The sequence below is a fragment of the Streptomyces sp. NPDC049970 genome (genome assembly GCF_040660235.1).
In the GTDB taxonomy this organism is placed as follows: domain Bacteria; phylum Actinomycetota; class Actinomycetes; order Streptomycetales; family Streptomycetaceae; genus Streptomyces.
In genome coordinates this window covers 56749-112820 of sequence record NZ_JBFALP010000012.1, presented here as the reverse complement: position 1 = coordinate 112820, position 56072 = coordinate 56749, and the positions used below count along the sequence as shown (strand labels likewise).

The following is a 56072-nucleotide window of genomic DNA, read 5'->3' as shown; positions in this document are numbered from 1 at the left end:
CCGAGAGGGTCACGGCCGCCCGCGACCGGCTCATCGCCCGCCACGCCGGCCGGACGGCACTCCTGGTCACACACGTCACCCCGGTCAAGACCCTGGTCAGGCTCGCGCTCGGCGCACCGCCCGAATCGCTGTTCCGCATGGAGCTCTCGCCCGCGTCCGTCTCGACCGTGGCGTACTACGCGGACGGGAACCCGTCGTTGAGGGGCCTCAACGACACCTCGCACCTGCGCTGACGGCGTCGGGCCACCGGTTCGACCGGGCCTCCTCGCGCCGGACCACCCCTACGTGGCCCGGGCGCGCGGTGGAGCCGGGGCTCAGCCGCGGACCAGTGCCGCGGCCCCGGCCGCCAGCCGCTCCACGCGCGCCCAGTCCTTCGCCGCCACCGCGTCGCCCGGCACCATCCAGCTGCCCCCGACGCAGCCGACGTTGGGAAGCGCCAGGTACGACGGCGCCGACTCGGGCGTGATGCCGCCCGTCGGGCAGAACCTGGCCCGGGGGAGCGGGGAGGACAGCGCCTTCAGATAGGCGGTGCCGCCCGCCGCCTCGGCCGGGAAGAACTTCATCTCCGTGATTCCGCGCTCCAGCAGCGCGACCACCTCGGACGTCGTCGAGACGCCCGGCAGGAACGGCACGCCCGATGCCTTCATCGCCTCCAGCAGCGCGTCGGTCCAGCCGGGGCTGACCAGGAAGCGGGCCCCGGCGGCGACCGTCTCGGCCACATGCGCCGGGGAGATCACGGTGCCGGCGCCCACCACGGCGTCGGGGACCTCCGAGGCGATCGCCCGGATCGCGTCGAGCGCGGCGGCGGTACGCAGTGTGACCTCGATGGCGGGCAGCCCGCCCGCGACGAGCGCGCGGGCCAGCGGCACCGCGTCGGCCGCGTCCTCCAGGACGACGACGGGTACGACGGGGGCGAGGTCCAGGACGGACGCGGACACGGCGGCGGGCACGGAGGAGGTCATGGGCTCATCCTGCCGCCTGAACCGCACAATGCGCAACGAGCGTTGCGCAGGATGCAATGGGTCAGTGGATCTCGGTGACCACCACGTCGAGCGCCCACGGCCGGCCGGCCCGTTCCGGAGCCTGCGCCTCCACGACGTGTCCCAGGTCGCGAAGCGCTTCCACCAGCTCCGCCGGACCCTTCGGATGCGCCCCGGCCAGCAGCAGATCGCGAACCATCCGCCCCTTCGTCGCCTTGTTGAAGTGGCTCACCACGGACCGCTTCTCGACCCCGTCGACCAGCCGGGAGTGGAGCACCCGCACACTCGCCGTACGCTCCGCCACCGCGCCCGCCGGCTTCCACGCCCCGGCGTACGCCGACGACCGCAGGTCCAGGACCAGCCCCTCCCCGGCCGCCTCGGGCATGACCGACGCCATGGGCGCGCGCCAGAACGCGGTCAGCGCGCCCGTCCCCGGCAGCTTCACGCCCATCGAGCAGCGGTACGACGGGATGCGGTCCCCGATCCTGACCGCGCCCCACAGCCCGGAGAAGACCAGTAGCGACTTCCCGGCGCGCCGTCGCGCCGCCGCGTCGAGCGTGGCCAGGCCGAGCGCGTCGTACAGCACCCCGGTGTAGATCTCCCCGGCCGGCCGCGTCCCGGCCGTGCGCAGTTCCGCGTTCTTCGCGATCTCGCCCCGCAGGCCCTCACTGAGACCGAGCACCTCGCGGGCCTTCTCCTCGTCCGCCAGGCAGAGTCCGACCAGCTCGTCGAGTACGGCGGCCCGGGCGTCCGCGAGCCCCGGCAGGGACAGGGACTCCGGCTTCAGCGGTGCCCCGCGCCCCGAGGCGGCCTTACCTTCGGAGGGCGGCAACAGCACGAGCACGGGGTTCTCCTTCGGACGCGGCACGGGGTCCCTGACGCACGGAAACCCCGCAGCAAGAGTACGGTGACCGCGACCCCCGGATCACGGGGCGCGGCCCGGCCCTGGGGCACCCCGGATGGCCGCGGCGACGGGGCGCCGGCCGGCCGCGGTGGCACCCGGACCGCCGGCCGTGGGCGTGAGCCCACCTGCCGGGCGGCTCGCCCCGTCTCGTACGATCGCGTCCTCGAAGGCACCGCACGCCACCAGACCGGCACCGCACCGCACACAGCCACCGCCCGCACCGGACAGCCACGCCACCGCACCGCATCAGGAAGGCTCACGCGTGACCGACCTCGCCGCCGGCCCCGCCGCCGACCGGCCCCGGCAGATCGTCACCGCCGCGCGCACCCTCCTGGAGGCGGACGGGCCGGAGGCGCTCACCATGCGCAGGCTGGCCGACCGGGTGGGTGTGAAGGCCTCGTCCCTCTACAAGCACTTCCCGGACAAGTCGTCCGTGGTGGCAGTCCTCGCCGGGGAGATGCTGCGGGAGGTCGCCGGTGTGCTGGCGGCGGCGGAGAAGGCGGCCCCGGGCTCGCTGTCCGCGCTCGCCACCGCCTACCGCGCGTACGCCGTGGCCCATCCGCACCTCTACCTCCTCACCATGGGCCGCGCCCTGCCCGCCGCCGGGGCCGCGGACGCCGCCGCGGCCCCGCTGTTCCGATCCGCCGGGGGCGACGAGGACAGCGCCCGCGCCGCCTGGGCATTCGCCCACGGAATGGTGGTCCTGGAACTCGGCGGCCGGTTCCCCCCGGGGGCCGACCTGTCGGCAGCCTGGGAGGCGGGCATCGCGGCCTTCACCGCCCGCACCGCCGGGTAGCATGGTCACCACGGCAGACGAGCCGGGCGGACGGTCGCGTGGGGATCCCAGGATTCTCCCGAGGAACGTCCGGGCTCCACAGGGCAGGGTGATGGCTAACGGCCACCCGGGGTGACCCGCGGGACAGTGCCACAGAAAACAGACCGCCCGGGACTCCGGTCCCGGGTAAGGGTGAAACGGTGGTGTAAGAGACCACCAGCGCCTGAGGCGACTCAGGCGGCTAGGTAAACCCCACCCGGAGCAAGGTCAAGAGGGACCGTCGCGAGGCGGTCCTGCGCGAACGACCGAGGGCGGCCCGCCCGAGTTCGCGGGTAGACCGCACGAGACCGGCAGCAATGCCGGTCCTAGATGGATGGCCGTCTCCCCGGCCGCCGCGAGGCGACCGGGCGACAGAACCCGGCGTACAGCCCGACTCGTCTGCCGCTCGACCCCCTGGCCGGCCCGACCGGCAGGACGCTCCTCAGGGGCGGGCGCCGACGACGGCGTCGACCGCCTCCAGGGCGAGATGCCACGGGTAGCCCTCCTGCGGCCGCTCCCCGGGCCGGTTCGGCACGAAGCCGCCCTCGCTGTACAGGACGGTCACGCCCGATGCGCGAAGGGCGTCCACCGACCGGTGGAACTGGGGATGCCGGGCATAGGCGCTGTTGACGCACGGCATCGCCACGGTCGGGATCTCCTTGCCGATCGCCTCCGCCACGACGCCGACGACGAACTTCGATGTCAGCCCCAGCGCCCACTCGTTGACCGTGTTGAAGGTGGCCGGCGCGAACAGGATCACGTCCGCCGGGGGCCACGCGTCCGGCTCTCCCGGCAGCTTGTACTCCGAGCGCACCGGATGCCCGGTCAGCTCCTCGAGGGCGGGCAGGTCGGCCTCCAGCCACCGGGCCGCGGCCGGCGTCAACGCCAGGCACACATCCCACCCCCTGTGCTGCCCGGCCTTGATGACCTCGGCGACTTCGAGGACCGGAGGAGCGGCGGAGCCGAACAGATACAGGGTCGTCATGGGCCCATCCGACCACACGCAACCGCCCCCGAACCGCGACGAATCGGGGGCGACGCGGGTTCCGGCACACGGACGTGGCGGTACCGTCCCGGATGAGAGCCAGGAACGGAGGACGGCGTGCCCAGACCGGACGACCACACAGGCACCCGCATCAGGGAGCAGCGGAAGCTCGCCCGTCTCACCCAGCGGCAGTTGGCGGACAGACTCCCGTACTCGTACAGCCTCCTCAACCAGGTCGAGTGCGGTGCCAAGCCCGCCAACCTGGACTTCCTGGCGGCCGTTGCCAAGGCCCTGCGGGTCGACGTCACCGTCCTGACGGGACAGCCCTACGTCACCGAGCTCCAGCAGGACCGCCTCGCCGGGCTCGTCCGCCCCATCAGAGAGGCACTCGACCTGTACGACCTGGGGGCCGACGGCACCCTCCCGGAGACGCCGGCCGGCCGACTCGTCGCCGGCGCCGAACACCTCTGCTCCCAGGTCCGGGCCACGCACCTGCGGAGTGCGGCCCGGCTGCTCCCGGCGACGATCGCGGACCTGACGACCGCGGCCTGGCGGACGCGGTCGACGGAGCTGTGGCAGGCGCTGGCCTCCACGTACCGGACGGCCCACGACATCGCGGTCAAGCTCGGCTACTACGACCTCGGCTCGGTCGCCCTGGACCGCATGGACTGGGCGGCCCACCGGGCATCGGACCCGTGCCTGGCCGCCGTCCGCCAGTACATGCGGGCGCTGGTGTACTTCCGGGAGGGCGAGTACGCGATCGGGCAGCGGCTCGTCGCCGTCGGCCACGGGATCGTCGGCGCCGCGGAGCAGACCCGAGAGGTCGTCGCGGTGACCGGGCAGTTGCACCTCGGGGCGTCCGTCATCGGCGCCCGGGCGGGCGACCAGGACGCCGTCGACACCCATATCGCCGAGGCGGAGCGCTGCGTCCGCCGGACCGGGGACGCCTCCGAGGTCCACTGGCTCAGCTTCGGGCCGACGAACGTGGCGCTCCACCGCATGTCCGCGGCCGTGGAGATGCGGCAGTACGACGACGCCCTCACCCAGGCCCGGCAGATCGCACTGCCCCCGTCCCTGGCGACGTCGAGGCGCGCGCACTTCCTCATCGACCGTGCCAGGTCCGAGATGGAGACGGGCCGCACCGAGGCGGCGCTCGGGACCATCGTCGAAGCCCGGCACGCGGCGCCGGAGCAGACCCGGTACCACCCCGGCGCCCGCGAGACCATCAAGGGCCTGGTCCACAACTCGCGCCGCGCCCCGGACACCCTCGGCCACTTGGCGGCCTGGATCGGGTTGTGAGCGCACTCGTACCCCCCGGACCTGCGTTCCGGCCCGCCCGCGCTCACGAAGCCGTGAGCGTCGGGCCCTCCCCTGAGCGCCACGCTGGTCCCGTACCTGATCAACGACGAGCCGGGGACGCCATGACCGTGAGGGACCTACCGCCAGTCAGCGGGTTGACGGAGCAGCAGCAGCGCGGATGGGTGTGCGTCTGGTGCGCCACGGCACTCCGCACCGGCACCGCGCGGGATCTCGGCGAGCAGCGGTACCAGCCGGCGGAGGGGTGCGCGTACTCCTGGTTCCCGCGGGCCTGCCCGGACGAGGCGGCCTGCGCCGAGCGGGAGGCCGCCGGGTCACCCGCTTGATCCGCAGCGGCCGGACGGGGCGGGGACGCCGTACCGGTTGTCCCCGTTGGAACCCCGCTCCGCCTCGTCCGGCACCCCGATGCCATGGTGATGCCGCACCGCCGGGCCGGCCGGCGTCGGCCGCGGTCAGATGATCGGCGGGCGGCCCAACCGCGTCATCCGCCACACCGTCCGCCAGCGCATCGGCCTGCGTGTGCCGCACGGGGTGCGCATCCCCTCGGCGAAGCCGGCCACCCAGGCCCGCAGTCCCGCGACCGAACGGGTGCGGGCCACGGTGAGCAGGACCCAGGTGCCGAGGTAGACCGGGACCAGGGGGAGGGGCAGGTTGCGGCGGGCCAGCCAGACGCGGTTGCGGGCGGTCATGCGGTGGTAGACCGTGTGCCTGGCCGGGGACGTCCTGGGGTGCCGCAGCAGAAGAGCGGGCTCGTAGAGGATCTTCCAGCCCGCGTCGAGCGCCCGCCAGGACAGGTCCGTCTCCTCGTGGGTGAAGAAGAACTCCGCCGGCCAGGGGCCGGTCCCGGCGAGCATCCTCATGGAGAGCGCGTGGCCGCCGCCGAGGAACGCGGTGACCTGTCCGCGCCGCATCGGGTCCTTGGCGCGGAGGCGCGGGACGTGGCGGCGCTGGGTCCCGCCGTGCTCGTCGGCGATGCGGAAGCCCACGATGCCCAGGTGCGAATCGGCGGCGTACAGGTCCTGGACCGCGCGGATGACGTCCTTGTCCACGAGGAGTCCGTCGTCGTCGAGTTCGATCACCACGTCGACGTCGCCGAAGGCGGCGAGGGAGGCCAGCGCCTCGTTGCGCCCGCCGGGGCAGCCGAGGTTCTCGTCGAGCTCCAGCACGGTCACGCCGCCGGTGAGGCCGGCCAGGCCCGGGAAGGCGCTGTAGTCGGGGAGCGGCGAACCGTTGCCCACGACGACCACGCGCGCGGGCCGCACATCCTGCATGGCCACCGACGCCAGCAGCGCCTCGACCTGCTGGGGGCGGTCCCCCATGGTCACGATCGATACGCCGACGCGTGGTGATGGCAAGGCTCGGCACTCCTGGGGTTCGGTCCGCCGCGACGGCGTGGTGCGGGCGCGGTGCCCGCGATCGTAACGCCCTGCCGTTCAGCTTCCCGTGGGCGGCCGGCCATCGGAGGGGCGGTCGCTGTTCAGCCGGGCGTACATCAGCATGTCCCGGCGGCGGCCCCCGATCTCCTGCCAGCCGCGCAGCAGCCCCTCACGGCGGTATCCGGCGCTCTCGGCCGTCCGCACGGAGGCGGTGTTCCACGGCTCGACGAGGAGCTGGACCCGGGGGATGCGCAGCTCGTGCAGGGCCCAGGTGGTGACCGTGCGCAGCGCCGCTCCCGTCACGCCCTGGCCGCGGGTGCGCGCCGTCATCCAGTAGCCCAGTGAGGCCCGGCCCTCGCCGGTGTCCGAGAGTCGGAGTCCGATGGCGCCGACCGGCCGGCGGTCGCGTGTACGGGCGATGGCGAAGGGATAGCCGGTCCCGGTGGCGGCCCGGCTCCACTGCCGCCTCACGAAGGCCTGGGCCCCGGCGTCGGAGTACGGCGAGGGGACCGAGCTGATCAGCGGGATGTAGTCGTCGTCCGCGGCCTCGCGCAGGAGGGGCAGGTCGCTCATCTCCCAGGGGCGCAGGACGAAGTCCGCTCCGGCGGTCATGCTGGGGACGGTCAGCGGTTGTGCCATGACCGCCATCCTGCCGCGCGTCCGCCCCTCGCCCCGGGCCCGACTCACCCGTGCGACCCACCTGCCTGCCCGGGTTCCCGACCCACCCGCCTGCGGTGCCGGGGCGGGGGCGGTCCGGAGCCCCGACGCTCCGGACCGCCCCCGCCCCAGGGCGGCTGCGGTCAGTGGCAGACCTTGACCCCGCTGCCCTTCGACCAGGAGCAGGAGTCGAGGAGCGCGCCGCCCGGCTTGAACAGCCGGGCCTTGTCGCCGGTGTTGTTCCAGACGTACGAGCCCCGGTTCCAGTACACGTGGGCCCCGCCGTTGCCGCCCTTGCCCGTGTGGACCCGGACCGTCTTCCCGGCGCCCAGCGTGTAGGCGGGGAAGGTGTAGGTGTAGCCGGTGTCGTCCTTCAGCCTGTAGCCCTTGAGCGCCAGCTTGGACTTGCCGTTGTTGTGGATGTCCACGTACTCGGCGTTCAGGGAGGTGTTCGTCCGGGTGTCCTTCCCGGGGCTGTCGTACTGGATCTTGCCGAGGTGCAGCCCGCCCTGGTGGGAGGCCGCCGAGGCCGGGGCCGTGGCGAGGAGCGAGCCGGCCAGTGCGGTGGCGGCGGCCAGGGCGAGGGGCGCGGCGGTGCGTATGCGCATGCGGTGTGTTCCTTCTGTGTGCGAACAGTGAAGGTCAGTAGCATACGGTCGGCGCGCGCTCGCCCCGGCCCGGTGGCGGAAATCTGCAAACTCGGTCATTCCTAGGCGAGTTACGGGCAAGTGCGGAGCGAAACGGTCACCCCCGGCCGACGTACGGCATCGCCGTGGCCAACACCGTCGCGAACTGCACATTCGCCTCCAGCGGCAGCTCCGCCATGTGCAGGACCGTCCGTGCCACGTCCGCCGCCGCCATCACCGGCTCGACGGCCACCTCGCCGTTGGCCTGGAGGATCCCCGTACTCATCCGCTCCGTCATCTCGGTCGCCGCGTTGCCGATGTCGATCTGGCCGCAAGCGATCCGGTACGCCCGCCCGTCCAGCGACAGCGACTTCGTCAGACCGGTCACCGCGTGCTTGGTCGCCGTGTAGGCGATCGAGTGCGGGCGCGGTGCGTGGGCCGAGATGGAGCCGTTGTTGATGATCCGGCCGCCCTGCGGGTCCTGATCCTTCATCAGGCGGAACGCCGCCTGCGCGCAGAGGAACGTCCCCGTCAGGTTGACGTCCACCACGGCCCGCCAGTCCTCGTACGCGAGATCCTCGACCGGCACCGAGCCGGGCCCGAACGTCCCCGCGTTGTTGAAGAGCAGGTCGAGCCGGCCGAACCGGTCCCGTACACCGGCGAAGAGCGCCGCCACCCCGTCCGGGTCGCTCACATCGGCCGGCAGGCACACGGCGGTGCCCGGACCGGCCGCGGCGGCCGTCTCCTCCAGGGCCGAGGCCCGCCGGCCCGCCAGGACCACCGTCCAGCCCGCACCCGTGAGGGCGAGCGCGACCGCCCTCCCGATCCCCGATCCCGCACCCGTGACGACAGCGATTCTCTGCTCAGCGTTCATGGCCCGGCAGCGTACGGGAGGGTTCGCGCCGGCCGGCACGCGGTGGCCATCGCACCGCCATACGGATGTGGTGTGCGTGCCGACGGAACGTCGTCGCCCGGGACTCCAATGCCTCTGACAGCATCCGGCAGTGGAGGGGCATATGACACCCGCACAGATCAGCACCACGCCCGGTCGGCAGGAGCGTTCCGCAGAGTTCCGGGCCGCCGCCCGGCGGCTGGGGTCCGGAGTGGACCGGCGCCGCTTCCTCACCGTCACCGGTGCGGCAGCCGCGCTCGCGTTCGCCGCGAACCTGCCCGCCGCCGGTGCCGCGAGCGCCGCCGAGCTCGACGCCCGCAGGATCGCCGAGGACCCCTTCACCCTCGGCGTGGCCTCCGGCGACCCCCTGCCCGACTCCGTGCTCCTGTGGACGAGACTCGCGCCCCGCCCCTACCAGGCGGACGGCGGGCTGCCCGCCGAGCGGGTCGAGGTCCGCTGGGAGATCGCCCGGGACGAACGCTTCCGACGCCCGGTCCGGCGCGGCTCCACCACCGCGCACCCGGAGTTCGGCCACAGCGTCCACGTCGACGTGAAGGGCCTCGACGACGACCGGACGTTCTACTACCGCTTCCGCGCGGGCAGTTGGATCAGCCCCACCGGCCGCACCCGCACCGCGCCCTCCGCGGGGGCACGCAACAGCTCGCTGACCCTGGCCGCCGTCTCCTGCCAGGCGTACCACGACGGCTGGTTCACCGCCTACCGGCACCTGGCGACCGAGGACGTCGACATGGTCCTCCACCTCGGCGACTACCTCTACGAGTACGCGGTCACCGCCGTCGGCGGCGCCCGCAACCACACCGACCACGTGCTGCCCGACCACTACAACCGCGAGACGCTCACGCTGGACGACTACCGCATGCGGTACGGCCTCTACAAGTCCGACCCCGACCTGCGCGCCGCCCACGCCGCACACCCCTTCGTCGTCACCTGGGACGACCACGAGACGGAGAACAACTACGCGGGCGACACCCCGGAGAACAGCGTCCCGCCGGAGGAGTTCCTGCTGCGCCGGGCCGCCGCCTACCGCGCGTACTGGGAGAACCAGCCGCTGCGCGCCCCGCAGCGCCCGACCGGCCCCGACATGCGGCTCTACCGTCGGCTCCGGTTCGGCCGGCTCGCGCAGTTCGACATCCTCGACACCCGCCAGTACCGCAGCGACCAGGCGTACGGCGACGGCTGGAGGGTCCCCGGACCGGAGTCCGAGGACCCGTCGCGCACCATGACGGGCGCCGCCCAGGAACGCTGGCTGCTCGACGGCTGGAAGAGCTCGGACACCCGCTGGAACGTCCTGCCGCAGCAGGTCACCTTCGCGCAGCGCCGTGACGTGCCGGGCGACGCCTACAAGCTGTCCATGGACTCGTGGGACGGCTACCCCGCCTCCCGGCAGCGCGTCATGGACGGCGCGGAGGCGGCGGGGATCGAGAACCTGATGGTCCTGACCGGCGACGTGCACGTCGGCTACGGCTTCGACCTGAAGAAGGACTTCGACGACCCGGCGTCCCGGACCGTCGGCACGGAGATCGTTGCCACCTCGATCACCAGCGGCAAGGACGGTGCCGAGAAGCCGGCCAACTACGACAACCTCACCCGGGCCAACCCGCACATGAGGTTCTACAACGGCCGCCGCGGCTACGCGCTCGTCACCCTCGGCAGGGAGCAGGCGCGCGCCGACTTCCGTACGGTGTCGGCGGTCACCACGCCCGGTGCGCCGCTCGGCACGGCCGGCTCCTTCGTGACCGAGGCCGGGAACCCGGGGCTCACCCCGGTCTGAGGGCACTCCCGCAGTCCGTGCCGGACTCGCGGGCTCCCCGATCCGGCCCGACCCGGACGAAGGACCCGGCCCGCCGGGTCAGACCAGGTCCGCCGGGTAGCGGACGCCGATGCGCCCACGTACCGCGTCGAGCGTCCGCATCACGGCGAGCGAACCCTCCAGCGGCACCAGCGGGGACTCCTTCTCGCCGGCCAGCAGGGCGCGCGTCACCTCGGCGGCCTCGTACTGCATGCCCGAGAGTCCCTGCGGGCCGGGGCCCGTGGTGACCTCCTCCGGCTCCCGGCCCTGCCGGTGCAGAACGAAACCGTCCGGGTGGAAGAAGCCCTGCGGGAAGTCGACGCGCCCCGCGGTCCCGGTGACCGACGCGACGGTCGGCAGGTCCCCGACGATCGAGCAGCCCAGCAGCGCGGTGGCACCCGAGTCCCAGCCCAGCAGCATCCCGGTGTTCAGGTCGACGCCCTCAGGGGACAGCAGCGCGTCCGCCTGGACCCGGTCCGGCTCGCCCAGCAGCAGCTGGGCGAACGACACCGGATAGACCCCGAGGTCCAGGAGCGCGCCGCCGCCGAGCGCGGGGTCACGCAGCCGGTGCTCCGCACCGAAGGTGCCCGCGAAGCCGAAGTCGGCCTGCACCGTGCGGATCTCGCCGATCGCACCGTCCCGCACCAGCTCGGTCATCCGGCGGATGAGCGGATTGCAGTACGTCCACATCGCCTCCATCAGGAACAGCCCGCGCTCCCGTGCCAGGTCCACCAGCTCCCGCGCCTCGCGCTCGTTGAGGGTGAAGGCCTTCTCGCACAGCACGTGCTTCCCGGCCTCCAGGGCGAGACCCGCGGCCTCCCGGTGCGCGGAGTGCGGGGTGGCCACGTACACGACATCGATGTCCGGGTCCGCGACGAGCTCCGCCCAGCTGCCGTACGCCCGCCCGATCCCGAACCGGTCGGCGAACGCCTTCGCGGAGGCCTCGGTGCGGGACGCCACCGCCACGACCTCGGCCCCTGAGCCCTCCATGGCCAGCAGGTCCGCCGTGAACGTCGCGGCTATGCCGCCCGTCGCCAGAACTCCCCAACGCACAGTCCCGCTCATGCCCGCCCGCCCTCACACAAAAAGGTTTCGACCACTACGACTGACCTGAGAGCATAGATGCGGATTCAACGAAGCGGAGAAGACGATGCCGGACAGCGGCGTGGGCCGGGCCCAGCAGGAACAGCACGAGTACATACCGGCCATCGACAGCGCCGCACCAGGCCCCTCCGCCACCGTCGCACGGCGGGTCGGACTCCTGGTCACCCTGGTCCTGGGCGGGCTCACCGCCCTGCCGCCCCTGTCCATGGACATGTACCTCCCGGCGCTGCCCGCGGTCACCGACTCGCTGCACGCGCCGGCCGCCACCGTCCAGCTCACCCTGACCGCCTGCCTCACCGGCATGGCGCTCGGCCAGCTCGTGGTCGGCCCCATGAGCGACCGCTGGGGCCGGCGCAAGCCGCTGCTCATCGGCATGGTCGTCTACGTCGTCGCCACCGCGATCTGCGCCCTCGCCCCCACCGCGGAACTCCTCATCGGCTTCCGCCTGCTACAGGGCCTGGCCGGCGCCGCGGGCATCGTGATCTCGCGGGCCGTCGTACGCGACCTCTACGACGGCATCGAGATGGCCCGGTTCTTCTCCACCCTGATGCTGATCTCCGGAGTCGCCCCGGTCATCGCGCCGGTGATCGGCGGCCAGGTGCTCCGATTCACCGACTGGCGGGGCATCTTCGTCGTCCTCGTCGCCGTCGGGGTGGCCCTCACCCTCGTCGTCTGGAAGTTCCTCCACGAGACCCTCCCGCCGGCGGAGCGGCACACCGGCGGCGTCCCGGACGCCCTGCGCACCATGCGGGGGCTGCTCGCCGACCGCGTGTTCACCGGCTACATGATCGCGGGCAGCCTCGCCTTCGCCGCGCTCTTCGCCTATGTGAGCGCGTCCCCCTTCGTCGTCCAGGAGATCTACGGGGCCTCGCCGCAGACCTTCAGCCTGCTCTTCGGCGTCAACTCCATCGGGCTGATCGCCGTCGGCCAGATCAACGGCAAGGTGCTGGTGGGGCGGATCAGCCTGGACAAGGCGCTCGGTTTCGGGCTGGCGGTCATCTCCCTCGCCGCGGTCGCCCTGCTGCTGATGACCTCCGGAGTCTTCGGTGACGTCGGACTGCTCCCGGTCGCCGCCGGGCTCTTCGTCCTCATGTCCTGCATGGGGCTGGCGATGCCCAACACCAACTCCCAGGCCCTGATGCGTACCCGGCACGCGGCCGGTTCGGCCTCCGCGCTGCTGGGGACCTCACAGTTCCTCATCGGTGCCATCGCCTCACCGCTCGTCGGCATCGCGGGCGAGAAGACCGCCGTGCCCATGGCCGTGGTGCAGGTGGTCTGCGCCCTGTCCGCCATGGCCTGCTTCCTCCTGCTGTGCCGCCCGTGGCGCAACGGCGACGCCCCCGCGTAGCAACCTGCCCGGACCGGGAGGCAGTTCGCCTCCGCAGCCGTTTCGTCCCGGCCGTGTGCCGGGACACCGGGCTGCGGGACCGGGTCCCGCAGCGCCTACAATTCGGCGGTGAACGCCACCCTCCCCACCGCGGAAGCCCTGCGCGCCGCCCTGGCCGCACTGCTCGACGGGCTGCCGCCGACGCAGGCCGCACAGGCGGTCGACCGGCTGATCGCCAGCTACCGCGGGACCACCCCCACCGACGCCCCGGTGCTCCGGGACCGCTCCGACGTCGCCGCGTACGCCGCGTACCGGATGCCCGCGACCTTCGAGGCCGTACGGTCCTGCCTCGACGCGCTCCGCGGGGCCGCGCCCGACTGGGCACCCGCCACCCACACGGACGTCGGGGGCGGCACGGGTGCGGCGAGCTGGGCGGTCGCCGGGGCGTGGGACGGCCCGCGGACGACGGTCCTGGACTGGGCCGAGCCGGCCCTCACCCTCGGCCGTGAGCTGGCCGAGGCCTCCGGGATCCCCGGGCTGCGCGCCGCCGTCTGGCAGCGGGCGAGGATCGGCACGGCGCTCGACCTCGCGCCCACCGACCTGGTGACCGTCTCGTACGTGCTCAAGGAGCTCAGGCCCGAGGACCGGGTCGTGCTGGTGGACGCGGCGGCCGCGGCCGCGCAGGCCGTGGTCGTCGTCGAGCCCGGCACCCCCGACGGCTACGCCCGTGTCATCGAGGCCCGCGACCGGTTGATCGCCGCCGGGCTGAGCGTCGCCGCGCCCTGCCCGCACGACGGCGCCTGCCCGATCGAGCCCGGCACGGACTGGTGCCACTTCTCGGCGCGGGTCAGCCGCTCGTCCCTGCACCGCCAGGTCAAGGGCGGCTCACTCAGCCACGAGGACGAGAAGTTCAGCTACGTGGTCGCGACGCGCTTCCCCACCACGCCGGTGTCCGCCCGGGTCACCCGCAGGCCGCAGATCCGCAAGGGCCAGGTGCTGCTGGAGCTCTGCACCCGTGAGGACGGGCTGGGCCGTGCCACGGTCACCAAGCGGCACGGCGCGCTCTACCGTGCCGCCCGGGACACCGCGTGGGGCGATGCCTGGCCGCCGCCGGACCAGACGGACGAGCGGCCCTGACCCCAGGACCTACGGCCGCAGCTCCTGGGTGCAGCACTTCACGCTGCCGCCGCCCTTGAGCAGCTCGCCGAGGTCCATCGGCACCGGCTCGAAGCCCCGGTCCCGCAGCGGATCGAGGAGCCCCACGGCCCCTTGCGGAAGCAGCACGTGGAGCCCGTCGCTCACCGCGTTGAGCCCGAACGCCGCGGCGTCCGCCTCCTGGGCGATCAGCGCTTCGGGGAAGAGCCGGGCCAGCACGGAGCGGCTGCCGGGCGAGAAGGCCCCGGGGTAGTACATGATCTCGTCGGCCGCGTCGTCGAGCACCGACAGGGCCGTGTCCAGGTGGTAGTAGCGCGGGTCCACCAGGTCCAGGCCGATCACCGGGCGCCCGAAGAACTCCTGCGCCTCGTCGTGGGAGAGCGGACTCGACCGGAAGCCGCGCCCGGCCAGGATGTACGACGAGGTCACCGCGAAGTCGCCCTCGCCCTCGTTGACGTGGGCCGGTTCGTGGATCTCGGTGAAGCCGTTGGACCGGAACCACTCACGGTGCGCCCCGGCCTCGGCGTACCGCTCGCGGTAGGCGAACAGCGCGCCGAGCACGCGTCCGTCGACCACCGTCGCGCCGTTGGCGGCGAACACCATGTCGGGCAGGTCCGGGTGCGGGGTGAGGAGCTCGACGGTGTGGCCGAGCGCCCGGTAGCGGTCGCGCAGGTCCTCCCACTGGGTGTTGGCCAGGGGCAGGTCCACGGGCTTGGACGGGTCCATCCACGGGTTGATGGAGTACGTGACCTCGAAGTGGGCCGGGGCGCACATCAGGTAGCGACGAGGGGTGGCGTCACGGGTCAATGCAGGCTCCTACGAACGGCGGCCGAGGCCGCGGAACGGCGGGATACGCACGGGGTGTGTGCGTGAGCTCATGGTGCGCCCCCGACGGGCCGTTGCGCTGTGATCCGTTCGGGTGGTTCACATGGGCCGACGGGGTGGTTCACAAGACGATACGTGTCGGACCGCGGGCCTCTAGGCTGGCCGGATGTCACCTCACAAGGCCCCCGACGCCGGCCGCCGCAGCGACCGCTCCCGCCGCGCGATCCACGACGCCGCGCTCGCCCTGGTCGGCGAGACGGGCTACGCGAGGACGACGATCGAGGGAATCGCCGCGCGCGCCGGGGTCGGCAAGCAGACCATCTACCGCTGGTGGCCCTCCAAGGCGGCCGTGCTCATGGAGGCGTTCCTCGACATGACCGCCCGGCAGGCGGCGGAGGCGGGCGGCCCGGGGGAGGCCGGCGAGCACGGCATTCCGGACACCGGGGACCTGGCGGCCGACCTCAGGACGGTCCTGCGGGCCACCGTGGACGAGCTGAACGACCCCGCGACCGAGGCGCCCACCCGCGCGCTGACGGCCGAGGGTGTGGTCGATCCGGTGCTGGGCGCCCAGTTCGTCGAGAACCTGCTCGAACCCCAGCTCCGGTTGTATGTCACACGCCTCCGCTCCGCCCAGGAGGCCGGAGACGTCCGAGCGGACGTCGATCCGCGCGTCGCCCTGGAGCTCCTGGTCGCCCCGCTCACCCACCGCTGGCTGCTCAGGACCCTTCCCCTGACCCACGAGTACGCGGACGCCGTGGTCGACCACGCCCTGCGGGGACTCACCCCCAGGGCCTGAGAGGGCCACCGGTTTCGTGATGTTCGCCACGAACCCGTCCGCCCCCGCACGGTTGTCCGGGCACCCCGCTCGGCGACTCTGGCCACCCGGGGAGCAGGATGGTGCGACCATGGTGAGGTAACCGCTGAGGTGAGGGGATAGATGGGCGCCGATTCCGGCCGCTATCGCGGCACAGAGGGCAGGATTTCCCAGTGGCTGCGCAGGCGGCCGAAACCACAGCCGGGAGCCGACGACGCGGCCAGGCTGGCGCTGCTCCTGGCCGTCGCCGAGGCGGGGATGCCCATCGCGCCCGCCGCGTACCCGTCCGGATACCGATGTTCGTGCGAACGCGTCGGCTGTCCGACCCCCGCGCGGCACCCCGTCTCGTTCGCATGGCAGACGCAGGCCACGACGGACAGCGCCCAGATCGAGCTCTGGGCGGCCGGCCAGCCGCTGGCCAACTTCATCACCGCGACCGGTCTCACCCACGACGTACTCGACGTCCCCTTCTCCGCCGGGCAGTCCGCCCTGGAGCGGCTCACCGCCGCCGGCATCGACGTGGGCCCGGTGGCACAGTCCGGCACCGACCGGATGCTCTTCTTCAGTGCCACCCGCGGCACCCCCGACGACGAGGACGAGTGGTGGCCGTGCGAGCTGGACTGCCACCCCGAGACCATGGACGAGCATCCGGGGCTGCGCTGGCACTGCCGCGGCAGCTACGTCCTCCTGCCGCCCGCACGGCTCCCCGGTGAGCTGGACGTGCACTGGATCCGCGGCCCCGAGCACCCGCTGCCCGATCCGCTGACCCTGCTGGAGACGCTCACCGACGCCTGCGCCCGGTACGCGCACACGGCCGACGAGAGCGACCTCGACCACGACTCGGTGGCCTGGCCGCTCAGCCGCTGACGTCCCCGCCGGCTCCGGGGTCCGCCCCCGGTTCCGGTGGTCAGGACGTCCCGGTGGTCAGGACCCCTCCGCCGCGACCAGTCCCGGCAGCCTGTTCAGCACGCGCACCCTGCCGTCCGTGGCCCCACCGTCCCCCGCGCCCCTCTTCGGGACGTAGACCAGCTGACTGGAGACCCGCTCCTTGGTGAGGGTGCTCTTCACCTCGCCGGTCAGCAGCGCCCGCACGTCGTCCGAGACCGCCGGGCGCAGCCCCTCGGCCGCCGTCTGCCGTTCGAAGTGCCTGCTGCTGAAGAAGACCAGCGCCCCGCCGTCCTCCGTCGTCAGACCCAGCGGCGCGAACGTCCCGGAATCCAGGGCCTGGTCGACGTACTGGAACGAGAACCCCGCCTTGCGGGTGTTCTTGCGCGCGTCCCGCCAGCCCGAGGTCGTCACACCCGGAGCGAAGATGTCCGGTGCGCCCTTCTGGAGGTAGCCGGTGTACGTGGTGCTGAGCTCGGCCGGAGGCGTGGCCAGCGTGGCATCGGTGTCCGCGGCGGGCACGGGCTGCGCCCACCCGTCGGCGTCCTTGCGGAACTTCGGCAGCGCGGACGGTGCCACGACCGCGAGGTAGGCGACCTTCCACGGCGCGTCGGCCCCGGTGCGGACGAACGCCAGCAGCCACCGGGTGTCCAGCTTCCCGCCGTCCTGGTCGCGGTTGGAGTCGGTGTCCGCGACGAACCAGCGCGGCCAGCCCGCCTTGGCGGGAATGGTGTACGTGGCGTCGCTGAGCTCCAGCGGCTTGTGGGCCGCGTTGCCGTCCGGGTTGTTCTTGCGCCGCGCTGTCAGACCCGCCTGGTTGATGGCACCCAGCGAACCGGTCACCCGGTCCTCGTCCAGCGCCGGATCGTACGCCTCGTCCGCCCTGTTGTACGCGACGGTGAAGTCCGCCAGGGCCTTCGCGGCCTCAGCCCTCGTCGCCCCCGGCACGACTTCCAGTTCGCCGTGCACCGTCACGCAGCCGCTCGCCGTCACGCTCAGCACCGTCGCCGTCGCGAGCCCCGCCGCCAGTCGACCCAGCCTTGTCATCCGTTGCCTTCTGCGCCTTCTGATCCGTCGTCCGCACTGACCGCCTGAACCCTACCGGGGCGAGGAACAGCGCGAGCGTGGGGATGAGATAGAGCGCCCACACCGTGACCTGAAGGACGGTCGGGTCCGCCTGGAAGTTGAGGACGCCCTTGAGCAGCGTGCCGTACCAGCTGTCCGGCGGAATCGTGCTGGTGACGTCGAACGCCTTGTCGCCCAGGCCGCCCAGGAAGCGCGCCTCCTGGAGGTCGTGGACGCCGTAGGCGAGCACACCCGCCGCCACGACCACGAGCATGCCGCCCGTCCAGGTGAAGAACCTGGACAGGTTGATCCTCAGCGCGCCCCGGTAGAACAGCCAGCTCAGCGCGATCGCCGTGGCGATGCCCAGCAGCACCCCGACCAGCGGCGACGAGGAACCCTCGCCGCTCGCCCGCACCGACGCCCACACGAACAGCGCGGTCTCCAGGCCCTCACGGCCCACCGCCAGGAAGGCCGTCGCCACCAGTGCGCCGGTCCCCATCGCGAGGGCGGAGTCGAGCCTGTCGTGCAGCTCCCTCCTCAGGTGCCGCGCGGTACGCCGCATCCAGAACACCATCCAGGTCACCAGCCCGACGGCGATGATCGACAGCGAACCGCCCAGCGCCTCCTGCGCCTCGAACGTCAGCTCCTGGGAACCGAACTCGAGCGCGGCCCCGAAGGCCAGCGAGATGGTGCAGGCGATGGCGATGCCGGCCCACACCGGGCGCAGTGCGTCGCGGCGTCCGGTCTTGACCAGGTAGGCGACGAGGATGCAGACGACCAGGCCCGCCTCCAGCCCCTCGCGCAGGCCGATCAGATAGTTGCCGAACATGCCGGTCCCTCCACGGTGTCGGTCATGAGAACAGGGCCCGGCCCCACCAGTCGTCCTTGTCGCGGACGCCCGGCGGGACGGCGAAGACCGCCGAACCCACGTGCTGGATGTACTCGTTGAGCGCGTCGGACGCCGCGAGGCTGCGCTGCACCGGGATGAAGCCCGTACGGACGTCCCGCTGGTAGGCGAGGAAGAACAGGCCCGCGTCCAGCCTGCCCAGTCCGTCCGTACCGTCGGTGAAGGAGTAGCCGCGGCGCAGGATCGTCGCCCCGCTGTTGGTGTCCGGGTGGGCGAGGCGCACGTGCGCGGTCGGCAGCATGGCCTTGAGGAACGGCTCGTCGCGCTCCTTGGCCTTGCCGACCGGCGCACCCTCGCCCTTGTCCCGCCCGAAGATGTCCTCCTGCTCACGCAGCGGCGCGCGGTCCCAGGTCTCGATGTGCATCCGGATACGCCGTGCGACCAGGTACGAACCGCCGGCCATCCACCCGGAGCCGTCGGCCCACACGTGCTTCTTCAGGGCGGCCCCGTCCGTACCCGCGATGTTCCGGGTGCCGTCCTTGAAACCCATCATGTTGCGCGGGGTCTGGGCGCCGGGAGTCGTCGAGGACGTCTTCCCGAAACCCAGCTGCGACCAGCGGATCGCGGTGCGCCCCATGCCGATCCTGGCGAGGTTGCGGATGGCGTGCACCGCGACCTGGGGGTCGTCCGCGCACGCCTGGACGCACAGGTCGCCTCCGCTGCGCGTGGGGTCGAGGTTGTCGCCGGGGAACTTCGGCAGGTCGACCAGCGCTTCGGGCCGCAGGTCCTCCAGCCCGAAGCGGTCCGCGGCGAACAGGGACGGGCCGAAGCCCAGGGTGAGGGTGAGCCGGGACGGCCTGAGCCCCAGCGCCTCGCCCGTGTCGTCCGGCGGCGCCTCCTCCGGGCCCCCGTACGCCCCCTCGCCCACGGTCCGCCCGGCCGTCATCCGCTCGGCGGCCCGCGTCCACTCCTTGAGCAGCGCGACCAGCTCGGCCCGGTCCTTCGTCGTCACGTCGAACGAGGCGAAGTGCAGCCTGTCCTGGACGGGGGTGGCGATGCCGGCCTGGTGCGCCCCGTGGAACGGCACCGCGGCCCCGCTGTCCGACGCCGGTCGGGCACTCTCGCCGGAGCGCACCGCGGCGACCGTGCCGCCGGCCGCGGCGGCGCCGAGCGCCAGCCCGGCACCGCCCCAGCCGAGCAGCGCGCGGCGCGACGGCGCGGCGGTGCCGCCGGTGTCCGTGCCCTCGGCGTCCCGGGTGTTCCCGGTCTCCCCGGTGCTTCCGCTCATGTGCTCGGCTCCCGCTACTTCGTGACCGCGGCGGCCAGCTTGGACAGCGGCTCGGCGAGCGCGTTGACCGCGTCGGAGAGCTCCTTGCGGTCCGCCTTGCCGACCTTGTCGTACGAGGTGAAGTCGTAGGAGGCCTTGTCCGAGCGGTACTTGTCCAGCAGCGTGTTCAGTGCCGCGAACTGCTTGTCCAGGGAGGCGGTCAGCGCGGCGTCGTTCTTCGACGCGATCGGCTTGAGGAGCGTGTAGGACTGCTCCGCGCCCTCGACGTTCGCCTTGAAGTCGACGAGGTCGGTGTGGCTGTAGCGCTCCTCCTCACCGGTGACCTTGCCGGTGGCGACCTCGTCGAGGAGTTCCTTCGCGCCGTTGGCCATCGAGGTCGGGGTGATGTCCGCCCGGCCGACCCGCTTCTGCCAGTCCAGCAGGTCCTTGTGGAGGGTGGGCGCGAGGGCCTTCTCCTCGGCGCCCAGCTTCCCGTCCTGCCACAGCGCCTTCTCCAGGCGGTGCCAGCCGGTCCACTTCTGGCCGTCCTCCAGGCCGTCCTCGCGGACGTCGACCTTCGGGTCGATGTCACCGAAGGACTCGGCGACCGGCTCGGTGCGCTCCCAGCCGATCCTGGAACCGGCGTACGCCTTCTTCGCCGCCTCCACGTCGCCCGCCGCCACGGCGTCGGTGAAGACCTTCACCTTGGGCAGCGTCTCGTCGGCCTGCGCCTGCACGTAGTCGCGGTAGCCGGCGACGGCCTTGTCCATCTCGGGGCTTCGCGCGGCGGCCTTCCCGCCGGTCACCTCGACGGTTTGGCGGATGCCCTTGCCCTTCATGCCGGGCTTGCAGGCGATCTCGTACGTGCCGGCCTTGATCTCGGCGGTGATCTTCGCCTTGGTGCCCGGGCCGATGTTCTCGCGCTCGGTGACGATCCGGTCGTCCGGGAAGAGGACGTAGACCTCGGTGACCTTGGACCCCTTGTTCTCCACGGCGAGTTCGACGTGGCCGGCCGGGATCTTCGTCGACGACACGTCGCAGGAGTCGTCCTTGGCGACCACCTGGACGGCGCCGTCGCTCTTGCCGTCGCTCTTCTCGGCGCAGCCCGTGACTGCGGTCAGGGCGGCCACCGTGGCGACAGCGGTGACGACGGAGGAACGAAGGGCTCGCATGCGGGGCTCCACAAGGGTGAAAGAGCGGGGAGGTGGTGCGGACGAATACAAGGTGAGGCGGGCCTAACTTAACCGTGCCTTACCTTGCCGATAACCGTCGTTCGCGTGATTCAGCTCTCACTCGGCCGGGTCGGAAACGCCCCGGTCACGGTGGCCTCATGGAAAACCCACAGAAAGGTCAAGGGGAGGTCAAGCAAGCCTTTTCGGTACGACGAGCGGCACGCCGGTCCGCGGGTGGGGGAACACCTCGACCGGCTGCCGGTACACCTCGCCGAGCAAGGCGTCGGTGAACACCTCGGCGGGCGGCCCGGCCGCCGCGATCGCACCGCCGCGCAGCACCACGGCCCGGTCGGCGTACGCGGCGGCGAGCCCCAGATCGTGCAGCACCACGACCACCGCGTCTCCGGCTGCCGCCCGTTCGCGGCAGATCCGCAGCACCAGTTCCTGGTGGCGGAGGTCCAGGGCGGCCGTCGGCTCGTCCAGGAGCAGCAGCGGGGCGCGCTGCGCCAGCACCCGGGCCAGGGCGACCCTGGCACGCTCGCCGCCGGACAGGGCGGAGAACGGGCGGGCGGCGAACTCCGCCACCTCCGTCGCCTCCATGGCAGCCGCGACCGAGGCGTCGTCCTCGCCCTCGCGGGACGTGCCCGCCCAGGGTGCCCGGCCCATCCGTACGACGTCCTCGACCGGGAACGGGAAGGCGAGGGCGGCGGCCTGGGGCAGCACGGCCCGGCGCAGCGCGAGTTCGGCCGCGGACCACCCGGCGACCGGGCGGCCGTCGACGCGCACCTCGCCGCTGTCCGCGGGCAGGTCCGCGGCGAGCGCCGCGAGCAGCGTCGACTTCCCGGCGCCGTTCGGCCCGACCAGGGCCAGCACCTCACCCGCCCGGACGGTCAGCTCCACGGAGTCGAGGACCGGCCGCCCGCCGAGCCGGACACCCAGCCCGGCCGCCTCGGCTACAGGGGTGCCGACGGCCGCGCGGGAGGGCAGCTCCCGGCTGCGGGCCGCGCGCAGTGCCTTGAACGGATTCACGCCCAACCTCCCTGCCTGCGACGGGTCCTGCGGAGCAGCCAGAAGAAGAACGGGCTGCCGAAGAGCGCGGTCAGCACACCGAGCGGCAGCTCGGCCGGGGCGGCCACGGTGCGTGCCGCGAGATCGCCCGCCACCAGCACCAGCGCGCCGCCGAGCGCGCTGCCGGGCACCAGGAAGCGGTGCCCGGGGCCGTTCGCCATCCGCAGCAGGTGCGGGACGAGCAGCCCGACGAACGAGATGATCCCGGCGACGGCGACCGCGGCGGCGGTCAGCAGAGCCACGACGAGTACGAGGACGATCCGCAGCCGTTCCACGTCGACGCCCAGATGCCGGGCCGGGCGTTCGCCGAGCGCCAGCAGGTCCAGCCGCCTGGCGTGGAAGGGGGCGACGAGCAGTCCGAGTACCGCGCACGGCAGTACGGCGAGGACCTTCGGCCACGTCGCCTGGGCCAGCGAGCCGAGCTGCCAGAACGTGATCTGGGTGATCTGGGCGTTGTCCGCGAAGAAGATGAACAGGCCGATCAGGGCGCCCGCGAAGGCATTCACGGCGATGCCGGTGAGGATCAGCGTGACGACCTCGGTCCGGCCGCCGGAGCGGGAGAGCGCGTAGACCAGCAGGACCGTGGCGAGACCGGAGGCGAACGCGCAGACGGTGATCGTCCAGTTGCCGAAGAAGGTCAGCCCGAGCGCGATGGAGGCGACCGCGCCGACCGCCGCACCCGAGGAGATCCCGATGACCCCGGGCTCCGCCAGCGGATTGCCGAACACCCCCTGCATCAGCGCCCCGGCGCAGCCCAGCGAGGCGCCGACGAGCACGGCGAGGACGACCCTCGGCAGCCGTACGTTCCACAGGACGCTCTCGCCGACCCGGTCCAGCGGCTGTCCGCCCAGGCCGACGCGGTGCTGGACCGAGGAGAGGACGTCGCCGAGCGGAATGCCGTACGCGCCGAGCCCCGCCGAGAGCAGGCAGCAGGCGAGGGCCGCGCCGGCCAGGGCGGCCGTGAGGACGAAGGTCCTGCCGCGCCTGGCGCGTACCTTCCCGGCGCTCGCCGTGGGTTCGTCGCAGGAGGTGGCGGTCACTTCTTCCCGCCGCCGTCCGGGTAGAGCTGCTCGACCAGTTCGGCAAGCACCCGGTCGGTGCGGGGCCCGTAGTTCAGGAGGACCCCGTCGTCGACGGAGACGATGCGGCGGTCCATTCCGGCCGGTGTCTCGGCGACCCCGGGGATCCGTACCAGCCCGTCGACGCCGCCCACCGAATCGAGCCCCTTGCTCATGACGAGGATCGCGTCCGGCGCGGCCTTCGCGAGGGCTTCGGCGGTGATCGCGGTGAAGTCCTTCGTCAGTCCGGAGGCCTTCCCCGCGTCGACCGCCCCCGCCGCTTCGAGCAGGGAGCTCGCGCCCGACTCCCGTCCGCCCAGCAGGTACACGGAGGCGGAGCCGCGCAGGTAGAGGAACGCGACACGCGGCCCGCCGCCCTCGGGCCGAGGAGGGATTCCCTTCCGGACGGCGGCGATACGGGACTCCGTGCGCGCTTCGAGCTCGTCCCCGGCGGACGGCACGCCGAGGGCCGCCGCCACGGTGCCGGTCCGGCGGCCCACGTCGGCGAGTTCCTTGGCCGGTTCGACGACGACGAGCGCGATTCCCGCGTCACGGATCTGGGCGACGGCCTCCGCGGGGCCGGTCGTGGTGTCCGCCAGGACGACCGTCGGCCGCAGTGCGAGCACGCTCTCGGCCGAGACGTCGTGGGCGCGGGTGACCACCGGCAGCCTCTCGGCCTGTTCGAAGGTCGCCGTGATGTCGCGGGCCACCACCTGCTTCCCGAAGCCGAGCGTGAAGACGATCTCGCTGAGCGAGCCGGTGAGCGGAATGATCCGGTCGGCTGACGTGACGGTGACGTCCGTGCCGTCGGCCGAGTGGACGGTGACGGGCAGGCGCGGCGAGGGTGCGGCGGCCAGCGGCTCGACGACGTCCGCCGCGGCGGTCGGTGTCGCTCCGTCACCGACCGCCGGGGCCGGCGCCTCCGTGCCGCCGCAGCCGGTCAGGGTGGCCAGCGCCAGCGCCAGCGCGGCGGCCGACGTCCCGGGTCCACCGGTGCGCCGGCGCACGGCTCTTCGGACCGCCGCGGCGGAGTACTGGGGCAATCGCACGGGTGCACCGTCCTGGGGTGTCGCGGAAGCGGAGTGGCGGATGGGGTTCCGGCACACGATGGGTTTAGCTTAGGTTAGCCTTACCTCACTTTCCAGCCCTGGGGGTTCCCGTGCCGCCGTCCGTCTCCACCCGCCCGCTCGCCGTCGCGCTTCTCGCGGTGCTGCTCGGAGCCCTGCTCCCGGCCACGGCCGCGCATGCGGCGAACCTCACGGTGCAGGGCGGCCGACTGGACTGGGGCATCAAGTCCTCCTTCCAGAGCTATGTCACCGGGCCCGTCGCCCAAGGCAGTTGGAGCCTCACCGGCGGAGCCGCGACAGTCGGCGGAAGCCAGTTCCGCTTCCACTCCGCGACGGGCTCCTACGACCCCGCGAGCGGCGCCTTCCGGGCCGGCTTCTCCGGCGGGGTCCACTTCGTCGGCCACAAGCAGGCAGGCGGCGGCAACCAGCTCGACCTCACCATCAGCCGTCCCACCGTCCGCATCTCCGGAGGCACCGGAACCCTCCACGCCGACATGGTCAGCAAGGACCGGGGGAGCGGCCGGGTCACCACCTCGGCACAGGTCCCGCTCGCCACCCTCGGCCTCTCCGGGATCGACATGACGGGCGGATCCACCCCTGTCGCCCTCGACAACGTCCCGGCGACGCTGACCTCGCAGGGCGCGAGCGCCTTCGCCGGCTACTACTCGGCCGGTACGCCCCTGGACCCGGTCAGCCTCTCCGTCGACACGACGGGCCCGGCCACGGCGAAGCCGGAGAAGTCCGCGGCGCCCTTGCCCTCGGCCTCCGTGCCGGAGAAGAAGGAGAGCGCGGGCCGTTTCGAGGACGCCGCCGTGGACTGGGGGGTGCGCCGCACCTTCCGCGAGTACGTCACCGGCTCCATCGGCCGCGGCAGGTGGACCCTGGCGGACGGCGCCCAGGACGGCGGGGCGGTCTTCCGTTTCCCGCAGGGCAAGGGCAGCTACGACCTGGGGAGGCGGAAGCTGAACGCCTCCTTCGCCGGCGGCGTCCACTTCACCGGGGCGGGCGGGCTGGACCTCGAACTCGCAGGGTTCACCGCCCGGGTGGCCTCGGGCCGGGGCACGCTGCTGGCGGACGTCACCACCGGGGGCAGCACCCGCGAGGACGTCCCGCTCGTCACCTTCCCCGCGAAGGGCCTCACCCCGGAGGGCGGGCTCGCCGTCCTCACCGAGGTCCCCACGACGCTCACCGCCGACGGCGCCGAGGCCTTCGGCTCCCTCTACCGGGCCGGTACCGCTATGGACCCGGTCTCCCTCGCCGTCGCCGTCGACGCGAAGGCACAACTGCCCGCGCTGCCGGACCTGGGCAGCGGGGCCGAGCTGTCGAGGACCCCGTCGGCCAGGCCGGCCGGGACCCCCGCCACCCGGCCCGCCGCGGCCGGGTCCGGCTCCCGTACCGCTCTCGCCGTCGGGGGCGGGGCCGTGCTGCTCGCCGCCGTCGCCGCAGGGCTGCTCGTGGCCCGTCGCCGACGTACGGCGAACAACAGCTGAACCACCTCTCCTCTCTCTCCCATCACTTGAATCACCAGGAGTCACAGCAATGGCAGCAACCCGCCGCCCCATAGCCCTCGCCGCAGCCGTCGCCACCGCTGCCGCCCTCGGCGCCACCCTCGCCCTGCCCGCGCTCGCGGCCGACAACACGGCCGCCGCCGCCCCCGCCGCCACCACGGAGTTGACGGACGGCACGCTGGAATGGGGCTTCAAGGAGTCGTTCCGCAGATACATCGGCGGCGCGGGGAAGATCACAGTCGGAGACGGCGCCACGCGGGCGGCCGGGAACGGCGCCTTCACCTTCGGCAACGGCAAGGGCACCTACGACACCACCACCCACGCCACCGACACCGCGTTCGACGGCAGCGTCAACTTCAACGCCCACGGCGGCGTACTCGACATCACGCTCTCGGACGTCAAGGTCTCGACGAGCGGCACCACCGGTGCCATCACCGTCGACCTGAAGACCCCGGAAGGCACTTCGGACGACGTCGAGTTGGCCCGGCTCGACCTGTCGTCGGTCCGCCCGGGCCAAGGCGAGGGCGGCGCCATGGTCTTCAAGGACATCCCCGCGAAGCTGACGAAGACCGGGGCGGCGGCCTTCAACGGCATGTACGCGGAAGGGGAGGCGCTCGACCCGGCCACGCTCTCCGTCAAGGCCGTCACCGCACCCCCGACCGAGGAGCCGACGAAGGAGCCGACGAAGGAACCGTCCGAGGAGCCCACCGACAAGCCGACCGGAGAGCCCACCGCCGCGCCCACCGCCGTGCCCACCGGAAAGCCGACCTCGCCCGCTCCCACCACGTCCGCCACCACCCCGGCGGCCGACCGGGGCGCACTGGCCGACGGCACCCTTGACTGGGGCGTCAAGGAGTCCTTCCGCTCGTACGTCACCGGCCCCATCGCCAACGGCAGGGTCGAGACGACCGGCGGCGCCACGGCCTCGGGCGACGGCTACCGCTTCCCCGACGCGACCGGCAGGTTCGACGCCGACGAGCAGACCCTGGAAGCCGGGTTCGACGGCAAGGTCCGCTTCCTCGGCCACAAGGAAGGCGACGCCTACACCCTCGACCTGTCGCTCACCGGACTCGAAGTGAAGGTGAGGGGCGGCGCCGGCACGCTGGTCGCCGACGTCTCGGCCAAGGACCGTGAGACCGAGAAGGTCACCACCTACACCGATCTCGCCGTCGCCGACCTGAAGCTCCCCGGAGGCGAACTCGCAGCGAAGGACGGTGTCGTGACCCTCCCGGCCGTGCCGGCCACTCTGACCGCCGACGGCACGAAGGCGTTCGGCGGCATGTACACAAAGGGAACCCCGCTCGACGCCCTGACCGTCTCCGTCGCTCTCGACGAGGACGCCGAACTCCCCGCCACCACCGGCGGATCGGGGACCACCGGCGGCAGCGGATCCACCACCGGTGGCAGCGGCACGGTCGGCGGCGGCGGCACCGTGGGCGGCTCCGCCTCCCTCGCCTCCACCGGCTCCGGCGTCCCGACCGGCGCACTGCTCGCGGCCTCCGGCGTCGTTGTGGCGGCCGGCGCCGGAGTGGTGATCGCGGCACGCCGTCGCCGTACCGTCTGATCCCCGTCCCCGCGGCACCAGGGCCGCACCGGCGCTCCATGCCGGTGCGGCCCCGTGGCGTGCCGGGGCACGGGCGGTGCTTGAATGCCTGGGTGAACGACTTCGACGTACCCGAGGGCATCGACGTACTGCGTGTGTTCTGCGGACCGGACGGCCGGCACGGCAACGCGCTCGGGGTCGTACGGGACGGACGCGAGTACCCCGACGACGAGTCCCGCCAGGCGCTCGCCCGGAAGCTCGGATTCGGCGAGACCGTGTTCGTGGACGACCCCGAGCGAGGCACCGTCGACATCCGGACACCGGAACTGCGCCTGCCGTTCGCCGGGCATCCGCTCGTCGGCGCGGCCTGGCTGCTCGACCTGGAGGTCCTGGAGATGCCGGTCGGGGACGTGGTCACCCGTCAGGACGGCGAGTTCACCTGGATCGCGGCCCGTCCCGAGTGGGCGCCGCCGAGGACGCTGGAGCGGTACGCGTCGGTCGCGGAGGTCGAGGCGCTGACCGGGCCGCCGCCCGGCGAGGGCCGGCTCTACGTCTGGGCCTGGGAGGACGAGGCGGCCGGCCGCGTGCGGGCGCGGGCCTTCCAGCGGGGCCATGACGAGTGCGGCGACAGCCGCTCAGGTGGGGCCGGGGTCTGCGCCGGGGGCGTCGAGAGCAAGACCGTCGATGAGGGCAAGGACGAGGACGAGGCGACCGGTGCCGCGGCCATGCTGCTGAGCGCCGAACTCGGCCGGGCGCTCAACATCACTCAGGGCCGGGGCTCCCAGATCCTCACCGCGCCCGCCCCGGACGGCATGGTGGAGATCGGCGGACGTGTCCTTCTGGCGGTCGCGTCCTGACCGGGGCGTCGGCGGCCGGCGTCACGCGCCGAGCGGGAAGACCTCGCCCAGCTCGCGGAAGACGGCGGTGTTCAGCGCGAAGGCGTGCTTGCACTCGTCGATGATGCGCTGCTTCTCCAGGTCGTCGGCGTTCACCGCGTCCAGCAGCTCGCGGTACTCCCGCTTGAAGGCGGCGGGGTTGGATATCTGCTCGAAGACGTAGAACCGCACCCCGTCGCCCTTGCGCTCGAAGCCCCAGGTCCGCTCCGCCGTGCCGCGGATGATCTGGCCGCCCGAGAGGTCGCCGAGGTAGCGGGTGTAGTGGTGCGCTATGTACCCGGCCGGCCACTCCCGCGCGCACTGGGCGACCCGCGCCGCGTAGGCGGCGGTGGCGGGCAGCGGCTGCAGCCCCTCGCGCCAGCCCGCGCCGCGGAGGTGGGCGAGGTCGCGCTCCAGTTCGGCGGCGCGCATCAGCTCCGGCTGGATGAAGGGGCCGGCGACCGGGTCCTCGCGCAGGGTCTGCGCACCGTCCTCCAGTGCCCGGTAGACGAACCACAACTGCTCGGTGTAGCGCGCGTACGCGTCGACGCCGAGCCCTCCGCCCAGCATGTCGCTCATGAAGGTCGAGGTCTCCGCCTCGGTGTGCTGCTCGTGCGAGGCGGTGCGGATGAGCGTGGAGAAGGGTGTGGTGGTGACGGTCGAGTCCAAGGCGGGCCTCCGGGGACCGAGGGGACGGGGAAGTCCGGGCGGATGTGTACATACCGGCGTCAGTTGCACGCGCCACCGCACGCCGATAGCCTGATCCTCCTACTTAGGCTTACCTAAGTCAACGGGTTCCCGACTGTCTGTCGGTAAAAGTGTCCGCCGACGGAGACGCCCGCCGGGCGCGGGTGTCCGCCGTGGTGAAGCGGGACCCTACGGAAGGGTCAGGATGTCCGCACCGGTCCCGGTGACCACCAGGGTGTGCTCGAACTGCGCGGTCCGCTTCCGGTCCTTCGTCACCACGGTCCAGCCGTCGTCCCACATGTCGTAGTCGTGGGTCCCGAGCGTGAGCATCGGTTCGATGGTGAACGTCATCCCCGGCTCCATCACGGTCGTCGCGTGCGGGCTGTCGTAGTGCGGGATGATCAGGCCGGAGTGGAACGAGGAGTTGATCCCGTGCCCGGTGAAGTCCCGCACCACGCCGTAGCCGAACCGCTTCGCGTACGACTCGATGACGCGCCCGATCACGTTGATCTGCCGTCCGGGCCGCACCGCCTTGATCGCGCGGTTCAGCGACTCCCGGGTGCGCTCCACCAGGAGCCGCGACTCCTCGTCGACGTCGCCGCAGAGGTAGGTGGCGTTGTTGTCGCCGTGCACCCCGTCGATGTACGCCGTGACGTCGAGGTTCACGATGTCCCCGTCGCGCAGCATCGTGGAGTCGGGGATGCCGTGGCAGATGACCTCGTTGAGCGAGGAGCAGAGCGACTTCGGGAAGCCGCGGTAGCCGAGGGTCGACGGGTACGCCCCGTGGTCGACCATGAACTCGTGCGCGACCCGGTCGAGTTCGTCGGTGGTGACCCCGGGGGCGATGTGCCTGGCGGCTTCCTCCATCGCCTGGGCCGCGATCCGGCCCGCGATCCGCATGCGCTCCACCGTGTCGGAGTCCTGGACCTCGGGCCCGGTGTACGGCGTGGGGGCGGGCTTGCCCACGTACTCGGGGCGCCGGATCCTTCCGGGCACGGAGCGGACGGGAGTGATCTCCCCTGGTGCGAGAAGCGACTGGCCAGACATGTCAGCGAGTCTAACCAGCACACTCGGGGCACCATGGCATCGAGGAAAGGATCCGTCGATGGCCCTGTTCAAGAAGCGCACGGTGGGCAAACCGGGCGAATGGTACTACTGCCTGGAACACAAGAAGGTCGAGGAAGGGCCCGAGTGCCCGGCCAAGGACCGCTTCGGCCCGTACACCTCCCGCGAGGAGGCGCAGCACGCGATGGACACGGCGCGTGAGCGGAACCTCGAGTGGGAGAACGACCCGAAGTGGCACGACCGCTCGGACAGGCCGACGGGCGAGACCCCGGACTGAGGCTGTCCCCCGGGCCGTTCGGCGGGTACGGGCCCCGGGACGGGAGTCCGGCCCGGGGCCCCATCGCGCCGCGGGCAGGGGCCCGTGTTCCCGCGGGCATCCGGGCCGGGGGCGGGCCCCCGGTCACCACCGCTCCGGTGGAGGCGCGGTCAGCTGGTCCGCCAGCCGGGAGAGCCGGTCGCGGAAGGTGCGGCGGCCCCGGGGCGACGGGGCGCCGTTCTCCCCGGCCGCCGCACTCACCAGGTGCTGCACGGTGTCCAGGTCCACCTCGTCGTCGGCCGAGACGGTGAGCGCCTCGTGGGCCAGGCCCCGCACCTCCTGGTCGCCGCCGTCCAGCGCGAGCACCGTCGCCCCCGCGCGCCGCGCGTCGTGCACGCGTTCCAACAGGCCGTCGTCCGGTCGTCCGGGCGCCACCACGAGCAGCGTCTCGCCACGCCCGGCCGCCTCGATCCGGCCGAGTCCGACGGCCAGGTGCACCGGATCGTCCGGCTCCACCCGGTGGCGTACGAGGGTGGGCCGAAGCTGGGGAAGACCCGACCAGGTGGACTCGTCCACCAGGTGCGCGGCCATGTGCCACGGCTCGTACACCTCGGTCCCCACCAGCAGCAGCCCGCCGTCCCGCGGGACGACCGACGACCGCAGGGTCCGGGCGAACCCGCGGGCCGCCGCGGGCCACTCGGTCCCGGCGAGCACCTCACGCAGCAGGGCGACACGTACGGCATCCATGGCCCGGCATCATGCCGCCGCGCCGGCCCCCGTGGCAGCCCGATCGCCGTAATGCACCCGAACGGGAGCCCCGGCACCTCGCGGGAGGGCCGGCCTACCTGGCAGTAGGGTCGGCGCCATGACTACGAATGACAGTGGCAGCGCCCCCAAGCCCCCCGCGAAGGACCCCTGGGACCTCCCCGACGTGTCCGGTCTCACCGTCGGCGTACTCGGTGGGACCGGCCCCCAGGGCCGCGGCCTCGCCTACCGCTTCGCCCGCGCCGGGCAGAAGGTCGTCATCGGCTCGCGTGCCGCCGACCGGGCCGAGGCGGCCGCCGCCGAGCTGGGCCACGGCGTCGAGGGCGCGGACAACGCGGAGTGCGCGCGCCGCAGCGACATCGTGATCGTCGCCGTGCCGTGGGACGGCCACGCCGGGACGCTCGAGTCGCTCCGCGAGGAACTCGCCGGAAAGCTCGTCGTCGACTGCGTGAACCCGCTGGGCTTCGACAAGAAGGGCGCCTACGCCCTGAAGCCCGAGGAGGGCAGCGCCGCCGAGCAGGCCGCCGCCCTGCTGCCCGACTCCAGGGTCACCGCGGCCTTCCACCACCTCTCGGCGGTCCTCCTCCAGGACGAGGCGATCGAGGAGATCGACACCGACGTGATGGTGCTGGGCGAGGCGCGCGCCGACACCGACACCGTGCAGGCCCTCGCGAGCCGCGTCCCCGGCATGCGCGGCGTCTTCGCCGGCCGGCTGCGCAACGCGCACCAGGTCGAGTCGCTGGTGGCGAACCTCATCTCGGTCAACCGCCGCTACAAGGCACACGCGGGGCTGCGCACCACCGACGTGTGAGCCCGTGCCCGGAGCCGGGACGGGCATGAGGGACACTGGACGGGACCGCGCGCCATCCCCTGACAGGAGCACCAGCCCTCATGCCCCGCCTCGCTCTCTATGCCGGCATCGTCTGCGTCCTCGCCGTGGTCGCGGCCGTCGTGTCCTTCGCCGAGGGCAGCCTCCTCGGGATCGTCTGGGTCCTGCTGGCCGGCCTCTCCTCGAACATGGCGTGGTTCTACCTGCGCAGGCACAAGGCCGAGACCCGCACGGAGCCCGCCGCGCGGTAGCGGTCCACCGCGTCAGCGGATCATCGCGCAGCCCTGGTCCTGGTCGCCGAACCACTCCTGCCAGAAGCGGTAGGTGTCGAGCCCGCAGTACGTCTCGACCTCGCTGACCCCCAGGCCTCGCAGCAGCGCGTCCACCGCGTCGAAGAAGACCCCGTTGACCTCGGGGATCCACAGGAGCGCGAAGACCGCGATCAGCCCGAACGGCGCGAACGGCTCCACCTGGCGGCGGATTCCGTGCGACAGCCAGGGCTCGATCACGCCGTAGCCGTCGAGACCCGGGACCGGCAGGAAGTTCAGGATCGCCGCCGTCACCTGGAGCAGCGCCAGGAACGCCAGCGCGAACCGGAAGGACAGCGGGACGCCGTCGAGCGCGCCCAGCCAGAACGGCGCCGTGCAGACGACCGCGAACAGCACGTTCGTCAGGGGGCCGGCCGCGGAGATCAGGCTGTGCTTCCAGCGCCCGCGGATGCGCCCCCGCTCGATGTAGACCGCCCCGCCCGGCAGACCGATGCCGCCCATGATGACGAAGAGCACGGGCAGCACGATGCTCAGCAGCGCATGGGTGTACTTGAGCGGATTGAGCGTCAGATAGCCCTTCGCCCCGATCGAGATGTCGCCGCTGTGCAGCGCGGTGCGCGCGTGGGCGTACTCGTGGAGGCAGAGCGAGACGACCCAGGCCGCAGTGACGAACAGGAAGACCGCGAAACCGGTCTGCTCGGCGAAGTCCGTCCACACCGCCCAGCCCGAGACGGCCATGACGGCGACGATCCCGAGGAAGATCGGACTGACCCGCCGGTCGCTGGGACGGCGGAACGCGGTGGTCATCTGCGGCACTCCTGGGGGCTGGACGGCTGTTGAGGCCCCCGACCTTACGGGTGGCAGGGCGAGAACGTCCCACGGCAGGGTGGTGGTTCCACGGAGCACGGGGTCGTCACGGACAATGGGCCCGTGCACTACGGCATCCTCGGTACCACTCGCGCCCTGCGCGCCGACGGCACGCCCGTCGCCCTCGGCGGGGCGCGGCTGCGCGCCCTGCTCACCGTGCTCGCCCTGCGCCCCGGGCGTACGGTCCCGGCCGTGGTGCTCGTCGACGAGGTGTGGGACGGCGACCCGCCCGCCGACGCCCCGGGCGCCCTGCAGGCGCTCGTGGGCCGGCTCAGGAGGGCGCTCGGCCGGGACGCGGTCGAATCCGCGGAGAACGGCTACCGCCTCGCCGCCGATCCGGACGCCGTGGACCTGCACCGCTTCGAGCGGCTCGCGGGGGAGGGGGCCCGGGCGCTGGAGGACGGCGAGGCGGTGCGGGCCCTCGCGGCCCTCGACGACGCGCTCGCCCTGTGGCGCGGGCCCGCCCTCGCCGACCTGCCGGACCGTGCCGTGGCGGGCGCCCGCTGGGAGGCCAGGCGCCTGGACGTGCGCCGGACCCGGATCGAGGCCGTCCTCGCACAGCACCGGCCCGACGACGTACTGCCCGAGCTCGCCGGACTCTGCGCCGACCACCCGCTGGACGAGCCCCTGCAGGCCCTCCGCATCAAGGCGCTGCGGGACGCCGGGCGCACCGCGCAGGCGCTCACGGCGTACGACGAGGTGCGCACCCTGCTCGCCGGCCGGCTCGGCACCGATCCCGGCCCCGCACTGCGCGGCCTGTACCAGGGGCTGCTCCGCCAGGACCCGCCCGCCCCGGCCCCCGCTCCCGTCGCCCGCCCCGTGCGGCGGGGCAATCTGCGCGCCAGGCTCACCAGCTTCGTCGGGCGCGAGGCGGACATCGCCGACCTGCGCGAGGACCTGACCCGGGCCCGCCTGGTCACCCTCCTCGGACCCGGCGGTGCGGGCAAGACCAGGCTGTCCCAGGAGGCGGCGGAATCCGCGGATCCGGCCGCCTGGCCCGACGGCGTATGGCTGGCGGAGCTCGCGCCCGTCGACGATCCCGAGGCGGTGCCCGAGGCGGTCCTCACCGCGCTCGGCGGCCGTGAGACCGTGCTGCGCGGGGCGGGCGCCGAGGAGCTCCGGGCGGCGGAGCGGGGCGCGGGCGAACCGCTCGCCCGGCTCACCGAGCACTGTTCCGGGCGCCGCATGCTGCTGCTCCTGGACAACTGCGAGCACCTCGTCGAAGCGGCCGCGGCCCTCGCCGACCACCTGCTGGCCCGCTGCCCCGGGCTCACCGTCCTCGCCACCAGCCGTGAACCCCTCGGCGTACCGGGTGAGTTCGTGCGGCCGGTCGACCCGCTGCCCGACCCGATGGCGCTGCGCCTGCTCGCCGACCGCGGGGCCGCCGCACTGTCCGGCTTCCGGGCCGACGCGGACGAGCGGACCGCGGCGGCCTGCGCCGAGATCTGCCGACGCCTCGACGGGCTTCCGCTCGCGATCGAACTCGCCGCCGCCCGGCTGCGCATGCTCACCGCCCGCCAGATCGCAGACCGCCTCGACGACCGCTTCCGCCTGCTGACCAGCGGCAGTCGCACCGTGCTGCCGCGCCAGCAGACCCTGCGGGCGGTCGTCGACTGGTCCTGGGACCTGCTGGACGAGGACGAACGCACCGCCCTGCGCCGGCTGGCGGTCTTCTCCGGCGGCTGCACCCTGGCCGCCGCCGAGGTGGTCTGCGCGGACCGGCCGCGGGACGCCTACGACGTCGCCGGGGCTCTCGGCTCGCTCGTCGACAAGTCCCTCGTCGTCGCGGCCCCCGCCGCGGACGGCCGGATGCGCTACCGCCTCCTGGAGACCGTCGGCGAGTACGCCGCCGAACGCCTCGACGAGGCGGGGGAGCGGGACGCCGTCGAACGGCGGCACCTCGCCTTCTACCGGGAGCTGGTCCGCACGACCGACCCCGAACTCCGCGGCGCCGGACAGCTCGCCGCCCTCGAACTGCTCCAGCGCGAGTACGAGAACCTGCGCACGGCGCTGCGGCACGCCGTCGCCGCTCGCGACGAGCAGGAGTCGCTCAGCATGGTGCTCTCGCTCGCGTGGTACTGGCAGATGCGTGATCTGCGCGGCGACGCCCTGCACTGGGCCGAAGCCGCCGCCGCGCTCGGCCCCGACCCGTTCGGCGCGACCGCGGGTGCCGCGCCCTCGCTGACCGAACGGTGCACCGACGCGCCGCCGCCGATGCGCCCCGAACTGCTCCTGGAGGCGCGGCGCCAGGTGGCGTTGATCCAGATGGCCAGCCTGGACCACGCGATGGACGTCTGGGCCGACGAGGCAGGCATGGCACGCCTGCGGGTCATCGCCGCCACCTACCGGGCCGGCCAGCCGCAGACCTGCCGCAGCCCCGGTCTGCTCTGGCTGTTCGCCGTCATGCTCACCGGTGACGTCGCGGACCCGCGCGGCCTGCTGGACGAGACGGTGGGCGCCGCACGGGAGCTCGGATACGACTGGGAGCTGGCCGCCGTGCTCCAGATGCGTGCCAACGTGCTGGCCAACCGGCCCGACCGGGCGGACGCCGCGCACGGGGACGCCGACGAGAGCCTGGAGATCTTCCGCCGGCTCGGCGACGACTGGGGTGCGGCGGAGGCGCTCTCCTCGCGCGGTGAGGCCAACGAGAAGAAGGGCGACCACGCTCGTGCGGCCGAGGACTACCAGGCCGCGATCGGCTATGCGGAGCGGCTCGGTGCCCGGGCCCAGGTGCTGGTGCTCCGCACCCGGTACGCCTCCGCGCTGGTCGAGCTCGGCCGTGGCGCGGAGGGCGAGGTGATCCTCCGTGAGGTGCTCGTCGAGGGGCGCCGCTCGGGGCACGAGGCGACGGCGTTCGCCCGGTTCTTCCTGGCCATGTGGCTGGGCATGTCCGGCCGTACCGTCGAGGCCCGTGAGCAACTCGCCGTGCTGCAAGATGACTTCGGGGCCTCGTCCGTGGGGTTCTTCGAGGCGTTCGTGCTGGGTGGCCTGGCTCGGCTGGACAACCAGGAGGGGCGGTACGCGGACGCCCTGGCCCGGAGCCGGGAGGCGCTCGCACGGGCCGACGACCGGTTGTCGCAGATGGTGGCGCCGCAGATGAGCGTGCTCCACCTGGTCACCGCGGCGCGGGCGCTCGGCGGGCTCGGCGGTGAGCGCCGGGCCGCCCTCGCGGCGCGGCTGCTGGGCGCCGTACGCGCGCTGCTGCCCGACGAGCACGTGCCGACGTCGATGGAGCGGGACGACTACGCCGTGGCCGAGGAACTGGCCCGCGGCGTCCTCGGGGACGCCGGCTACGCGGCCGCGTACGCCGAGGGCGGTGGCCTCTCCCAGGAGGAGGCCACCGCCCTCTTCGACGCACACCGGGACTGAGGCCCGCGGATCACGGCCGGCCGGGGTCCGCGGCCTCCTCCGTCAGGACTTCTTGCGGAACCTGGACACCGCCAGCGGTGCCATCACCGCGGTGATGAGCACGGTCCAGCCGAGCGTCACCCAGACCGAGTGGGCGAGCGGGCCGCCCATCATCAGGGCGCGGGCGGCGTCGGCCAGGTTGGACAGCGGGTTGTAGTCGGTGAAGGTCTGGAGCCAGCCGGGCATGGTGCCGGTCGGCGCGAAGATGGACGAACCGAACTGCAGCGGCATGAGCACGAGCATCCCCGTCCCCTGGACCGCCTGAGCCGTCTTCATGGTCAGTCCGAGCAGGATGAAGATCCACATGATCGCGGCGCCGAACGCGGCCGACAGGGCGATCGCCCCGACCAGCCCCAGCACGGACTCCTGGAGCTCCATGCCGAGCGCGAAGCCCATGCCCAGCAGGATCAGCGTGGCCACCATCATCCGGCCGAGCTCGACCACGATCTTCGCGATGAGCACCGAGGAGCGGGCGATCGGCATCGTGCGGAACCGGTCCATGACCCCCTTGCGGAAGTCGTCGTTGACACCGGACCCGACCGCCATGGCGATGTTCATGCCCATCATCGCCATCAGGCCCGGGATCAGGTAGTTGAGGTACTCCTGCCGGCCGCCGCCCATGCTGCTGCCGACCGAACCGCCGAAGACGTAGACGAACAGCAGCGTGAAGACGATCGGCATCAGGAGCGCGTCGAACATCGACTCCGGATCCTTCTTGATCTGGAGCAGGTTGCGCCGCACCAGTGCCCCGATGTGCCGCAGGTTGTTCCGCAGGCCGATCCGGCCCTCGTCGTGGAGCTTCGCGGCCGGTGCGGACGCGGCCGGGCCGGTGGGGGTGGGCGTCAGAGTCGTCGTGCTCATGCCGCGACCTCCTGGGGGCTCGTGGCGGTGGTGGTGGTCTTGTCACCGGTGATGGCGAGGAACACCTCGTCCAGACTGGGCAGCGCGGTGGCGACATGGGCGAGCGCGAAGCCCCGGGTACCGAGCAGGCCGATCACCGCGGTCAGCTGCTCGTCGCTGAGGATCGGTACGTAGAGCAGTCCCTCGTCCGGAACCGCCTGGGCGCCCGCGACGCCGTCGAGTCCGGTCTCCCGCAGCGCCTGCGCCATCGCGGCCAGTTCGGCCGGGTCGGAGGGACGGATCTGCAGTGTGCGGCCGCCGACCTTGGCCTTGAGCTCGTCCACCCCGCCCCGGGCGATGATCTTTCCGTGGTCGATGACGGTGAGCTCGTCGGCGAGCTGTTCGGCCTCTTCCATGTACTGGGTGGTGAGCAGCACGGTCGCCCCCTCGGCGACCATCCGCTGCACCTCGTCCCAGACCTCGTTGCGGGTACGGGGGTCGAGGCCCGTCGTCGGCTCGTCCAGGTAGAGGACGGCCGGGCTGCCGATCATCGATGCGGCCAGGTCCAGTCGGCGCCGCATGCCGCCCGAGTAGTCCATCGCGGCCTTCTTGGCGGCGTCGGTGAGCGAGAAGCGCTCCAGCAGTTCGTCGGCGCGGGAGCGCGCCTTCTTGCGCGGCAGGTCGAGCAGCCGTCCGATCATGTAGAGGTTCTCCCAGCCGGAGAGCTTCTCGTCGACCGAGGCGTACTGCCCGGTCAGGCCTATGGTGCGGCGCAGCTGCCGGGGCTGCTTCACCACGTCGTAGCCCGCCACGACCGCGTGCCCGGCGTCGGGCAGGATCAGGGTGGACAGGCAGCGTACGAGGGTGGTCTTCCCGGCGCCGTTGGGGCCCAGCACGCCGAGGACGGTGCCTTCGCGTACGTCGAGGTCCACACCGTCCAGTGCCTTGGTCTCGCCGTAGTGCTTGACCAGCCCCCGCACCTCGACGGCGTTCCTGCCGCCCCTGAGGTTCTTGTCGATTTGCGTCATGGGCACCATCAGACCAGCCCGCACCGACAAGTCACCGACATGTCGCTGACAGAGCGCCCACGGCAGGCGACAGCCCGCCGATGGGGGAAGTCGGCGGGCTGTCGGTGGTGCGGCAGTGGTCGTGTGGGCGTCAGTGGAAGGTGTGCTCCGCGGCGGGGAACGTTCCGCCGACGACGTCTTCGGCGTACTCCCTGGCGGCGCCGGCGAGCACCTGACGCATGTTCGCGTACTGCTTGGTGAAGCGCGGCACCTTGCCGCCGGTCAGCCCGACCATGTCGGTCCAGACCAGTACCTGGGCGTCCGTGTCGGGCCCGGCGCCGATGCCGACGGTCGGGATGTGCAGCGTGCGGGTGACCTCGGCGGCCAGCTCGGCCGGTACGAGCTCGAGGACGACGGCGAACGCGCCCGCGTCCTGGACCGCCTTCGCGTCCCGCAGCAGCTGCTGGGCCGCCTCCTCGCCGCGGCCCTGCACCCGGTAGCCCATGGCGTTGACGGACTGCGGGGTCAGGCCGATGTGGCCCATGACGGGGATCCCGGCCTCGACCAGGAGGCGGATCTGCTCGTGCGAACGCTCGCCGCCCTCCAGCTTGACCGCGCCGACACCGGCGTCCTTGACCAGCCGGGTGGCGTTGCGCAGGGCCTGGACCGGGCCCTCCTGGTACGCGCCGAAGGGCAGGTCGGCGACGACCAGGGCGCGCTTCGTGCCCCGCACGACGGCGGCCGAGAGGATGGTCATCTCGTCCATGGTGACGGGCACCGTGGTCTCGTAACCGAGGTGGCAGTTGCCCATGGAGTCACCGACGAGCATGACCGGGATGCCGGCCTCGTCGAAGACGGACGCGGTCATCGCGTCGTAGGCGGTGAGCATCGGCCACTTCTCGCCCCGCTCGGTGGCGGCGGCGATGTCGTGGACACTGATGCGGCGGGTGCTCGTGCCCCCGTACAGCGCCTTGCCGGCGCCGGGGGTGGGACCCGCGGGGGGTGTGGCGGACTGGTTCTGCGCAGCCTGAAGCGACATGGCCAACGGCTCCTTCGTCATCTCGTGGCGCCCTGACGGCGTCCCCGGATCCCTTCCATGGTGGCATCCCGTGACCGTTCCCGGGAAGTGGGCCCGCCGTACCACGTGAACGGTGCGCGCCGAGTGGGTAAAGTCTTTCCAATACGAGACGGTCTCGTATTGGAAGTCGGATAGGGTCGTGGCCATGTCCATACCGTCCGGCGCCCCTGCCGCCGCGCCCCGTGTCCCGGAGGCGGTCCACCGCCGCCGCTGGGCCGTCCTCGGCGTCCTCATGTTCAGCCTGCTCATCGTCGTTCTGGACAACTCGATCCTGAACGTCGCGGTCAAGACGATCGCGAGCCCCGCGCCGACCGGGATCGGCGCCACCCAGAGCGAGCTCGAGTGGGCCATCAACTCCTACACGCTCGTGTTCGCCGGGCTGCTCTTCACCGCCGGGCTGCTGGGCGACCGCATCGGCCGCAAGAAGGTCCTGCTGGCCGGCATCCTGGTCTTCGGCATCGGGTCCGCCCTGGCCGCGCTCTCCACCTCGCCCGGCCAGCTCATCACCTGGCGCGCGCTGATGGGCTTCGGCGCGGCGTTCGTGATGCCCGCCACCCTCGCCGTCCTGATGAACGTCTTCGAGCGCGACGAGCAGCCCAAGGCCATCGGCATCTGGGCCGGCAGCGTCGGCCTCGGCATCGCGATCGGCCCGATCACCGGAGGGCTGCTCCTGGAGCACTTCTGGTGGGGCTCGATCTTCCTGGTCAACGTGCCGGTGGTGGTCGTCGCGCTGATCGCCATGGCCGTCCTGGTCCCCGACTCCCGCGACCCGAACCCCGGCCGCGTCGACCCGTTCGGGGTCGTCCTGTCCATCGTCGGGCTGGTCCTGCTGGTGTACGGCATCATCCGCGGCGGCGAACTCGCCTCCTTCACCGACATCACCGTCCTCGCGCCGCTGATCGGAGGCCTGCTGGTCCTGACGGGCTTCGTCTGGCACGAGAAGCGCAGCAGCCACCCGTCCATCGACATCTCCTACTTCCGCAAGCCCGCCTTCTCCGCCGCGGTCGCAGCCATCGCGCTGGTCTTCTTCGCGCTGATGGGCGTCACCTTCTTCTCCGCCTTCTACCTGCAGAGCGTGCGCGGCTACACCGCGCTGGAGTCCGGGCTGCTGATCCTGCCGCTGGCCGCCGCGCAGATGATCTTCGCCCCGCGTGCCCGCCTGGTCGTCGACCGGTTCGGGGCCCGCGCGGTCTGCACCGTCGGCATGCTGCTCGTCGCCGCCGGCCTCGCGGCCTTCGCGCTGTTCGGCGCGGACACCCCGCTGTGGGTGCTCTGCCTGGTCTTCTTCGTCCAGGGCACCGGCATGGCGCACATCATGCCGCCGGTCACCGTCGCCGTGATGCAGGCACTGCCCCGCGAGCGGGCCGGTTCCGGCTCCGCCATCAACAACACCTTCCGCCAGGTCGGCGGGGCGCTCGGCATCGCCGTACTCGGCTCGGTGCTCTCCACGGTCTACCGGAGCGACATCGAGGGCCACCTCGACGCCGTACCGGCCGGCGCGCGCGACGTCGCGGGGGAGTCCATCGAGGCGACCCTCGGCGTCGCGGAGAAGCTGGGTCCGGCCGGCAGGCCGCTGATCGCCGCCGCCAACGACGCGTTCATCGGCGCGATGCACGTCACCGCCCTCGGCTCGGCGGCCGTCGCCCTGATCGGCGCGGCGGTCGTGGCCGCCTTCCTGCCCGGCAGGCCGCGGGCCAAGGCCCCTGAGGCCCCTGAGGAGAGCGGGGAGCGCGTGCTGCAGTCCTGATCCGACGCCGACCGGCGGTCGCTCCGCCTCCGCCGGTCGGCGAGAATCGAGACGGACGGCGGAACGGCGCAGCGAGAGGCGGCCCAGGTGCGGCAGGCGGCACAGAACCCGGCACAGGACCCGGAACGGGACCGGGCCGAGGACCCCTCTGCCTCCTGCCAGGGCCCCGAGCCCCGGCGTGGCCGTCCCCGCAGCGCGGCCGTCGAGCGGGCGATCCTCGACGCCGTCGTGGAACTGCTGGAGGCGGGCGAGACGCTGGACGGCCTGTCCATCGAGCGCATCGCCCGCACCGCCGGGGTGGGCAAGGCGACCATCTACCGCCGGTGGAGCGGCAAGGAGGAGCTCTTCGTCGACGTCCTGCGCGACATCGAACCCGCCGATCCCACCGTCTCCGGCACCGAGGGCCTGGACGACCTGCGCGTGCTCCTGGAATCCATGCGTACACGCGGTCTCGCCCAGCGCTCCTCCGCACTTCTGCACAACGTGTTCGTGCAGATGAAGAAGCATCCCAGGCTGTGGACCGAGTACCAGGCCACCGTCATCGCACCCCGCCGCGCCGCCATGCTGGCCGCCGTGCGGCGGGCGGTGGACGCGGGGGAGCTCCGCGACGACCTCGACGTGGAGTTCATGGACGACCTGTTCCTCGGCCCCATGCTCGTACGCACCGTCCACCGGCCCGACGCGCCCCTGCCTGAGGACCTCGCGGACCGCATCATCCGGATCCTCCTCCAGGGCCTCGCTCCACGGCCGGCGAAGCCGCCGGCCACGGCCGGGGAACCGCCGTCGACCGCCGTTGTGTGATCGTTCTGTCACAAGCCAGGCAAACGCCACGGTGACCGGAACCCGCCGCACCGCATCGTTCGTCCCCATGGCAGAACGGCCGTCGTCGACGGCGGGAACGGCGTCACCCATCGCCTAGGGTCATGAGGCGCGGTGATGTGTAAGGCAAGGCAGTGAGGACGAGCGCAATGGTGCAGGCGTACAGGGCGGACACCGAGAACGCAGACGCGGGCCGGCGGCCCGGCTCCCGTCTCGGGGCCCTGCGCCACAGACTCGCCACCGACCGGGGCATCTGGCGGCGAGGCATCCTCCTGGCGCTCTGCTCGGTCCTGCTGACCCTCGTGATGGTCCTCCACTCGGACATCCCGAACGCCATCGGCAACCTGGGCAGCCTCATCGAGACGTTCCTGCCCTGGATCGGCCTGCTCGTACCGGTGCTGCTGGTCCTCGGCCTGGTCCGGCGTTCCGCGACCGCGGTGATCGCCCTGGTCCTGCCGGTCGCGGTCTGGCTCAACCTCTTCGGCGGCCTGCTGTTCGCCGACAAGTCGGGCACCGGCGGCGACCTCACCGTCGCGACCCACAACGTCAACGCGGGCAACCCCGACCCCGCGGGCACCGCCCAGCAGGTCGCGGGATCGGGCGCCGACATCGTGGCACTCCAGGAACTTCCCGGCGGCAAGGTGGCGGCGTACGAGGACGCGCTCGCCGACCGCTACCCGCACCACTCCGTACAGGGCACCGTCGGCCTGTGGAGCAAGTACCCGCTGACCGACTCCAGCCCCGTCGACATCAAGCTGGGCTGGACCCGCGCGATGCGCGCCACGGTCACCACCCCCGAGGGCCCGGTGAAGGTGTACGTCGCGCACCTGCCCTCCGTACGGGTCAAACTGCACGCGGGCTTCACCGCCAACCAGCGCGACGACAGCGCCGACGCGCTGGGCGAGGCGATCTCCCACGAACAGCTGGACCGCGTCGTCCTGCTCGGCGACCTGAACGGGACGATGAACGACCGCTCGCTGAACGCGGTCACCGCGCAGATGCGCTCCACCCAGGGCGCGGCCGGTGACGGCTTCGGGTTCAGCTGGCCGGCGTCCTTCCCGATGGCGCGGATCGACCAGATCATGGTCAAGGGCGTCGAACCCCTCGCCTCCTGGACGCTTCCCGCCACCGACAGCGACCACCTCCCGATCGCGGCCCGCGTGCGGCTGTGAATCACCGGGTGAGCGAGTCGGAGCGGACGTCGCCCGCCCGGCCCGGCCGCGGAGCCTCCTGTGGACCGCACGGCGGCCCCGAACCTTCGTCGCCCCGAAGCCGCGTGACCGGCTGCCGGGCGAGATAAGCTTCCCTCCATGCCCAGCCCCGAGTCCGACAGAATCCGGCCGCCGGTTCGCCGGTGGCCGGTCGCCGACGCCGAAAGCCCCTGACCTCAGCGGTCAACCGGCCTTCCCCGTCGTGCCGTCGACCACCGCCGGATCCCCGTGGCGGTGTGGGCCGACTCCCGTGTCCGGCAAGGACACCAGCATTCCGCCGTGTCGCCGTCCTCGTGCTCCCGCGCGTGACGACGGGCGCGGCCTGCATCCCCTGCACGCCGTTCATTCCTCCGACGGTTCCGTACAAGGGGTCTCCTTCTCATGCCATTCGCTGTGTACGCGCTCGGGCTCGCGGTCTTCACCCAGGGCACATCGGAGTTCATGCTGTCCGGGCTGCTCTCGGGTATCGCCGCTGACCTGCACGTCTCGCTGGGTGCCGCCGGTCTGCTGACCTCGGCTTTCGCGGTGGGGATGGTGGTCGGTGCGCCACTCACCGCTCTGGCCGGCCGTACCTGGCCCCGGCGCCGGGCCCTGCTGTTCTTCCAGGGCGTCTTCATCGCCGCCCACGTCGTCGGGGCGCTCACCGCAAGTTACGGTGTGCTGCTCGCCACCCGGGTGGCGGGGGCGCTCGCCAACGCCGGTTTCTGGGCGGTGGCACTCGTCACCGCGCTGGCCGTGGTCGGTCCGCACCAGCGGGCGAGAGCCACCGCGGTGGTCGTCGGCGGCGTCACCGTCGCGTGCGTGGTGGGTGTTCCGGCGGGTGCGGTACTCGGGGAACTGTGGGGCTGGCGCTCGGCGTTCTGGGCCGTGGCCCTCGTCTCCGTACCTGCCGTGGCCGTGCTGACCGTGTCGGTGCCGGGCGGCCGGCCCGACGGCCCGCCGCAGGCGGGGGTGCGGAGTGAACTGCGGGCCCTGGCCCGCCCCCGGCTGTTGCTCACCCTGCTTGTCATGGCGCTCGCGCAGGGGGCGACCTTCTGTGCCTTCTCCTACCTGGAACCGCTGGTCACCCGGGTCACCGGTTTCGGCGCGGGCTGGGTACCCGTGGTGCTCGCCCTGTTCGGTGCCGGCTCGTTCGCGGGTGTCACCCTGGCCGGACGCCTTGCCGATACCCGCCCGGACACCGTCGTCCGGCTCGGAACGGCGGCGTCGGCCCTCGGTTGGGCCGCACTGGCCCTGACCGCCGCCCACCCGGTGGCGGTCCTCGTCCTGGTGCCGCTCCAGGGGGCGCTCGCCTTCGGTACGGGGACCACGCTGATCACCCGGGTCTTCCGACTCGCCCCGGACGCACCGACGATGGCGGGTTCCTTCGCGACGGCCGCCTTCAACGTAGGTGCCGCCGTGGGCCCCTGGCTGGGCGGGCTCGCGCTCGGCGCCGGCTTCGGCTACCGCTCGCCGGTCTGGGTCGGCGTACTCCTCATGTGCCTGGCGGTCGTGGGCACAGCGGTACTGTTCGTGTCCCCGAGGGCGGTCGGGGCCCGGAGCGGGGTGCCCACCGGCCGCTGTCCGGAGCGGGAGCTGTGACGTCGGATGTCCCGGGGGGCCGGTGCGGGGCCGTCGAGTGACGCCCACATCACACCTCGGCGCAACGGCATGTTCACGTCCGGGCATAAAACGTCTGAGAGACTTTGTTCCGAAGGGGTACATAACCCGTCCCGGCAATGAAGCCGACGCTCCCGCACACATCCACCGCCGCCCACCGCTGAGGTCCGGGCCGCGCCCCCTGACCCCGAAAGGTCTCCACCATGCCCCTGGCCCTGCTCGCCCTCGCTGTGAGCGCCTTCGGCATCGGCACCACCGAGTTCGTGATGATGGGCCTGCTGCCCAACGTCGCGGACGATCTGGGAACGTCCGTACCCACCGCCGGCTACCTCGTCTCGGCGTACGCGATCGGCGTCGTCCTCGGTGCTCCGCTGCTCACCGGTCTCGGCTCCAGGATCCCGCGCAAGCGGATGCTCCTGCTGCTGATGGCCGTCTTCACCGTCGGCAACGCCGCCTCCGCCTTCGCGCCCGACTTCGGCTGGCTGCTGGCCGGCCGGTTCCTCGCCGGGCTGCCGCACGGAGCGTTCTTCGGCGTCGGCGCGGTCGTCGCCGCCCGCCTCGTGCCGGACGGCCGCCAGGCCCGCGCCGTCGCCACCATGTTCCTCGGGCTCACCGTGGCGAACATCGTCGGCGTACCGGCCGCCACCCTGCTCGGGCAGCACCTCGGCTGGCGCGCCACCTTCATGGTGGTCGCGGTGATCGGCCTCGTCGCCATGGCCGCACTCGCCCGTCTCGTCCCGCAGATCCCCGTCGAGGCCCAGCAGAACGTCCGTCGCGAACTGAGCGCGCTGGGCAACCGGCAGGTGCTGCTCGGCCTGCTCACCGCGGTCCTCGGCTTCGCCGGCGTCTTCGCCGTCTACTCCTACCTCTCGTCCATGACGACCGAGGCGATGGGCTTCGGCGAGTCCTCGGTCACGCTGGTCCTCGCGCTCTTCGGCATCGGGATGACCCTGGGCGCCCTGGCGGCCGGACCGCTGACCGACCGGGCGCTGCGTCCCACCCTCTACGGCTCGTTGGGGGCACTGGCCGTCGTCCTGGTCGTCTTCCCCTTCACGGTCCACGTGCAGTGGGCGGCGTTGGTCATGGTCGTGCTGCTCGGCGGCATCGGCTTCATGACGACCACGCCGCTGCAGATGCTCGTGATGAACAAGGCCAAGGACGCCCCCACGCTCGCCTCCGCCTCCAACCACTCGGCCTTCAACCTCGCCAACGCGGGCGGGGCCTGGCTAGGCGGTGTGGCCATCGCGGCGGGCTGGGGCTGGACCTCCCCGGCGCTGGTCGGCGCGGTGCTGGCGGTGGCCGGACTCGCGGTGGCGGTCACCGCGGGTGTCCTGGACCGGACCCCGGGCGCCTCGCGCGTGGTGGCCTCCGGCGCGCGCGCCGAGGTGCGCGAGACGGCGAAGGCGTCCTCCCGCGAGTCCTGAGCCCGCGCGTACGACGAAGCCGGGTCCGCACCGAGGGTGCGGACCCGGCTTCGTTGTCGGATCAGGTCGACTCGCGCCACCGGTTGGTGATCGGCAGCCTGCGGTCCTTGCCGAAGCCCTTCGGTGAGATCTTCGTGCCCGGCGGGTACTGCCGCCGCTTGTACTCCGCCGTGTCCACCATCCGCAGCGTCCTCGTCACCAGGGCCGCGTCGAACCCCGCCGCCACGATCGCGTCCCCGCCCTGGTCCCGGTCGACGTACATCTCCAGGATCCTGTCCAGCACGTCGTAGTCCGGCAGGGAGTCCGTGTCCACCTGGTCCGGGCGCAGTTCGGCGCTCGGCGGCTTGGTGATCGAGGCCTCCGGGATCGGCGGGACCTGCCCGCGCTCCTCGGCGGCGCGGTTGCGCCACTTCGCCAGGCGGAAGACCGACGTCTTGTACACGTCCTTGATCGGCCCGTACGCGCCGACCGAGTCCCCGTACAGCGTGGAGTAACCCACCGCCAGCTCGGACTTGTTGCCCGGCGCCAGCACGATCTGGCCCTCCTGGTTGGAGACGGCCATCAGCATCGTGCCCCGGAGCCGCGACTGGAGGTTCTCCTCGGCCAGGCCGGTCAGCCCCAGCGAGCCCATGTAGGCGTCGAACATCGGCTCGATCGGTACGGTGCGGAAGTTCAGCCCGGTGCGCCTGGCCAGTTCCGCCGCGTCGCCCTTGGAGTGCTCCGAGGAGTACTTCGACGGCATCGAGATGCCGAACACGTTCGCGGCGCCCAGCGCGTCGCAGGCGATCGCCGCGACCAGCGCCGAGTCGATACCGCCCGAGAGCCCGATCAGCACGCTGCTGAAACCGTTCTTCGCGGCGTACGCGCGCAGGCCCACGACCAGCGCCGAGTACAGTTCCTCGTCGTCGTCGAGCCGCTCGGCGTACCCGCCCGCCAGCTCCGGTTCGTAGGCGGGGAGCGGCTCCCCGTCGAGCACCACGTGGTCGACACGCAGCCCGTCGCCGACCACCCCCGACGGCGCCTCGGCGGCGGCGGCCGGCAGATCCAGGTCCAGGATCACGCTGCCCTCCGCGAACTGGGGCGCACGGGCGATGACTTCGCCCTCCCTGTCGACGACGATCGAGTCCCCGTCGAAGACCAGCTCGTCCTGGCCGCCGATCATCGCCAGGTACGCGGTCGTGCAGCCGGCCTCCCGGGCGCGCCTGCGGACGAGTTCGAGCCTGGTGTCGTCCTTGTCCCGTTCGTACGGTGAGGCGTTGATCGACAGCAGCAGCCCGGCCCCGGCGGCGCGCGCGGCCGGGACACGGCCGCCGTCCTGCCAGAGGTCCTCGCAGATCGCGAGGGCCACGTCGACGCCGTGGACCCGCACGACGGGCATCGAGTCGCCGGGCACGAAGTACCGGAACTCGTCGAACACGCCGTAGTTGGGCAGGTGGTGCTTGGCGAAGTTCAGCGCGACCCGTCCGCGGTGCAGCACGGCGGCGGCGTTGCGCGGGGAACCCGCGGGCTGCCCGTAGCGCACCGCGGCGTGTTCCGAGCGGTCGAGGTAGCCGACGACGACCGGGACCTCGCCGAAGCCCTCGTCGGCGAGGCGGGAGGCGAGTGCGCGCAGCGCCTCCCGCGACGCCTCGACGAAGGACGAGCGCAAGGCCAGGTCCTCGACGGGGTAGCCGGTCAGCACCATCTCCGGGAACGCCACCAGGTGGGCGCCCTGCTCGGCGGCGTGCCGGGTCCAGTGGACGATCGACTCCGCGTTGCCCGCGAGGTCACCGACGGTCGAGTCGATCTGGTTCAGTGCGAGACGTAGTTGAGGCACGGGGCCAGTGTAATCGTCTGACTGACGCGATGTCCTGCCGTGGGCCCGGCAATCCGTCCGGTCCCCGCCCCCAGCCGGCTCACCGCAGGTAGCCGAGCACCGTCATCATGCCCGCCTCCGCGTGGTAGACGTTGTGGCAGTGCAGCATCCACAGGCCGGGGTTGTCGGCGTCCAGGTCGACCGTCAGCGAACGCCCCGGCAGGACCGCGGCGGTGTCCTTGCGGGCGCCGAGGGCCGTGCCGGCCAAGGCGAACGTGTGGCCGTGCAGATGGATCGGATGCCACATCCCGGTGCGGTTGGTGAAGACCAGCCGCACCCGCTCACCGGCCTTGACGGGCTGCCGCACCGCCGGGTCGTAGGGCTTGCCGTCGAAGGCCCAGTCGTACGCGTCCATCGAGCCCGTGAGCGTCATCCGCACCGTCCGGTCGGGCTCGCGCTCGGCCAGGGCCACGGACTCGTCCGGGGCCAGGCGGTCCGCCGTGACCAGTTCACCGTCCAGCTCGGCGGGCCGCACCGTGGCGGGCGGAACCGCACCCGAGGCCGTCTTCAGCACGGCCAGTGCCGACGCCTCCTTGCCCTCGGCGAGCGCGGTCAGCGGGAACACCCCGTCCCCGGCGGTCACCAGCACGTCGTACCGCTCGCCCATCGCCAGCAGCAGCGCGTCGGTCTCGGTGTGCCGCACCGGGAAGCCGTCCGTGTGCGTCACGGTCATCCGGTGCCCGCCGAGCGCCAGCCGGAACGCGGTGTCCCCGCCGGCGTTGATGATCCGCAGCCGGATGCGGTCGCCCGGACTCGCCTCGAACACCGAAGGGGCCGTCGCTCTGCGGCCGTTGACGAGGTGGTGCGGATAGGCGACGTCTCCGGCGTGGCCGCCGAGCAGGTCGCTGCTCGCACCCACCAGCAGGCGTGAGGGTGCGTCGCCGTCCGCCGCCGCACGGCCCCGGGCGGCCTTCGCCCTGTGGCCCGCCGCGTCATGAGCGCTGACCCGGCCTCCGGTCAGCTCGCCGAGTACCGCGTCGGGGGTGGAGCCGTCCACCCCGTCGAGCCAGTCGTCGAGGACGACCACCCACTCCTTGTCGTAGGCCAGCGGTTCCCGGGGGTCGTCGACGATCAGCGGCGCGTACAGGCCCCGGTCCAGCTGGACGCCTGAGTGCGGGTGGATCCAGTACGTACCCGGGTGCGAGACGGCGAAGCGGTACGTGAACCCGGCGCCCGGCTGGATCGCCTGCTGGGTCAGGCCGGGCACGCCGTCCATGTCGTTGCGCAGCGCGAGGCCGTGCCAGTGCAGGGACGTCGACTGCGTCAGCTGGTTGGTGAGGGTGAGCTCCAGCTGGTCACCCGCCGTGACCCGGACAGCCTGGCCGGGCAGTCGGTCGCCGTACGCCCAGGAGGGGACGGTGAGGCCGTCGCCCAGGTCGAGGCTGGACGCGGTGGCCGTGAGCGAGACCTTCCGCAGGGGGCCTGTGCCCCGCTTGGCCTCGGCGTCCGCGACCTCCGGTCCGTCGGGGGCGACGTAGGTGTCGGCGGCTCGCGCGGGGGAGGTGGCGCGCAGCGGGGCGGCGTGGGCCCGGGTGGCGAGGGCCGTCGCTCCCGCCAGGGCGAGGCTGGAGCCGAGTACGGTGCGGCGGCTGGGCATTTCAGACATATTGCGCACCGTACCCTCGTCGGGTACACGGGCGGCGCCCCGACACCCGACCGGCCCCGTACGGTGCCGGGGCGCGCCCGGGCGGAGGTTCAGGAGCCGGCGTAGACCTTCTCGGCCCAGCCCGCGACCTGCTCGTCGGACAGATGGCGGGCCAGGTCGGCCTCGCTGATCATGCCGACGAGCCTCTTGCCCTCCACGACCGGGAGCCGGCGGATCCGGTGGCTCTGCATCTCCTCCAGCACCGCGTCGACACCGGCGGACGCGTCGATCCAGCGCGGTGTGCCGTCGCACAGTTCGCCGGCGGTCACCGCCGACGGATCGTGCCCGGAAGCCACGCACTTGATCACGATGTCGCGGTCGGTGATGATCCCGACCATCCGGTCCTGCCCGCCGTTGGCGGAGACGGGCAGCGCGCCCACCTCGTGGTCGCGCATCATCTGGGCGGCGCGGTCGAGCGTCTCGTGTGCGGGGATCCACTGGGTCCCGGCGCTCATGATGTCCTTCGCGGTGGTCATGGAGTTCCTCCTGCGTGCCGATGGGCATGCCGTACGACCCCGAGCCCCATCCATTGTGGTGGGCCCGCCCGGCGTACGCGACCGCTGGCGGATCACCCGGACAGGTGTACGCCGGGCAGGGGCCGACCGTCCTCGCGGCCCCCTGCGACGGTCCGGCGTCCCTCACGGACGGGGTGCGGCGCCTCGCTCGGCCAGCATGTCCGCCATCAGTTCCAGCTCGGACCTCTGCGCCGCCACCATGCCCTGGGCAAGGCGCTTCTCCGCCGGCACCGCACACCGGTCGGCGCAGCCCTCGGCCATGGCGACGCCCCCCTTGTGGTGGTCCGTCATCAACCGCAGGAAGAGGATCTCGGCCTCACGCCCGTCGGCCTCGCGCAGCCGCTTCAGCTCGGCCCTGGTGGCCATGCCGGGCATCAGGGCCCCTTCGTGATCCATGCCCGGCATGCCCGTCATGCCGTCCCTGCCGTGCGTGCCGCCCATGTCGTGGCCGCTGTGGCCGGTGCCGTCGTGCTCGTCGGCGCCGCCGGTCATCCACGCCATCGGGGCCTGCCCGTCCGGTGCCGTCTTCGGCAGCTCCCACAGGTCGAGCCAGCCGAGCAGCATGCCCCGCTGGTTGGCCTGTGTGTTGGCGATGTCGTACGCCAGCCGCCGCACGTCCTCGTCCCGCGTCACGTCCCGCACGGTGAAGGACATCTCCACGGCCTGCTGATGGTGGACGGCCATGTCCCGGGCGAAGCCCGCGTCCGCGGAGTCGGCGGCCGGAGTACGGGGCGCGGGTGCGGCCCCGTCACCCCCCGCGGATGCGACCGTCGCCGCGCCGGCGAAGAGCAGCGCGAGGCCCACGGCCGAGCCCGCCACCCACCGGGTGCGCCGGACGGTCCAGGGGCTCACCCGTCGACCCCGCCGGTGCACGGCGCGCCCGGCTCGGGCGTCTGCGCGCCCTGGACGTACTTCGCGAAGAAGCGGGCCACCCGCGGGTCGTCCGCGCTGTCGACCGTGACCTGCTTCCCCCAGGCGCTGAGCATGATGTCCCCGTCCTGTCCCTCGTACGGGGACATCAGGGAGAAGGGGGTGCTCCTGACGCGCGACGCGAGCTTGCCGACGTCGCCTCCCGAGGCCTTCTCGCTGTGCGTCACCCAGACCGCGCCGTGTTCCAGTGCGTGCACGGCGTTGACGTCCGGGACGGCCTTTTCGTATACGACGCCGTCGCAGTTCAGCCACGCCGGATTGTGGTCCCCGCCCACGGGCGGCTGCATGGGGTACTTCACCTCGGTCGTGACGTGGTTGCGGGTCAGCTTCTTCGCGTCCCACGTCTTCTCGCCCGCGATCGGCTCGGCTGCGAGCTCCTTCCTGTCCTGCTCGGTCTGCTTGGAGTCCTGGGCCCGGCTCTCCTCGGTCCGCTCCTTGGCCTCGGACTTCTCCAGCAGCATGTACGACCCGAAACCGAGCAGGCCGGCGACCACCACGGCGCTCACGCCTATGGCCACGACGCGGCTGCGGCGGTCGTGCCTGCGGTCGGCGTCACGCATCTGCTCTATGCGGGTCCTGCGGTCGAAGCTCATGTCTTCGGGTCCTTCTGCCAAGGGGTCGGGAGGGACGGGAGCGAAGCGGTGGAATCCGGTGCGCGGAGGGCTGCGCGAAGGGTGCTGCGGACCCTGCACACCATGGGCGCCGATCGTAGTGGGTGGCCGCGTGCTCTCTCTCACACCGTGTGCGTAATGTGGGCGAAATCCCGGGTCGTGATACTGAGGTGTCTCCCCTACCCCGGGCGGTGGTGCACGGACCGTCTGAACTGCAAGGATGTGGCTATGGACAAGCAGCAGGAATTCGTCCTCAGGACGCTTGAGGAGCGAGACATCCGCTTCGTACGGCTGTGGTTCACCGATGTTCTCGGTTACCTCAAGTCCGTCGCCGTGGCCCCGGCCGAGCTGGAGCAGGCTTTCGACGAGGGCATCGGCTTCGACGGCTCGGCCATCGAGGGCTTCGCCCGTGTATACGAATCGGACATGATCGCCAAGCCGGACCCGGGCACGTTCCAGATCCTCCCGTGGCGCGCGGAGGCCCCGGGGACGGCGCGGATGTTCTGCGACATCCTCATGCCGGACGGTTCGCCCTCCTTCGCCGACCCGCGCTTCGTCCTCAAGCGCATCCTCGCGAAGACCTCCGACCTGGGCTTCACCTTCTACACCCACCCGGAGATCGAGTTCTTCCTGCTGAAGAACAAGCCGGTCGACGGCAGCCGTCCGACCCCGGCCGACAGCTCCGGCTACTTCGACCACACCCCGCAGAACGTCGGCATGGACTTCCGCCGCCAGGCGATCACCATGCTCGAATCGATGGGCATCTCGGTCGAGTTCAGCCACCACGAGGGCGCCCCCGGCCAGCAGGAGATCGACCTCCGGTACGCGGACGCGCTGTCCACCGCCGACAACATCATGACCTTCCGCCTCGTCATGAAGCAGGTCGCACTGGAGCAGGGCGTCCAGGCCACCTTCATGCCGAAGCCGTTCTCGGAGTACCCGGGTTCAGGCATGCACACCCACCTCTCGCTCTTCGAGGGCGACCGCAACGCCTTCTACGAGTCGGGTGCCGAGTACCAGCTCTCCAAGGTCGGCCGGTCCTTCATCGCGGGCCTGCTCAAGCACGCCGCGGAGATCTCCGCCGTGACGAACCAGTGGGTCAACTCCTACAAGCGCATCTGGGGCGGCTCCTCCCGCTCCGCCGGTGCCGGCGGCGAGGCCCCCTCGTACATCTGCTGGGGCCACAACAACCGCTCCGCGCTGATCCGCGTCCCGATGTACAAGCCGGGCAAGACCGGCTCGGCCCGCGTCGAGGTCCGCTCCATCGACTCCGGGGCCAACCCCTACCTGACGTACGCGGTGCTGCTCGCCGCGGGCCTCAAGGGCATCGAGGAGGGCTACGAGCTCCCGGCCGGCGCCGACGACGACGTCTGGGCGCTGTCCGACTCGGAGCGCCGGGCGATGGGCATCGAGCCGCTCCCGCAGAACCTGGGCGAGGCGATCTCGCTGATGGAGAAGAGCGAACTGGTCGCCGAGACGCTGGGCGAGCACGTCTTCGACTTCTTCCTGCGCAACAAGAAGCAGGAGTGGGAGGAGTACCGCAGCGAGGTCTCCGCCTTCGAGCTGAAGAACCTGCTGCCGGTGCTGTAGACGCAGGTCAGCGCCGGTAGGGCGCTTGTACGTGGCTTCGGGCCGACGGTGTCTCACCGTCGGCCCGAAGCTGTGTCAGGAGGGGCTTTCCCCGCCGAAACGGCGGCCGCCGGCGTTCGTCGGCGCGGGCTCCTCGTCTCGGGGGCAGCGGACGCGAGCATGTTCTAGCGGCGCTAGACATGCTTCTGTCACTAGGTCTATTGTCGCTACTACTTCTAGCGCCGCTAGGGGTGCCGTCGGCGCCGCCAGGTGGCGGGCGCTGTCACCCGAGGGGGAAGCAATCCATGCTCACCAACGTCGCCAACGTGCTGGCCGGGCTGATCGGCGTAGGCATCATCGTCATCGGCGTGCGCGCGATCCTGGCACCGCAGGGTGCGACAGGCTTCGGTATCCCGGGCACGAAGACCGAGGACCGGAACTTCCAGGCGTGGTTGGCCGTCAAGGCCGTGCGCGACATGGCCTCGGGGGTCTTCATCTTCATCCTGCTGGCGGCGGCGACACCGCACCTGCTGGGCTGGTTCATGCTGGCCGCCGCCTGCATACCCGTCGGCGACGCGCTGATCGTGCTGCGCAGCAACGGGCCCAAGGTGGCTGTCTACGGCATCCATGGGGCAACCGCCCTGGTGATGCTGGTGATCAGTGTGCTCCTGCTCGTCGCGTGACCGTGCGGGCGGGCGGCTGCGGCCCGCCCGGCCGCCGGTGACTCACTCGCCCCGGGCGGTCCGCGGTGCGTCCGGGGCTGTCGCGTCGGGAGCAAGTGCCTGCGGTGCGTGGGCCTGCTGCGGTGTGGTGCGCCGGGTGCCGATGGCCGGGGCGAGGAAGACCGCCACCGCGACGAACGCGAGGACGACGGTCATGGCGGAGCGCAGCCCGTAGTGGTCGCCGAGGAAGCCGAGGCCCGGGGGACCGACGAGGAAGGCGATGTAGCCGATCATCGCCACCAGACTGACTCGGGCCGCCGGGTCGGGGCCCGAGTCGCCGGCCGCCGAGAGCGCGACCGGGAAGCCGAGTGACGCCCCCAGGCCCCAGAACAGCACCGCGGCACCCGCGAGCACGGGGGAGTCGGCGAAGATGACCAGTGCGAGTCCGAAGGCGGCGGACAGTGCGCTGGCCCGGACGACGGGGGCGCGGCCGAAGCGGTCGATGAAGAACCCGCCACCGAAGCGGCCGAGCGTCATGGCGGCGGCGAAGCCCGCGTAGACGGCCGAGCCGAGAGCGGGGTCCACGCCGTGGCCGTCGACCATGAGCAGGGGCAGCCAGTCGTTGGCGGCACCCTCCGCCAGCGCCATGGCGAGGATGATCCCGCCGATCAGCAGCAGCCGCCGGTCCTTCCATACCGGGGTCCGGGCCGGTGCCGTACCGCCGTCGGTCGACCGCGGGCCCTTCGTCCTGCCGACCGAGGCGGGGATGGCGCGGAAGGCGTACGTGAACATCCCCGCCGCGACGACGGCGACGGCGCCCAGGTGCCACAGCACCGGGAACTCCACGGCGGTGCACAGGATGCCGACCAGGGCCCCGACGACCGTGCCGAGGCTGAAGAAGCCGTGCAGGGTGGGCAGCACCGTCCGACCGGTGATCTGCTCGACCTCGGCGCCGTCGATGTTGACCGCGACCTCTCCGCCTCCCATTCCGGCGCCGAAGAGGAACAGCCCGACCGTCACGGCGGGGGTGGAGGAGAGCGTGGCCCCGCTTCCGATGACCGCGATGCTGATGATGATCAGCGCCGTGCCCACGCCCATGACGGGCCTGGTGCCGAACCGTGCCACCAGTGCCCCGGAGCTGAGGATGCCGAGCATGGAGCCGACGGACAGTCCGAACAGGACGAGCCCCATCTGGGCCGTGGAAGCCCCCAGTTGGTCCCTGATGTCGGGCGTCCGCGTCACCCAGGACGAGATCGACAGGCCGGGCATGAGGAAGAAGAGGAAGAGCGCCGTTCGGCGGCGACGGGTGGCCAGGTCCATCAGACACGACTTTCACGAGAACGCGGCAGGGCGGACGTCGCCCCGGGGCTGAATATGTACGAACGTACACTCCGTGAGGGGGCAGTGGAAGTGGTCCCTCGGCGGGCAACGGCCGGCGACCGCGTGCTCCCGTCGGCAGCCGGAGGCGCGTGGAGGACGCGCGAGGCACCGTCGCGTCCGGTGCCGGTCGGGTACTCTGACGCCTCCGGAGACCGGACCGACCCAGGAGGTGAGACCCATCAGCGCTGTCGCAGGACGGGTGCTCACCTCTCGCCGTCGCCGGCCCGCAAGGGTCTGAGCGTCCGCGGAGCGCCCATCGGTTTCCCCGAAAGGCTCCGCCCCATGCAGGACTTCTCCCCATCGACCGCCTTCTCCGCGATCGTCACCACGCTCCGCGCCGCCGGCTGTGTCTTCGCCGAGGACGAGGCGGAACTCCTCCTCTCCACGGCTGACGGGCCCGGCCACCTCGCCGCCATGGTCGAACGCCGTGCGGCCGGCCTGCCGCTTGAACACGTGCTCGGCTGGGCCGAGTTCTGCGGGCTGCGGATCGCCGTCGACCCCGGGGTCTTCGTGCCGCGCCGGCGTACCGAGTTCCTCGTCCGGCAGGCCGCCGAACTCGCCCCCGACAAAGCGGTGGTGGTCGATCTCTGCTGCGGTTCGGGTGCGCTCGGCACGGCGCTCGCCTCGTCGCTGCGCGAGGCCGAGCTGCACGCGACCGACGTCGAACCCAACGCCGTGCGCTGCGCGCGGCGCAACGTGGGCGGCCGCGGCACCGTCTACGAGGGCGACCTCTTCGCGCCCCTGCCCCGCTCCCTGCGCGGACGGGTCGACGTCCTGCTCGCCAACGTGCCGTACGTGCCGACCGACGACGTCGGACTGCTCCCCGCCGAGGCGCGCGTCCACGAGCCGCGCGTCGCGCTCGACGGGGGCGACGACGGGCTCGACGTCATGAGGCGGGTGGTCGCGGAGGCGACCGGCTGGCTGGCGCCCGGCGGCAGTCTGCTGGTCGAGACGAGCGAGCGGCAGGCGGCGCGCGCCGAGGCGACGGTGGGCGGCGGCGGGCTGGTCCCTCGCACCGTCGTCTCCGGTGAGCTGTACGCCACCGTGGTCATCGGGACCCGGCCGCGGTAGACGACCGTTCCCGTGCGGCGAC

General features: G+C 72.4%; 53 protein-coding genes and 1 other RNA gene (1 of these 54 running past the window's edge). 25 read left to right on the top strand and 29 right to left on the bottom strand.

Annotation, left to right across the window (positions count from 1 at the left end):
* On the top strand, positions 1-233 hold the end of the coding sequence (locus AB0I83_RS21465; protein WP_363305756.1) for a bifunctional RNase H/acid phosphatase. The gene continues 997 nt to the left of window position 1, outside the view; 233 of the gene's 1230 nt are visible here — the last part of the coding sequence; its start codon lies beyond the left edge, outside the window; it ends in the stop codon at positions 231-233.
* 81 nt (positions 234-314) lie between these two features.
* On the opposite strand, the gene eda is transcribed toward AB0I83_RS21465, so the two are convergent.
* Positions 315-962: a bifunctional 4-hydroxy-2-oxoglutarate aldolase/2-dehydro-3-deoxy-phosphogluconate aldolase gene (eda, locus tag AB0I83_RS21460; RefSeq protein ID WP_363305755.1), complete on the bottom strand. Its 648-nt coding sequence runs from the start codon at positions 960-962 to the stop codon at positions 315-317.
* A 61-nt stretch (positions 963-1023) separates the two neighbouring features.
* A complete protein-coding gene (gene yaaA / locus AB0I83_RS21455) occupies positions 1024-1824 on the bottom strand; it encodes a peroxide stress protein YaaA (protein ID WP_363305754.1) in 801 nt (266 codons plus the stop codon).
* 322 nt (positions 1825-2146) lie between these two features.
* Between yaaA and AB0I83_RS21450 the strand changes: the two genes are divergently transcribed.
* Positions 2147-2680, top strand: coding sequence for a TetR/AcrR family transcriptional regulator (locus AB0I83_RS21450; RefSeq protein ID WP_363305753.1), 534 nt, complete (start codon positions 2147-2149; stop codon positions 2678-2680).
* Positions 2681-2698: 18 nt separating this feature from the next.
* Positions 2699-3100, top strand: an RNA gene (rnpB, locus tag AB0I83_RS21445) — RNase P RNA component class A.
* Positions 3101-3140: 40 nt separating this feature from the next.
* On the opposite strand, the gene AB0I83_RS21440 is transcribed toward rnpB, so the two are convergent.
* A complete protein-coding gene (locus tag AB0I83_RS21440; RefSeq protein WP_363305752.1) occupies positions 3141-3683 on the bottom strand; it encodes a flavoprotein in 543 nt (180 codons plus the stop codon).
* Between the two features lie 117 nt (positions 3684-3800).
* Between AB0I83_RS21440 and AB0I83_RS21435 the strand changes: the two genes are divergently transcribed.
* Positions 3801-4982, top strand: coding sequence for a helix-turn-helix transcriptional regulator (locus AB0I83_RS21435; protein WP_363305751.1), 1182 nt, complete (start codon positions 3801-3803; stop codon positions 4980-4982).
* Positions 4983-5137: 155 nt separating this feature from the next.
* The gene (locus AB0I83_RS21430) at positions 5138-5326 is read left to right on the top strand and encodes a hypothetical protein (RefSeq protein WP_356533210.1); all 189 of its coding nucleotides are present in this window, start codon (positions 5138-5140) and stop codon (positions 5324-5326) included.
* A gap of 126 nt (positions 5327-5452) precedes the next feature.
* Here the strand turns inward: AB0I83_RS21430 and AB0I83_RS21425 are convergent, their stop codons facing one another.
* The 4 genes from AB0I83_RS21425 to AB0I83_RS21410 all read right to left on the bottom strand — a co-directional run bounded on the left by AB0I83_RS21425 (position 5453) and on the right by AB0I83_RS21410 (position 8533).
* On the bottom strand, positions 5453-6355 hold the full coding sequence (locus AB0I83_RS21425) for a glycosyltransferase (RefSeq protein WP_363305750.1): 903 nt from the start codon (positions 6353-6355) through the stop codon (positions 5453-5455).
* A gap of 78 nt (positions 6356-6433) precedes the next feature.
* Complete coding sequence (locus AB0I83_RS21420) at positions 6434-7015, bottom strand: GNAT family protein (RefSeq protein WP_363305749.1); 582 nt, start codon at positions 7013-7015, stop codon at positions 6434-6436.
* Between the two features lie 161 nt (positions 7016-7176).
* The gene (locus AB0I83_RS21415) at positions 7177-7641 is read right to left on the bottom strand and encodes a lamin tail domain-containing protein (RefSeq protein ID WP_363305748.1); all 465 of its coding nucleotides are present in this window, start codon (positions 7639-7641) and stop codon (positions 7177-7179) included.
* 136 nt (positions 7642-7777) lie between these two features.
* Entirely contained in the window at positions 7778-8533 is a 756-nt protein-coding gene (locus AB0I83_RS21410) for an SDR family oxidoreductase (RefSeq protein ID WP_356533198.1), read from the bottom strand.
* Positions 8534-8675: 142 nt separating this feature from the next.
* Between AB0I83_RS21410 and AB0I83_RS21405 the strand changes: the two genes are divergently transcribed.
* Positions 8676-10343, top strand: coding sequence for an alkaline phosphatase D family protein (locus AB0I83_RS21405; RefSeq protein WP_363305747.1), 1668 nt, complete (start codon positions 8676-8678; stop codon positions 10341-10343).
* Between the two features lie 78 nt (positions 10344-10421).
* Here the strand turns inward: AB0I83_RS21405 and AB0I83_RS21400 are convergent, their stop codons facing one another.
* The gene (locus AB0I83_RS21400) at positions 10422-11426 is read right to left on the bottom strand and encodes a Gfo/Idh/MocA family oxidoreductase (RefSeq protein ID WP_363305746.1); all 1005 of its coding nucleotides are present in this window, start codon (positions 11424-11426) and stop codon (positions 10422-10424) included.
* Between the two features lie 85 nt (positions 11427-11511).
* Between AB0I83_RS21400 and AB0I83_RS21395 the strand changes: the two genes are divergently transcribed.
* Both AB0I83_RS21395 and AB0I83_RS21390 read left to right on the top strand, forming a co-directional pair.
* On the top strand, positions 11512-12813 hold the full coding sequence (locus tag AB0I83_RS21395) for a multidrug effflux MFS transporter (RefSeq protein WP_363305745.1): 1302 nt from the start codon (positions 11512-11514) through the stop codon (positions 12811-12813).
* Positions 12814-12921: 108 nt separating this feature from the next.
* Positions 12922-13929 (top strand): small ribosomal subunit Rsm22 family protein, encoded by a 1008-nt coding sequence (locus AB0I83_RS21390; protein WP_363305744.1) that lies wholly within the window; start codon positions 12922-12924, stop codon positions 13927-13929.
* A gap of 9 nt (positions 13930-13938) precedes the next feature.
* On the opposite strand, the gene ddaH is transcribed toward AB0I83_RS21390, so the two are convergent.
* Entirely contained in the window at positions 13939-14754 is an 816-nt protein-coding gene (gene ddaH, locus AB0I83_RS21385) for a dimethylargininase (RefSeq protein WP_363305743.1), read from the bottom strand.
* Positions 14755-14938: 184 nt separating this feature from the next.
* Between ddaH and AB0I83_RS21380 the strand changes: the two genes are divergently transcribed.
* Both AB0I83_RS21380 and AB0I83_RS21375 read left to right on the top strand, forming a co-directional pair.
* The gene (locus AB0I83_RS21380) at positions 14939-15568 is read left to right on the top strand and encodes a TetR/AcrR family transcriptional regulator (protein ID WP_363305742.1); all 630 of its coding nucleotides are present in this window, start codon (positions 14939-14941) and stop codon (positions 15566-15568) included.
* A 141-nt stretch (positions 15569-15709) separates the two neighbouring features.
* Positions 15710-16453, top strand: a complete 744-nt coding sequence (locus AB0I83_RS21375) for a bifunctional DNA primase/polymerase (protein ID WP_363305741.1) — start codon at positions 15710-15712, stop codon at positions 16451-16453.
* Between the two features lie 57 nt (positions 16454-16510).
* On the opposite strand, the gene AB0I83_RS21370 is transcribed toward AB0I83_RS21375, so the two are convergent.
* The 7 genes from AB0I83_RS21370 to AB0I83_RS21340 all read right to left on the bottom strand — a co-directional run bounded on the left by AB0I83_RS21370 (position 16511) and on the right by AB0I83_RS21340 (position 23997).
* Positions 16511-17509: a hypothetical protein gene (locus AB0I83_RS21370; RefSeq protein WP_363305807.1), complete on the bottom strand. Its 999-nt coding sequence runs from the start codon at positions 17507-17509 to the stop codon at positions 16511-16513.
* Entirely contained in the window at positions 17397-18365 is a 969-nt protein-coding gene (gene efeU / locus AB0I83_RS21365; protein ID WP_363305740.1) for an iron uptake transporter permease EfeU, read from the bottom strand. Before efeU ends, AB0I83_RS21370 begins: the two co-directional genes overlap by 113 nt.
* Before the next feature lie 22 nt (positions 18366-18387).
* The gene (gene efeB / locus AB0I83_RS21360; RefSeq protein ID WP_363305739.1) at positions 18388-19671 is read right to left on the bottom strand and encodes an iron uptake transporter deferrochelatase/peroxidase subunit; all 1284 of its coding nucleotides are present in this window, start codon (positions 19669-19671) and stop codon (positions 18388-18390) included.
* A gap of 14 nt (positions 19672-19685) precedes the next feature.
* On the bottom strand, positions 19686-20822 hold the full coding sequence (gene efeO, locus AB0I83_RS21355; protein WP_356533181.1) for an iron uptake system protein EfeO: 1137 nt from the start codon (positions 20820-20822) through the stop codon (positions 19686-19688).
* 189 nt (positions 20823-21011) lie between these two features.
* Positions 21012-21851, bottom strand: a complete 840-nt coding sequence (locus AB0I83_RS21350; protein ID WP_363305737.1) for a heme ABC transporter ATP-binding protein — start codon at positions 21849-21851, stop codon at positions 21012-21014.
* Positions 21848-22930 carry an iron ABC transporter permease gene (locus AB0I83_RS21345; RefSeq protein WP_363305736.1) on the bottom strand — a complete coding sequence of 361 codons (1083 nt, stop codon included), beginning with the start codon at positions 22928-22930 and terminating at the stop codon, positions 21848-21850. The genes AB0I83_RS21350 and AB0I83_RS21345 overlap by 4 nt, the downstream gene beginning before the upstream one ends.
* Positions 22927-23997 carry an ABC transporter substrate-binding protein gene (locus AB0I83_RS21340; protein WP_363305735.1) on the bottom strand — a complete coding sequence of 357 codons (1071 nt, stop codon included), beginning with the start codon at positions 23995-23997 and terminating at the stop codon, positions 22927-22929. The genes AB0I83_RS21345 and AB0I83_RS21340 overlap by 4 nt, the downstream gene beginning before the upstream one ends.
* 110 nt (positions 23998-24107) lie before the next feature.
* Here AB0I83_RS21340 and AB0I83_RS21335 point away from each other — a divergent pair, with 110 nt between their 5' ends.
* The 3 genes from AB0I83_RS21335 (at position 24108) to AB0I83_RS21325 (ending at position 27923) form a co-directional block, all read left to right on the top strand.
* Positions 24108-25505 carry an HtaA domain-containing protein gene (locus AB0I83_RS21335; protein WP_363305734.1) on the top strand — a complete coding sequence of 466 codons (1398 nt, stop codon included), beginning with the start codon at positions 24108-24110 and terminating at the stop codon, positions 25503-25505.
* A 49-nt stretch (positions 25506-25554) separates the two neighbouring features.
* On the top strand, positions 25555-27087 hold the full coding sequence (locus tag AB0I83_RS21330) for an HtaA domain-containing protein (RefSeq protein ID WP_363305733.1): 1533 nt from the start codon (positions 25555-25557) through the stop codon (positions 27085-27087).
* Between the two features lie 92 nt (positions 27088-27179).
* Complete coding sequence (locus AB0I83_RS21325; protein ID WP_363305732.1) at positions 27180-27923, top strand: PhzF family phenazine biosynthesis protein; 744 nt, start codon at positions 27180-27182, stop codon at positions 27921-27923.
* Positions 27924-27944: 21 nt separating this feature from the next.
* Here the strand turns inward: AB0I83_RS21325 and AB0I83_RS21320 are convergent, their stop codons facing one another.
* Positions 27945-28610 carry a biliverdin-producing heme oxygenase gene (locus tag AB0I83_RS21320; RefSeq protein ID WP_363305731.1) on the bottom strand — a complete coding sequence of 222 codons (666 nt, stop codon included), beginning with the start codon at positions 28608-28610 and terminating at the stop codon, positions 27945-27947.
* Positions 28611-28817: 207 nt separating this feature from the next.
* Positions 28818-29675: a type I methionyl aminopeptidase gene (gene map, locus AB0I83_RS21315; protein ID WP_363305730.1), complete on the bottom strand. Its 858-nt coding sequence runs from the start codon at positions 29673-29675 to the stop codon at positions 28818-28820.
* 58 nt (positions 29676-29733) lie between these two features.
* On the opposite strand from map, the gene AB0I83_RS21310 reads away from it, so the two are divergent.
* Positions 29734-29970, top strand: coding sequence for a hypothetical protein (locus AB0I83_RS21310; protein WP_356533166.1), 237 nt, complete (start codon positions 29734-29736; stop codon positions 29968-29970).
* A gap of 123 nt (positions 29971-30093) precedes the next feature.
* On the opposite strand, the gene AB0I83_RS21305 is transcribed toward AB0I83_RS21310, so the two are convergent.
* Positions 30094-30696 carry a hypothetical protein gene (locus AB0I83_RS21305; protein ID WP_356533165.1) on the bottom strand — a complete coding sequence of 201 codons (603 nt, stop codon included), beginning with the start codon at positions 30694-30696 and terminating at the stop codon, positions 30094-30096.
* 118 nt (positions 30697-30814) lie between these two features.
* Here AB0I83_RS21305 and npdG point away from each other — a divergent pair, with 118 nt between their 5' ends.
* Both npdG and AB0I83_RS21295 read left to right on the top strand, forming a co-directional pair.
* The gene (gene npdG / locus AB0I83_RS21300; RefSeq protein WP_363305729.1) at positions 30815-31525 is read left to right on the top strand and encodes an NADPH-dependent F420 reductase; all 711 of its coding nucleotides are present in this window, start codon (positions 30815-30817) and stop codon (positions 31523-31525) included.
* A gap of 80 nt (positions 31526-31605) precedes the next feature.
* Positions 31606-31794: a hypothetical protein gene (locus AB0I83_RS21295; protein WP_363305728.1), complete on the top strand. Its 189-nt coding sequence runs from the start codon at positions 31606-31608 to the stop codon at positions 31792-31794.
* A 12-nt stretch (positions 31795-31806) separates the two neighbouring features.
* On the opposite strand, the gene AB0I83_RS21290 is transcribed toward AB0I83_RS21295, so the two are convergent.
* Positions 31807-32619, bottom strand: a complete 813-nt coding sequence (locus tag AB0I83_RS21290; RefSeq protein WP_363305727.1) for a site-2 protease family protein — start codon at positions 32617-32619, stop codon at positions 31807-31809.
* Positions 32620-32742: 123 nt separating this feature from the next.
* Here AB0I83_RS21290 and AB0I83_RS21285 point away from each other — a divergent pair, with 123 nt between their 5' ends.
* On the top strand, positions 32743-36048 hold the full coding sequence (locus tag AB0I83_RS21285; protein WP_363305726.1) for a BTAD domain-containing putative transcriptional regulator: 3306 nt from the start codon (positions 32743-32745) through the stop codon (positions 36046-36048).
* A gap of 42 nt (positions 36049-36090) precedes the next feature.
* Here the strand turns inward: AB0I83_RS21285 and AB0I83_RS21280 are convergent, their stop codons facing one another.
* The 3 genes from AB0I83_RS21280 to panB all read right to left on the bottom strand — a co-directional run bounded on the left by AB0I83_RS21280 (position 36091) and on the right by panB (position 38973).
* A complete protein-coding gene (locus tag AB0I83_RS21280; protein ID WP_356533159.1) occupies positions 36091-36948 on the bottom strand; it encodes an ABC transporter permease in 858 nt (285 codons plus the stop codon).
* Positions 36945-37964 (bottom strand): ATP-binding cassette domain-containing protein, encoded by a 1020-nt coding sequence (locus AB0I83_RS21275; RefSeq protein ID WP_363305725.1) that lies wholly within the window; start codon positions 37962-37964, stop codon positions 36945-36947. The genes AB0I83_RS21280 and AB0I83_RS21275 overlap by 4 nt, the downstream gene beginning before the upstream one ends.
* Positions 37965-38085: 121 nt before the next feature.
* The gene (gene panB, locus AB0I83_RS21270) at positions 38086-38973 is read right to left on the bottom strand and encodes a 3-methyl-2-oxobutanoate hydroxymethyltransferase (RefSeq protein WP_356840271.1); all 888 of its coding nucleotides are present in this window, start codon (positions 38971-38973) and stop codon (positions 38086-38088) included.
* A 184-nt stretch (positions 38974-39157) separates the two neighbouring features.
* Here panB and AB0I83_RS21265 point away from each other — a divergent pair, with 184 nt between their 5' ends.
* The 5 genes from AB0I83_RS21265 to AB0I83_RS21245 all read left to right on the top strand — a co-directional run bounded on the left by AB0I83_RS21265 (position 39158) and on the right by AB0I83_RS21245 (position 45812).
* A complete protein-coding gene (locus AB0I83_RS21265) occupies positions 39158-40759 on the top strand; it encodes an MFS transporter (RefSeq protein WP_363305724.1) in 1602 nt (533 codons plus the stop codon).
* Between the two features lie 87 nt (positions 40760-40846).
* On the top strand, positions 40847-41560 hold the full coding sequence (locus tag AB0I83_RS21260; protein WP_356533153.1) for a TetR/AcrR family transcriptional regulator: 714 nt from the start codon (positions 40847-40849) through the stop codon (positions 41558-41560).
* 167 nt (positions 41561-41727) lie between these two features.
* Positions 41728-42750, top strand: a complete 1023-nt coding sequence (locus AB0I83_RS21255) for an endonuclease/exonuclease/phosphatase family protein (protein ID WP_356533151.1) — start codon at positions 41728-41730, stop codon at positions 42748-42750.
* A 420-nt stretch (positions 42751-43170) separates the two neighbouring features.
* Positions 43171-44370, top strand: coding sequence for a Cmx/CmrA family chloramphenicol efflux MFS transporter (locus AB0I83_RS21250; protein ID WP_363305723.1), 1200 nt, complete (start codon positions 43171-43173; stop codon positions 44368-44370).
* Between the two features lie 221 nt (positions 44371-44591).
* Positions 44592-45812 (top strand): MFS transporter, encoded by a 1221-nt coding sequence (locus AB0I83_RS21245; protein ID WP_356533147.1) that lies wholly within the window; start codon positions 44592-44594, stop codon positions 45810-45812.
* Between the two features lie 61 nt (positions 45813-45873).
* Here the strand turns inward: AB0I83_RS21245 and AB0I83_RS21240 are convergent, their stop codons facing one another.
* The 5 genes from AB0I83_RS21240 to AB0I83_RS21220 form a co-directional block, all read right to left on the bottom strand.
* Positions 45874-47628, bottom strand: a complete 1755-nt coding sequence (locus tag AB0I83_RS21240; RefSeq protein WP_363305722.1) for an NAD+ synthase — start codon at positions 47626-47628, stop codon at positions 45874-45876.
* A gap of 79 nt (positions 47629-47707) precedes the next feature.
* Positions 47708-49273, bottom strand: a complete 1566-nt coding sequence (locus AB0I83_RS21235) for a multicopper oxidase family protein (RefSeq protein ID WP_363305721.1) — start codon at positions 49271-49273, stop codon at positions 47708-47710.
* Positions 49274-49362: 89 nt separating this feature from the next.
* The gene (locus AB0I83_RS21230; RefSeq protein WP_363305720.1) at positions 49363-49788 is read right to left on the bottom strand and encodes a CBS domain-containing protein; all 426 of its coding nucleotides are present in this window, start codon (positions 49786-49788) and stop codon (positions 49363-49365) included.
* Between the two features lie 162 nt (positions 49789-49950).
* The gene (locus AB0I83_RS21225) at positions 49951-50679 is read right to left on the bottom strand and encodes a DUF305 domain-containing protein (RefSeq protein WP_363305719.1); all 729 of its coding nucleotides are present in this window, start codon (positions 50677-50679) and stop codon (positions 49951-49953) included.
* Positions 50676-51350, bottom strand: a complete 675-nt coding sequence (locus tag AB0I83_RS21220) for a DUF3105 domain-containing protein (protein ID WP_363305718.1) — start codon at positions 51348-51350, stop codon at positions 50676-50678. The genes AB0I83_RS21225 and AB0I83_RS21220 overlap by 4 nt, the downstream gene beginning before the upstream one ends.
* A 246-nt stretch (positions 51351-51596) precedes the next feature.
* Between AB0I83_RS21220 and glnA the strand changes: the two genes are divergently transcribed.
* On the top strand, positions 51597-52958 hold the full coding sequence (glnA, locus tag AB0I83_RS21215) for a type I glutamate--ammonia ligase (protein ID WP_147963126.1): 1362 nt from the start codon (positions 51597-51599) through the stop codon (positions 52956-52958).
* A gap of 284 nt (positions 52959-53242) precedes the next feature.
* On the top strand, positions 53243-53620 hold the full coding sequence (locus AB0I83_RS21210; RefSeq protein ID WP_363305717.1) for a DUF4267 domain-containing protein: 378 nt from the start codon (positions 53243-53245) through the stop codon (positions 53618-53620).
* A gap of 42 nt (positions 53621-53662) precedes the next feature.
* On the opposite strand, the gene AB0I83_RS21205 is transcribed toward AB0I83_RS21210, so the two are convergent.
* Complete coding sequence (locus tag AB0I83_RS21205; RefSeq protein WP_363305716.1) at positions 53663-54919, bottom strand: MFS transporter; 1257 nt, start codon at positions 54917-54919, stop codon at positions 53663-53665.
* A gap of 342 nt (positions 54920-55261) precedes the next feature.
* Between AB0I83_RS21205 and AB0I83_RS21200 the strand changes: the two genes are divergently transcribed.
* The gene (locus tag AB0I83_RS21200; RefSeq protein ID WP_363305715.1) at positions 55262-56050 is read left to right on the top strand and encodes a putative protein N(5)-glutamine methyltransferase; all 789 of its coding nucleotides are present in this window, start codon (positions 55262-55264) and stop codon (positions 56048-56050) included.
* Positions 56051-56072: the final 22 nt, after the last annotated feature.

What these genes read in the sequence shown, in the direction of transcription:
- AB0I83_RS21280 (WP_356533159.1), bottom strand. Translation starts at nt 36,948, where the DNA reads ATGAGCACGACGACTCTGACGCCCACCCCCACCGGCCCGGCCGCGTCC.
- glnA (WP_147963126.1), top strand. Translation starts at nt 51,597, where the DNA reads ATGGACAAGCAGCAGGAATTCGTCCTCAGGACGCTTGAGGAGCGAGAC.
- AB0I83_RS21420 (WP_363305749.1), bottom strand. Translation starts at nt 7,015, where the DNA reads ATGGCACAACCGCTGACCGTCCCCAGCATGACCGCCGGAGCGGACTTC.
- efeB (WP_363305739.1), bottom strand. Translation starts at nt 19,671, where the DNA reads ATGAGCGGAAGCACCGGGGAGACCGGGAACACCCGGGACGCCGAGGGC.
- efeU (WP_363305740.1), bottom strand. Translation starts at nt 18,365, where the DNA reads ATGTTCGGCAACTATCTGATCGGCCTGCGCGAGGGGCTGGAGGCGGGC.
- AB0I83_RS21380 (WP_363305742.1), top strand. Translation starts at nt 14,939, where the DNA reads ATGTCACCTCACAAGGCCCCCGACGCCGGCCGCCGCAGCGACCGCTCC.
- AB0I83_RS21330 (WP_363305733.1), top strand. Translation starts at nt 25,555, where the DNA reads ATGGCAGCAACCCGCCGCCCCATAGCCCTCGCCGCAGCCGTCGCCACC.
- AB0I83_RS21410 (WP_356533198.1), bottom strand. Translation starts at nt 8,533, where the DNA reads ATGAACGCTGAGCAGAGAATCGCTGTCGTCACGGGTGCGGGATCGGGG.
- panB (WP_356840271.1), bottom strand. Translation starts at nt 38,973, where the DNA reads ATGTCGCTTCAGGCTGCGCAGAACCAGTCCGCCACACCCCCCGCGGGT.
- AB0I83_RS21415 (WP_363305748.1), bottom strand. Translation starts at nt 7,641, where the DNA reads ATGCGCATACGCACCGCCGCGCCCCTCGCCCTGGCCGCCGCCACCGCA.
- AB0I83_RS21230 (WP_363305720.1), bottom strand. Translation starts at nt 49,788, where the DNA reads ATGACCACCGCGAAGGACATCATGAGCGCCGGGACCCAGTGGATCCCC.
- efeO (WP_356533181.1), bottom strand. Translation starts at nt 20,822, where the DNA reads ATGCGAGCCCTTCGTTCCTCCGTCGTCACCGCTGTCGCCACGGTGGCC.
- eda (WP_363305755.1), bottom strand. Translation starts at nt 962, where the DNA reads ATGACCTCCTCCGTGCCCGCCGCCGTGTCCGCGTCCGTCCTGGACCTC.
- AB0I83_RS21265 (WP_363305724.1), top strand. Translation starts at nt 39,158, where the DNA reads ATGTCCATACCGTCCGGCGCCCCTGCCGCCGCGCCCCGTGTCCCGGAG.
- AB0I83_RS21440 (WP_363305752.1), bottom strand. Translation starts at nt 3,683, where the DNA reads ATGACGACCCTGTATCTGTTCGGCTCCGCCGCTCCTCCGGTCCTCGAA.
- AB0I83_RS21275 (WP_363305725.1), bottom strand. Translation starts at nt 37,964, where the DNA reads ATGGTGCCCATGACGCAAATCGACAAGAACCTCAGGGGCGGCAGGAAC.
- AB0I83_RS21205 (WP_363305716.1), bottom strand. Translation starts at nt 54,919, where the DNA reads ATGGACCTGGCCACCCGTCGCCGCCGAACGGCGCTCTTCCTCTTCTTC.
- AB0I83_RS21235 (WP_363305721.1), bottom strand. Translation starts at nt 49,273, where the DNA reads ATGTCTGAAATGCCCAGCCGCCGCACCGTACTCGGCTCCAGCCTCGCC.
- map (WP_363305730.1), bottom strand. Translation starts at nt 29,675, where the DNA reads ATGTCTGGCCAGTCGCTTCTCGCACCAGGGGAGATCACTCCCGTCCGC.
- AB0I83_RS21405 (WP_363305747.1), top strand. Translation starts at nt 8,676, where the DNA reads ATGACACCCGCACAGATCAGCACCACGCCCGGTCGGCAGGAGCGTTCC.
- AB0I83_RS21395 (WP_363305745.1), top strand. Translation starts at nt 11,512, where the DNA reads ATGCCGGACAGCGGCGTGGGCCGGGCCCAGCAGGAACAGCACGAGTAC.
- npdG (WP_363305729.1), top strand. Translation starts at nt 30,815, where the DNA reads ATGACTACGAATGACAGTGGCAGCGCCCCCAAGCCCCCCGCGAAGGAC.
- AB0I83_RS21295 (WP_363305728.1), top strand. Translation starts at nt 31,606, where the DNA reads ATGCCCCGCCTCGCTCTCTATGCCGGCATCGTCTGCGTCCTCGCCGTG.
- AB0I83_RS21305 (WP_356533165.1), bottom strand. Translation starts at nt 30,696, where the DNA reads ATGGATGCCGTACGTGTCGCCCTGCTGCGTGAGGTGCTCGCCGGGACC.
- AB0I83_RS21210 (WP_363305717.1), top strand. Translation starts at nt 53,243, where the DNA reads ATGCTCACCAACGTCGCCAACGTGCTGGCCGGGCTGATCGGCGTAGGC.
- AB0I83_RS21200 (WP_363305715.1), top strand. Translation starts at nt 55,262, where the DNA reads ATGCAGGACTTCTCCCCATCGACCGCCTTCTCCGCGATCGTCACCACG.
- AB0I83_RS21245 (WP_356533147.1), top strand. Translation starts at nt 44,592, where the DNA reads ATGCCCCTGGCCCTGCTCGCCCTCGCTGTGAGCGCCTTCGGCATCGGC.
- AB0I83_RS21400 (WP_363305746.1), bottom strand. Translation starts at nt 11,426, where the DNA reads ATGAGCGGGACTGTGCGTTGGGGAGTTCTGGCGACGGGCGGCATAGCC.
- AB0I83_RS21220 (WP_363305718.1), bottom strand. Translation starts at nt 51,350, where the DNA reads ATGAGCTTCGACCGCAGGACCCGCATAGAGCAGATGCGTGACGCCGAC.
- AB0I83_RS21250 (WP_363305723.1), top strand. Translation starts at nt 43,171, where the DNA reads ATGCCATTCGCTGTGTACGCGCTCGGGCTCGCGGTCTTCACCCAGGGC.
- AB0I83_RS21375 (WP_363305741.1), top strand. Translation starts at nt 15,710, where the DNA reads ATGGGCGCCGATTCCGGCCGCTATCGCGGCACAGAGGGCAGGATTTCC.
- AB0I83_RS21290 (WP_363305727.1), bottom strand. Translation starts at nt 32,619, where the DNA reads ATGACCACCGCGTTCCGCCGTCCCAGCGACCGGCGGGTCAGTCCGATC.
- AB0I83_RS21310 (WP_356533166.1), top strand. Translation starts at nt 29,734, where the DNA reads ATGGCCCTGTTCAAGAAGCGCACGGTGGGCAAACCGGGCGAATGGTAC.
- AB0I83_RS21255 (WP_356533151.1), top strand. Translation starts at nt 41,728, where the DNA reads ATGGTGCAGGCGTACAGGGCGGACACCGAGAACGCAGACGCGGGCCGG.